Raw genomic sequence first — 57,034 nt, forward strand, 5'->3', positions numbered from 1 at the left:
GCTTCTTCGAGCACCGGCTGCACCGTGCGCACGACGAATGGCAGCCCGATGAAGGTCAGCGCGACCACGACGCCCAGCGGCGTGAACGCGACCTTGATGCCCCATGCAGCGAGGTATTGGCCAATCCAGCCATTCTGCGCATACAGGGCGGTCAGCGTAATGCCGGCCACAGCGGTAGGCAGCGCGAACGGCAGGTCGACCAGCGCATCAATGAAGCGCTTGCCGGGAAATTTATACCGTACCAGCACCCAGGCCACGATGCCACCGAACACGACGTTCAGGGTGGCGGCGATCAGCGACGCGCCAAAGCTGAGGCGATACGACGCCATGACGCGCTCGGACGTAACGGTGGCCCAGAACTCGGCCCAGGTCATGCTGAAGGTATTGAGGAACACCGCCGACAGCGGGATGAGGACGATCAGCGCCAGGTAAAACAGCGTGAAGCCGAGCGAAATGCCAAAGCCGGGAATGACCCGGCCCGGTGCTTTCGACGACTTGGACGCTGCCGTGCTACCTGGCATAGCAAGCGATGTCATGCGAATCCTTATTACAAATTCTTCTATTGGAATCAAATATTCTCACGTGATCTTCATAACGCAAACGAAAGAATCCTTATTTGTATAGACACGAAACGCTATGTAGACGTGCGGCGCCTGCATGGCGATATGCGTAGAAATTCGTACATGCAATAAAAAAACGGTGGCCAGGCAATTGCCCGGTCCACCGTTCTGGCACCGCGAAGAGATGCTTACTTGTTCGGTTGCGGCGTCATGCGCAGATACGGACGCGGCGCTTCAAAACCTTTCGGGTACTTTTGCTTGATGACGTCAGGATCGGTCACGGTCAGCGGAATGATGACATCGTCGCCATCTTTCCAGTTGCCTGGCGTGGCGACCGTATAGCCATCGGTCAGTTGCAGGGCGTCGATCACGCGCAGCACTTCGTCGAAATTGCGGCCGGTGCTCATCGGATAGGTGATGGTCAGGCGCACTTTCTTGTTCGGATCGATGATGAACAGCGAACGCACGGTGGCGGTGGCCGACTGTTCAGGGTGGATCATGTCGTACAGCGTCGAGACCGAGCGGTCGGCATCGGCGATGATCGGGAAGCCCACGACGGTTTGCTGGGTTTCTTCGATGTCACGGATCCAGTCGAGGTGCTTTTCGGCCGCATCGACCGACAGCGCGATCGCCTTGACATTGCGCTTGTCGAATTCAGGCTTGAGCTTGGCGGTCAGGCCCAGTTCGGTGGTGCAGACCGGCGTGAAGTCGGCCGGGTGCGAAAACAGCACGACCCACGAGTCGCCTGCCCATTCGTGAAAACGGATGGGGCCAATGCTGGATGCTTGTTCGAAATCGGGGGCGGTATCGCCGAGGCGTAACGTCATGGTCATCTCCTGTGATTGATCAAACTTGTTCGGGGCACCGTCCGGCGGGGACGGCGCGGTGCATGGTCTACATGAAGCGATTGTAGAGGACGACGGCCCAGACGGCGAACGCCAGCAGCAGCGTCAGCGCGACAGCGGCACTGCCGATGTCCTTGGCCGCTTTCGACAATGGATGGCGTTCGAGCGAAACACGGTCGACGATCGCCTCGATCGCCGAATTGATCAGCTCGACGATCAGCACCACGACCAGCACGCCGATCATGGCCAGGCGCTGGAAGCCCGAGACCGGCAACAGCAGTGCGATCACGCTGGCCACGACAATCAGCACCACCTCTTGCCGGAACGCCGCTTCGCTGCGCCAGGCCCAGCGCAAGCCGTCCCAGGTGTTGCGGCACGCCGCGCCAATGCGCTCGAGGCCGCGCAAGGTCTTGAATTCGCTGATCGGGTTGTCCATCGTTGTCCAGTGAGGATGCGGGAACGTCATTATGCAGCCTCCGGATCAGCATGTGGCAAGTGTGCCCACAATGCAAGGCCAGGTTTGCGTGAGCGTTTCACATCATGGTATAAAGAATGGGCCTACTGCACCGCACCAACCATCATATGAAAATGGAAACGCCTCAACCCGCCAAGACCTCGATCCAGGTGATCGAACGCATGACCTCCCTTCTGGACGCCCTGGCCAGCTATTCCGACCCGGTCAGCCTCAAGGAGCTGGCGCGTGTGTCGGGCCTGCACCCGTCCACGGCGCACCGGATCCTCAACGATATGGTGGTCACACGCTTCGTCGACCGGGTCGAGCCGGGCACGTACCGGCTGGGGATGCGCCTGCTGGAACTGGGCAATGTAGTCAAGAGCCGGCTGTCGGTGCGCGAAGCGGCGCTCGAGGCCATGCGCGCCCTGCACCGCAAGACGCAGCAGACGGTCAACCTGTCGGTGCGCCAGGGCGACGAGATCGTGTACATCGACCGGGCCTTCTCGGAGCGATCCGGCATGCAGGTCGTGCGCGCCATCGGCGGGCGCGGGCCGCTGCACCTCACCTCCACCGGCAAGCTGTTTCTGTCCGTGGACGACGTGAAGGCCACGCGCGCCTACGCAACCCGCACGGGCCTGTCGGGCCACACGCGCAACTCGATCACCGAACTGGCACGGCTGGAACGAGAGCTGAGCCTGGTGCGCTCGCGCGGCTATGCGCGCGACAATGAAGAGCTGGAACTGGGTGTGCGCTGCATGGCCGCTGGCATCCACGATGACAGCGGCAAGCTGGTGGCAGGCTTGTCGATTTCGGCGCCGGCCGACCGCCTGCAGGAAGACTGGCTCGATGACCTGGTGCAGACCGCAGCGCGCATTTCGGCAACCCTGGGATATCGGCCAATGCCGACGGTATAAATAACGAGAGCAGTTACAACAAGGGCAGGCGCGAGGCCTGCCCTGTTTCTTAGCGCGCCAGACCCGGCGCGCTGGCGGTAATGGTCGATGGCCGGATGGCCTCGACATCCATCCGGTCCGGCAACGACTCGATCAGGCGGCGGATCCGGCCTGCATCGGCCGTACGCGACATCTTGCCCTTCGAATCCAGGAACACCATCACCACGTTGCGGCCATGGATCATGGCTTGCATCACCAGGCAGCGCCCTGCTTCGTTGATGAAGCCGGTCTTTTGCAGGCCGATATTCCAGTCAGGCAGCGACACCAGGTAGTTGGTATTGCGATAGTGCATCGTGCGGCCGCTGGCCTGCACGGTGGAATTGGGCGTGGTCGAGAACTCGCGCAGCACCGAATTGCCGTGCGCTGCCATGACGAGCTTGGCGAGGTCGCGGCCGCTTGACACGTTGCGGCTCGACAGGCCGCTAGAGTCCACATAATGCGTGTCGCGCATGCCCAGTTCGCGCGCCTTGGCATTCATTGCACCGACAAAGGCGTTGATGCCGCCCGGATAGTTGCGGCCCAACGCGGCCGCAGCGCGATTCTCGGAACTCATCAGGGCAATATGGAGCAGTTCGCGGCGCGTCATGCTGGCGCCAACCGGCAGGCGTGAGCTGCTGAACTTGTGACGATCGACGTCGTCGTCGGTCACGCGCAACACCTCGTCCAGGTCTTGCTTGGCATCCATCACGACCATGCCCGTCATCAGCTTGGTCAGCGACGCGATCGGCAGTGCGACATTGGCGTTTTTCTCGAACAGCACTTCGGCGCTGTTCTGGTCGACCACGTAGGCGACGTTCGAGCGCAGCGCCAGCGGATCGGCTGTGTTGTCGAGACCCGCCATGTCGCCGACGGTCTTGGCGGCGACACCCACCGCGACAGCGGCAGCGGCCGTGCGCACTGGCTGATAGGTGACGACGCGCTTGCCGCGCACCGTCTTGACACGGCGGACCATGCGCGGACGGTCGTCGGCAGCTGCCAACTCCTGGCGTTTGGCACGTTTTGCGCGTTTGGTCGTGGCTTTGCGCACGACCTGGCGTTTGACTTTTTTCTTGGAGGCAGCGGATTTTTTCGCCTGCTCGGTCGCGCCGGCACCGGCGCCGGCACCAGCACCTGCGGCTTGCACCGGGGAAAAGGCGAATAAAGCGGCAACGACAGCAGCCACAGCAAGTTTGAACATGATGAAGCCCCTGATCCGAACAGATGAGATACGTAGTGAAGTGTAGCGGAACGACGTCCGTTCGCAAGCAAAATTCACATTCCGTGCGGCAATAACCGATTAAAACAACACGAACTTGGAAACAATTTTTCTTTTGATATCAACAGGATATTGACGGTATTTACGCTACTCCATGAAGCGGGCGAAGCCTTCACTGGGTTCACGCTCGGTCACCAGGGTGTTTTCGATCCGCTCCGGATCGGCCCAGCCCAGCGCCATGCCACAGACCACCATCTCGCTGTCTGCCAGGCCAAGTTCGGCATGAATGATCCGATGATACTGCGTGAACGCCGCTTGCGGACAGGTATCGAGGCCCCGTGCACGTGCTGCCACCATGATGTTCTGTAAAAACATGCCGTAGTCGAGCCACGAACCCTGCGCCATGATGCGGTCGATCGTGAAGATCAAGCCTACCGGCGCGTCGAAAAAGGCGTAGTTGCGCGCATGCTGGACCGCCATGCCGGCCTTGTTGTCGCGGCCCAGACCCAGCAGGCTGTACAGATCCCAGCCGACCTTGCGCCGGCGGTCGATATACGGCGAGGTCCACTCGCGCGGGTAGTAGGCATATTCCTCGGTATGCCCGCGCGCTTGCCCGGGATCCGCATTGACGGCCAGAATCGCATTCGACAGCCGCGCGCGCGCCGCGCCAGTGAGCACATACACCTTCCACGGCTGCGTATTGGTGCCGGACGGCGCCCGCGCGGCAACGTCGAGGATGCGCGCGATCTCGTCGCGTTCCACCGGCTTGTCGAGAAAGGCGCGGATCGAGCGGCGCGACGTGATGGCGGCATCGACCGCTTCCTGGCTGGGACTGCTGATCATTGGAGATTCCTTGGTTTCTTGACGACAAAGGCGACGCCACTGACGGCGACCATCATCCCGACCAGGCCGAGCAGGCTGAATGATTCGCCGAACAGCAGCCAGGCCATGATGGCGGTGGTGGGCGGAGTCAGGTACATCAGGCTCGTCACTTCAGTGGCCTGGCTGCGCCGGATCAGGGTAAACAACAGGAAGATGGCGCCGATCGACAGCGCCAGCACCGACCACACCAGCGCCAGGATGAAGTCAGCGCTCCAGGTGATGCGGCTGAACCCCGGATCAAGGTCTTCCAGCCATATGGCCAGTGGAATCAGCACGAGCACCGTCGCGCCGAACTGGATCACGGTGCCGGTACGCAGATCGAACTGTGGACAGAAACGGCGCTGGTACAGCGTGCCGGTCGTGATGCACAGCAGCGCAAACAGGCACAGCGCCAGTGCGGCAGGCGACATGCCGGCCAGACCGAGCTTGGCATACACGACGAGGGCCACACCGGACAGGCCCAACAGCAAGCCCAGCCACTGCAGGCGCCGCACGCGCTCGCCGATCAGCGGCGCGGCCGCAGCGGTCAGGATGGGCTGCATGCCGACGATCAGCGCCGTCAGCCCGGCCGGCATGCCCAGATTGATGGCAGCCCAGACGCCGCCCAGATACCCTGCCTGCAACAGCAAGCCAGCCAGTGCGACGTGCAGGATGTGCCCGCGCGGCCATGGTGCACGCCAGATCACCACGATCGGCAGCAGCACGGCCAGCACGCCCAGGCAGCGCACGATCAGGAAGGTCAGCGGCGGCGCATAAGGCAGGCCGAACTTGGCGACGATAAAGCCGGTGCTCCACAACAGGACAAAGAACAGCGGTACCGGCGACAGCCATGGAGCAGTCGGGACGGCAGCGGTAACCGGCGGCGAAATGGCGGGCTGTGACATGAACGCAGCGATGTCCCGAAAGAAACGACAGAGTTAAGGTAAAGACAAGAACCGAGTCTAACACACCGTTTCAGTGCAATTAGACAGCGAAAAAGAATGTTCGTTTGCGGTAGATCAATTGAGCTTTCTCACGATAAATGCATTCTTGTCACTTCCGTACCACGGATTGTGCATTGCATCAAAATCGCTTGACGCCTCAAACGAAGTGGCACAAAATCTGCCCTGTTGCGGTGCACAAAAGAAGAGTTTCATCGCGTTTGCCGAAGAGCCTGCCCCACCCCGAGCAATAGTCCATTCACGAAACGTAACATTTTGGAGAGACACATGTTTGCAATCCCTGAGCAGTTTTCGACCGCCACCAAGACCAGCCTGGAGTCGCAGTTCGCCCTGTTTTCGTCGCTGACGTCGAAGACGTTCGAAAGCATGGAAAAACTGGTCGCCCTGAACATCAGCACCGCACGCGCCAGCCTCGAAGAATCGTCGGCCCTCACCAGCAAACTGCTGAGCGCCAAGGATCCGCAAGAATTCTTCTCGCTGGCCGCCACTCAGGCACAGCCAAACGCTGAAAAAGCGATGGCCTACAGCCGTCAGCTGGCGTCGATCGCCAGCGGCACCGGCGCCGAGTTCTCGAAAGCAGCCGAAAGCCAGATCGTCGAAGCCAACCGCAAGGTGATTTCGCTGGTCGACGAAGTAAGCAAGAATGCACCGGCCGGTTCCGAAAACTTCGTCGCTGCCGTCAAGACCGCCATCAGCAACGCCAATGCCGGTTACGAGCAGTTCAGCAAGACCTCGAAGCAGGCTGTCGAAGCCATCGAAACCAATGTGAACGCTGCGGTGTCGCAATTCTCGGCCAACGCTGCCAAAGCCACCAACTCCGCAACGGCTGCTGCTGCGTAAGACTGCAGCATCGCTGATGGGTAAAAAAATGGCCGGGGCGCGCAAGCGTCCCGGCCATTTTTACATCCGTATGGGTCATTCGCCCAGATACGCGGCCTGCACGCGCGGATCGGTCAGCATGTCACGTGCATTGCCCGTCATGATGATCTCGCCCGACTCCATCACATAGCCACGGTGCGCGGCCTGCAGCGCCAGCTTGGCGTTCTGCTCGACCAGCAGGATCGTGATGCCCTGCTGCGACACATCGCGGATCACCTCGAAAATCTTCTCGACCATGATCGGCGACAAGCCCATCGACGGTTCGTCCAGCAACAGCAGCGTCGGATGGCACATCAGTGCGCGCGCCATCGCCAGCATCTGCTGCTCGCCGCCCGAGAGCGTTCCGGCCAGCTGGCCCGCGCGCTCCTTCAGGCGCGGGAACACCGCATACCATTTCTCGATATCGGCATCGATCCCGGCCTGGTCATTGCGCGTGTAGGCGCCCATCAACAGGTTTTCGTGAATCGACATGCGGGTGAACACGCCCCGCCCTTCCGGCACCATGGCCAGTTGTTGCTGGACCATGCGGAACGACTGCGTACCGCGCAGCGGTTGGCCAAGATAGCTGATGTCGCCTTCAACCTTGCATGGCGGCAGCGTGCCGGTGATGGCTTTCAGCGTCGTCGTCTTGCCGGCGCCATTCGCGCCGATCAGCGTGACCAGTTCGCCCCGGGCCACTTGCAGGTCAATGCCCTTGACCGCCTTGATGCCGCCGTACGCGACTTTCAGGCCCGCGATCTGCAGGATCGTTTCATTCTTCACTGCGTCCATCAGTGCGCACCTCCCAGATAGGCGTCGATCACGGCCTGGTTCTTTTGGATCTCGGCAGGCACACCTTCGGCGATCTGCTTGCCGTATTCGAGCACCGTGATGCGGTCGCACAGGCCCATCATCAGTTTGACGTCATGCTCGATCAACAGCACGGTCTTGCCCTGCGCCTTGATCTTGACGAGCAGTTCGCGCAGTCCCAGTTTTTCGGTGGCGTTCATGCCGGCCGCCGGCTCGTCCAGCGCCAGCAATTGCGGATCGGTTGCCAGCGCGCGCGCGATTTCCAGGCGCCGCTGGTCGCCATACGAAAGGAACTTCGCCGTGCGGTTGGCGAACTGGCCAATGCCCACGAAATCGAGCAGTTCCTGGGCGCGGACGCGGATCGCCCGCTCTTCTTCACGCGCCGCCTTGTGGCGCAGGATCGCGCCAAGCACGCCCTGTCTGGTGCGCACATGGCGCCCCACCATGACGTTTTCCAGCGCGCTCATCTCGCCGAACAGGCGGATGTTCTGGAACGTACGCGCGATGCCGGCCCTGGCCACGTCGTGCGGGGCCGACGGCGAGTACGCCTTGCCAGCCAGCTCGAACGTGCCGCTGTCGGGCTGGTACAGGCCCGTGATCACATTGAAGAACGTGGTCTTGCCGGCACCATTGGGGCCGATCAGGCCGTAGATCTGGCCCTGCATGATCCGGATGCCGACATCGGTCAGCGCCTGCAGGCCGCCGAAGCGCTTGTTGACGCCGGCAATGTTCAGAATGACTTGTTCGCTCATGAGGTACTCGCTTCTTCGTCGTCACGCGCCAGCGCGGCGTTCGGGCGCTCTTCCTTGTTGGGCGACGGCCACAGGCCGGCCGGGCGCACCAGCATGATCAGCACCAGCGCCAGGCCGTACAGCAACTGGCGCAACACTTCGGCCTCGATGATCACCTTGCCGAACAGTGCTTGCTGAGCCGGATCGACGACATGGCGCAGCACTTCCGGCAGGGCCGCAAGCAGCACGCCGCCAAGCACGACGCCCGGGATGTGGCCGATACCGCCGAGCACCACCATGGCCAGCACGGCAATGGACTCGGTCAACGAGAACGATTCCGGCGAAACAAAGCCCTGGAAAGCGCCAAACATCGCGCCGGCCACGCCGCCAAACGAGGCGCCCATGGCAAAGGCGAGCAGTTTGACGTTGCGGGTATTGATGCCCATCGCCTTGGCCGCGATTTCGTCTTCACGGATGGCCACCCAGGCGCGGCCCAGGCGCGAGTGCTGCAGACGGCCGGTGATGAAGATCGACGCGATCACGAGCGCCAGGAACAGGAAGTAATACGCGTTCACCGACGGCATCGCGTAACTGCCGACAAGCACCGTGGCGTTGGAACCCGCCTCGCCCGCCAGCGACACGCCGAAAATGCGGATCGGGTCGATCATGTTGATCCCCTGCGGCCCGTTGGTAAAGTTGATCGGGTCGTTCAGGTTGTTCATGAAGATGCGGATGATCTCGCCAAAACCCAGCGTCACGATGGCCAGGTAATCACCCCGCAATTTGAGCGTCGGGGCGCCCAGCAGCGCGCCGCACAGCGCGGCGGACAAGGCTGCCAGCGGCACGATCGCCCACAGCGACAGGTGGATGCCGTTCTGCTGGATCTCGGGGCCGAAGAACGCGACCAGCGCTTCGCCGATGGCGGGCGAATAATAGATCACCGATTCCAGCAGCGCAGCGAACTGCGGCGACGAGAACAGGCCGACCAGATAGGCGCCAACGGCAAAGAACGCGATATACCCCAGGTCGAGCAGGCCGGCAAAGCCCACCACGATGTTCAGGCCAAGCGCGAGCATGATGTACAGCAGCGCGATGTCGATGATGCGCACCCACGAATTGCCGAATTGCGCGGCAAAGAACGGGAAGATCAGCAGCAGTACCAGCAGGAGCGCCATGCTGGTATAGGCCTGGCGCGGCTTGTGCTGGGTGTCGAACGTCAGGAGTGCCATGGTGTGCTCCGGTTAAGCGCGGTCGGCCACGCGTTCGCCCATGATGCCGGACGGGCGCAGGGTCAACACGAGGATCAGCACCACGAAGGCGAAGATGTCCTGGTAGTGGCTGCCAAGGAAGCCACCGGTCAGGTCGCCGATATAGCCGGCGCCCAGCGCTTCGATGATGCCCAGCACGAGACCACCGATCATCGCGCCATAAATATTGCCGATGCCGCCCAGCACCGCGGCGCAGAAGGCTTTCAGGCCCGGCAGCACGCCCATCGTGAACGTGATCGACGCATAGTTGGCGCCCCACATCACGCCGGCCACGGCGGCAAGCGCCGCGCCGATAGCAAAGGTGGCGACAATCACGCGGTTCGAATCGACGCCCATCAGGCCGGCCACGCGCGGGTTCTCGGCCACGGCGCGCATCGCGCGGCCCATCTTCGTGCGCTCGACCAGCAGCACGAGGCCGCCCATCGCCAGCGCGGCCAGCACCAGCAGCAGCACCTGAGTCTGCGAAATCATGGCGCCGCCGATCATGATCGGCTCGGACGACAGCAGTTGCGGGAACGGCAACGGGCTGCGGCCCCAGATCATCATCGCGAAGGTTTGCAGCAGGATCGAGATGCCGATGGCCGTGATCAACGGCGCCAGGCGCGGCGCATTGCGCAGGCGGCGGTAGGCAATGCGTTCGATCAAGATATTGACCAGTATGGTGACGGGAATGGCGCCAAGGATCGCCAACGCCAGTTGCACGTAGCCTGGCAGGCCAGGCACATAGGCTTCAAGCAATTGCAGGATGGTCAGGCCAATCATCGCGCCGATCATCAAGACATCGCCGTGGGCGAAATTGATCAGGTTGAGAACGCCATACACCATCGTGTAGCCGAGCGCGACCAGCGCATACATACTGCCGAGCACGAGCCCGTTCAGTAGTTGTTGGATAAAGGTTTCCATCGTTCCGCCTGTTGTGCAATAACAAAAAACGGCACGCCGGAGTATCCCGACGTGCCGCTCATGGTCTGAAGCTGCTGCTTTACCGTTGTCTGCGGTCAAACGACGCGCTGGTTAGCGCATCGCTACGACAAATCCGAGCGCCGTCATCATAGCTTGGCTGCTGGAAAACTAACAACGGTAAATGGCGGCAGTAGCAAATTTTGTTTTCTGCCAGAACGAAAAATAATGTTCAGCTTTCAGCCTTGAAGGCTACTTGCCGAACGCCGTCCAGCCCTTTCGGCAGCGGGAACGTGACGTTCTCTTCGACGCCTTCAAGGGCGCGCACACTGGCGGCGCCTAATTGCTTGAGGCGATCGATCACGGCTTGCACCAGCACCTCGGGCGCGGACGCGCCGGCGGTAACGCCGATGCGTTTCTTGCCCGCGATCCAGGTCGGATCGATGGCGGCGGCGTTGTCGACCATATAGGCAGGCGTGCCCATCTTGTCAGCCACTTCGCGCAGGCGGTTCGAGTTCGAGCTGTTGGGGCTGCCGACGACGATCACCACTTCCACCTGTGGCGCGAGGAACTTGACGGCTTCCTGGCGGTTGGTGGTGGCGTAGCAGATGTCACCCTTCTTCGGCTCGATGATGTTCGGGAAACGCACCTTGAGCGCGTCGATGATGTCGGCCGTATCGTCGACCGACAACGTGGTTTGCGACACATAGGCGAGCAGGTCAGGGTTGCGCACCTGCAGGTTATCGACATCGGCGACGGTCTCGACCAAGTGCATGCCTTCTTCGGCCTGGCCCATCGTGCCTTCGACTTCCGGGTGGCCATCGTGGCCGATCATGATGATCTCGGCGCCGAGTTTGCGCATCTTGGCCACTTCGACGTGCACCTTGGTCACCAGTGGGCAGGTGGCGTCGAAAATCGTCAGGCCGCGCGCTTCGGCGTCAGCCCGCACGGCTTTCGAGACGCCATGGGCGGAGAACACCAGCGTGTTACCGGGTGGGACGTCTTCGAGCTGTTCGATGAAGATCGCGCCCTTGGTGCGCAGGTCGGCCACGACATAGGCGTTGTGGACGATTTCATGGCGCACATAGATCGGGGCGCCGAATTGGGTCAGGGCGCGCTCGACGATTTCGATGGCGCGGTCCACGCCGGCGCAAAAGCCGCGCGGCTGGGCAAGCAGAATTTCGTTTTCCATAGTCTTCCTTTACAGCACCGAAATCAGTTTCACTTCGAACTGGAGCGCCCGGCCAGCCATCGGATGGTTGAAGTCGAACAGGGCCGAGTCGTCGCGCATTTCAAGCAGCACACCAGCAAACCGGCCGCCCTTGGGCGCATTGAATTCGACCACTTCGCCGACCAGGTAATCGGCGCCAGGCACCGAATTTTCTTCCAGCGTCGCCTTTGACACCGACTGGATCAGTTCCGGGTTACGTTCACCGAACGCTTCCTGCGCACTGAGCTCGAAGGTCTGGTGCGTGCCTTCGGGCAGGCCGAGCAGGCGTTCTTCGAGGAACGGTGCCAGCTGGCCCTGACCCAGCAACAGCGTTGCCGGCGTGCCATTGAAGGTGGTGATCACATCAGAACCACCGGCAACAGCCAGACGGTAATGCAGGGTCAGGTACGAGGATTCATTGACGACAGGAGCAGCGTTGGCCATGTTCTTTGCGACGTTTCGTATGAGTGCGGGCAGCCCCGGTGGGGCAAACCGCTATTGTAAGCCACGCGCGCAGCTTGCGCCCGGGCTGCCTCTTTTTTTGGCGAGGAATCACGATGGGAATTTGTGACTGGCCCGAGCAGGACCGCCCCCGCGAGCGCTTGCTGCGTGATGGCCCGGCGGCATTGTCGGACACCGAACTGCTGGCAATTTTCCTGCGCGTGGGCGTGGCCGGGAAAAGCGCCGTGACGCTGGCGGGCGACACCCTTGCCCACTTCGGCTCGCTGCAGCGGCTGCTGCATGCCGATGCCGGCGAATTCGGGCAACTGCACGGGCTTGGACCGGCCAAGTATGCGCAGCTTCAGGCGGCGCTCGAGCTGGCACGGCGCGCGGTCGCTGAGCAATTCCGGCGCGAGGCATTGTGCTCGCCCGAAGCGGTGCGGCATTATCTGCGCAGCCACTTTGCGCTTCGCACGCATGAATCGTTCACCGTGCTGTTCCTGGATATCAAAAACCGCCTGATCAATTGTGATGACATGTTCAGGGGCACGCTGACGCATACGAGTGTCTATCCGCGTGAAGTCGTCAAGGCGGCGCTGCGGCGCAATGCGGCGGCCGTGATCCTCGCGCATAACCATCCGTCGGGCGTGGCCGAGCCCAGCGACGCGGATCTGCGGCTCACGGCCGCGCTCACGCAGGCGCTGTCACTGGTCGAGATACGGGTGCTGGACCATTTCGTGGTGGCTGGCAATCAGGTGTATTCGTTTGCCGAACATGGGCAGTTGTGACGGATTTGCCACCGGCTTGCCGTTCGGTCATTGGCATGAATTACAGCGCGTAAACAGGGGCTTACCCGTGCTGATCTACCCGCATCGGCAATTGTTAAATTTTTTAATCTCTTGAATTGACTATTGTTTTTCGCAAGTGATTGATTCCGCTTCATTTTTCGCGCTATACTCTCGTTTTTCCAGTCCTGGAACATATTTAAGGAGTGCACTATGGCACGTGTTTGCCAAGTAACCGGCAAGGGTGTGATGGTTGGTAACAACGTCTCCCACGCTAACAACAAAACGAAGCGTCGTTTCCTGCCTAACCTGCAGAATCGTCGTATCTACGTCGAATCCGAAAACCGCTGGGTTTCGCTGCGTTTGTCGAACGCCGGCCTGCGCCTGATTGACAAGCTCGGCATCGATGCCGTGCTGGTCGACATGCGTGCTCGTGGCGAAAAAGTTTAATTAGGGAGCTATCATGGCAAAAACTGGCCGCGACAAAATCAAGCTGGAATCGACTGCAGGTACGGGTCACTTCTACACCACCACCAAGAACAAGCGCACGATGCCGGCGAAAATGGAAATTACCAAATTCGACCCTAAGGCACGTAAGCACGTGATCTACAAAGAAACCAAGATCAAGTAATTGATCCTGTTGTCTTTCAAAAAGCCGCCGGCGCAAGCCTGGCGGCTTTTTTTATGGCCGGACACCGTCCGCGTTACCATGGCGGAATGACCAGCCCGTCCCTGCCCTCCCTCTCTCCCGCCACCGACCGTCTCGACGCCCTTGATGTGCTGCGCGGCTTTGCGCTGATCGGCATCTGCATCGCCAACGTCGAATTTTTCAACCGGCCCGTGGTCGAATCCGGGCAAGGCATCCCGGCTGGCCTGCACGGCCTGGACTGGCTGGTGGCGTTTCTTGTCGCGTATCTGGTCAGCGGCAAGTTCTGGACGATCTTTTCGCTGCTGTTCGGCATGGGCTTCGCACTGATGCTCGAGCGCGCCCGCGTGACCGGGCGGCAGTTTGCGCCCATTTACGGCCGCCGGGTCGGCGTGCTGCTGGCGATCGGGCTGCTGCACCATACTTTGCTCTGGAGCGGCGATATCCTGATCAGCTATGCGGTCGGCGCGCTTGCGCTGATGCTCGCCCTGCTGGCGCCCGTGCGGGTATTCGTGACCGCATTCATTGCCTGCGCGGCGCTGCCGCAGATGCCGGGCCTGGGCTGGCTGGGCTGGTTGCTGGCGCCGATCATCCTGGCGGCGCTGGTCGCTTTGTACCTGCGCGCGCGGCAAGCGTGGCTGTTTCCGCTGCTGACGATCGGCGCCGGTGTCTTGATGCTGCTGGCGGCGCTGGGCGCAGCCTGGGGCAGCAAGGGCGACGACACGACAATGCTGGCCGCGACGGGCGCCATCTTCACAGGACTCGGTCTGCTTGCCTGCCAGCGCGGGCCGTCCGAACAGAAGCCACTGCGCATCGGTCTCCAGATCGTGCTGCTGACCTATTCATTGATCGCGGTCGAAGCCGGCGTGCGGCACTTTGCACCCTCTGTTGCCCAGGTGACGGGCAGCAGCAGCGCCAGCAGCAGCGCCAGCACCGATGACGCCGACGCGCGCGCCAACGATGGCCGCGTGCTGCGCTACCGCGATCAGGTCGCACGCAGCACCGAAGAGCGCGCCGTACTCACGCAGGGCAGCTATCCCGATGCCGTGGCGATGCGGTTCAAGCAACTGGCCGAACGCATGCGTGACGAGGTGGGGTTCGCGGTATTGCTGGTGGGCGTATTCCTGATCGGCGTCTGGTTCGTGCGATCGGGCGTGATCACACGCGCCGGCGAGTACAAAGCGCTCTATCGACGGCTGGCCATCGTGGGCATCCCACTGGGCATTGGACTTGGCCTGCTTGGCAGCCTGATCGCGATGGGCCGGCCGCCCGGGGTCGACGATGGTGGCCACGATCTTGCCTACGCGCTGCTGTCACTGGGCAGCTTGCCCGCCGCACTTGGTTATATTGGCGCAGTCATGTTGATGCTGCACAGCCGTGGCGCGCTGGCATGCATTCGCCTGCTGGGGCCGTTCGGGCGCATGGCCCTGAGCAATTACCTGACGCAGTCGCTGGTATTCTCACTGTTGTTTTATGCCCACGGAATGGGGCTGTGGGGAATAGGACGCACAGCACAAGTGGGCATCGCGCTGGGTTTGTGCACGCTGCAGATCGGCCTGAGCCACTGGTGGCTGGCGCGCTTCCAGTACGGCCCAGTCGAATGGGTCTGGCGCGCACTGACCTACCTGACCTGGCCACCAATGCGCATGAAAAGCCGGGGTCAGGTCTGACATTCGGACACGATCTCGACAGGCGGGTAGGCGGGAATAGCTGACGCCGCGCCATTCTAATAATGTACAAGACACCATTGCAAGTGATTAAGGCTGAGATCGTGTCCGAATGTCAGACCTGACCCCTACTGTGTTGCCGAGGTCGTGTCCGAATGTCAGACCTGACCCCGGCTGTGTTGCCACGGCCGCCGATGCACAAGCGGGAGCGGGAGCGGCCAAATGCAAAACGGCTCCCGAAGGAGCCGTTTTTTAATCCGCTGATACTGGATCAGGCATAGGTACGCAGGCGCAATGAAAACTCTTGCAGCGCCTTGATGCCCGACGCTTCGGCGCGGTTGCACCAGTCTTGCAACTGATGCAGCAACTGATCGCGGGTGTGGTGTGAACGTTCCCAGATCGCGCCCAGTTCCACGCGCATATTGTGCATGGTCTCAAGCGCTTTGCTGTGCTGGAACAGCTCGACCAGCTGCTCTTTCTGCGACAGCTCCAGCTTGGCCGGTTCACGCTGCATCAGCTTGCGCGAGCTTTTCAGGAAGCGCGTTTCCAGGCCACTGGCATGCTTGCGCTGCTCGAATTCTTCATGGAACGCGTGACGCACCGATTTTGCATACTTGGCCATCACGTCGTAACGATTGGCGATCACCGATTGCAGCGTATCGAAGTCGGCCTGGTCCTTGTTCTTGGCCAGTTTCGGCTTCGGCGCCACTTTCTTGACCTTGGCCAGTCCGACCATTTCGAGCATGCGGATATAACCCCAGCCCAGGTCGAACTCATACCACTTGCTCGACAGCTTGGCCGACGTGGCATACGTGTGGTGATTGTTGTGCAGCTCTTCACCGCCAATCAGGATGCCCCAAGGGAAAATGTTGGTCGCGGCATCGCTGCAATCGAAATTGCGGTAGCCCCACCAGTGGCCAAGACCATTGATGATGCCGGCAGCAGTAATCGGAATCCACATCATCTGCACTGCCCACACCGACAAGCCGATGATGCCGAACAGCGCAACGTTAATCACCAGCATCGCGACGATACCCATCATGCTGCGGCCGGTATAGACGTGACGCTCGATCCAGTCGTCCGGGGTGCCATGGCCATACTTGTCCATGGTTTCTTGGACCTTGCTCTCAGCGCGGTACAGCTCGGCGCCTTCGAACAGCACCTTGCGGATGCCGCGCGTTTGCGGGCTGTGCGGATCTTCTTCGGTGTCGCACTTGGCGTGGTGCTTGCGGTGGATCGACGCCCACTCTTTCGTGACCTGACCAGTGGTCAGCCACAGCCAGAAGCGGAAGAAGTGACTTGGAATCGGATGCAGGTCAAGCGCGCGGTGCGCCTGATGGCGGTGCAGGTACACAGTGACGCTGATGATGGTGATGTGCGTTACCACCAGCGTGTACAGAACGACTTCCCATGCCGAAAAATCCAGCAGGCCGGTCGACAAGAACGACAGCACAGCGTGCAAAGTGTCGTTAAAGAAATTCATTCAGTCTCCAATGCAGGGCTTGTATGACGTCGATCAGGAAGATCGCACATGCATAACCCTTGCATTTTACGTGTTTCTACTGCCGCACGGCAGCAGCACGTCTTCAATTTTTGCCTAAATCCGCGCCAGTCTGTTTTACGCCACCTTCGGTAGCGTCTGACGCACCCTCCGGGGTGCGCGCCATCATCGACGTGATGTGCGCGTCGAGCAGGCGCGTGTCCATCGACGGGTGACCGAGCTTGATCGCGCCCGTATGCACCAGCGCGTAAATCTTGCGATTGACTTCCGAGATCGGCCCGCCCTGCCCGTTTTCCGGGTCACCCAGGAAGAACCCGACCTCCAGCTCGTAGCCATCGGCGACAAACGCTGTCAGCAGCACGTTCGGCGCCGGCGTTTCGAGCACGCGGGCAACGCCTTTGGGTTGCTCTTCCAGCAACGGCATCACAACCGCTAGATCGCTGTCGTACGACACGACCAGCTTGGTGACGGCGCGCACGTTCTTGTTTGTCACCGACTGGTTCAGCACCACGCCCGTGATCAGCATTTCGTTCGGCAACAGGGTCTGTGTACCGTCGGCGCTACGCAACACCGTGTAGCGCGTATTGATGCGCGAGACTTTGCCGGAATACTTGTCGAGCGTGATCGGATCGCCAATCGCCAGGCTGCGCTCGAACAGGATGATGAAACCGGACACATAATTACTGGCAATACGCTGCATGCCCAGACCCAGACCCACACCAAGCGCGCCGCCGAACACCGACAACACGGTCAGGTCGAGCCCCGCCAGCGAAAGACTGAACAATACGGCAACGAGGATCAGCGCAGCACGGCCCACACGCGCCAACGCAACACGCAGCGACGAGTGCATGCGCTCGACATGCATCAGCCGTTCTTCGAGCGCCGCGCCGGCCCACAGCGCCACGATCATCAGCACGACAATCGACACGACGCCCTGCAACAGGTCGAGCAGCGAGGTTTTCTTGGCCCCGACCGGCAACATGGTCGTCTCGAGCGCGCGCAGCACGTCCGGCAGGATGCCCGTCAGGTGCAGCGCCACGATGATCCAGGCCGTGAAGGCAAACACGCGTTCGAACGTCTGCAGCGCCTCGCCCACCTGGCCACGGCGCGCAAAAGCGCGGCGCAGCAGGTAGAAGAAGGTGCGGATCACCGCCAGCGACACGAACAGCGGCAGCGCCACGCGCAGCAGGTTCACGGTCTGGAAGTGTTCCAGGATGACCTTGCTCAGCGACAGCAGCGCCACAGTCAACAGCGGCCCGAGCACACGGGCAACGCCGCCCAGCCCGACACGCATCAAGCGGCCCTGTTCATCCCGGTTCTTGAGCAGCGAGCGCCCGATCAACCCTGCCAACCCCCAGCCCGCCGCCACGCAGAAGACAAGAGCAAGCGCCTGCCACAACAGAGCCGGGTTGCGGATGTCGACAATCATGACATTCCAGAGGTCGGACAAGGGCATCGCAGAGTTCCTTATTCTTCGTCGGTTGCGGTCATATCGGCGTCAAGATCGGCATCTGCCTTGACTGGGGCCGCCTTGACCAGCGCCTTACGTTGCAGCACGGCGGCGAAGAAGCCATCGGTCTGGTGCTTGTGTGGCAAGAGCTTGAGGTACTTGTCCATTTCGAGCGGAATCTTTTGCTCGGCCAGCACTTGGCTCATCGGCACCAGATCGAAATCCGGGTGCGTTGCCAGGAAGCCTTCGACGATCACGTCGTTTTCTTCATCCAGCAGGCTGCAGGTGGCGTACACGAGGCGGCCACCGTTCTTGACCAGGCGCGCAGCACCGTCCAGGATCGCGGCTTGCTTTTCCTGCATCTCGGCGATGGCGCCCAGTTGCTGGCGCCACTTGACGTCCGGATTGCGGCGCAAGGTGCCCAGGCCCGAGCATGGGGCATCGACCAGCACGCGGTCGATCTTGCCGGCCAGACGCTTGACCTTGGCATCGCGCTCGTGCGCGATCAGCACTGGATGCACGTTCGACAAACCGCTGCGCGCCATGCGTGGCTTGAGTTTGGCCAGACGCTTTTCGGACACGTCGAACGCGTACAGGCGACCGGTATTGCGCATCAGCGCGCCCAGTGCCAGCGTCTTGCCGCCGGCACCAGCGCAGAAGTCGACCACCATCTCGCCGCGGCGCGCGCCGACGATCTGCGACAGCACCTGGCTGCCCTCGTCCTGCACTTCAATCGCGCCTTCCTTGAACAGCGGCAGATTCTGCAGCGCAGGCTTTTGCTTGACGCGCAGGCCGAGCGGCGCGTACGGCATTGGCTCGGCGACGATCGGCGCTTCCAGCAGCGTGGCGATGACGGCGTCGCGCTCGGCCTTGATCGAGTTGACGCGCAGGTCGAGCGGCGCCGGCGTGTTGAGCACAGCGGCCAGTTCCAGGGCTTCGGCTTCGCCGAACTGGGCGACCAGCTTGTCGTACAGCCATTGCGGCAGGTTGGCTTGCACCGGACCTGGCAGCAACGTGCGGTCGACTTCCTTGATACGGGTCAGGAAGTGGGTTTCGTCTTCGGTCAGGCCACCGATCGAATCGATGCCAGCCGTTTCGGCCAGGCCCAGCAGCGCCAGGCGACGCATCGATGGCGTGCTGCCATGGCCGGCGAAATCGGTGAAGAACGACTTGTTACGCAGCACCGAATAGACGGCTTCGGCAATCACGCCACGCTCACGGCCGCCAAAACGCGGATTGTCCTTGAAGAAACGCGACAGGGTGACGTCAGCTGGGGAGGTAAAACGGAGAATCTCGCGCAGGACTTCTTCAGTCTTGGCGACGATCGCTGGAGGCAATCTCATGTAAATCCTTGGGTTGTAAACTGCTTACTTAAAACAATGCGTTCTAAATACTGAGGGTGTCAAAGCTGGGCTCGACAATGCGCACCGCACCGTCCTCGACGACCAGACGGTCTTCGACGAACAGGCGCACCGCGCGCGGATAGATCTTGTGTTCTTCGACCAGCAGGCGGGTAGCGAGCGTGGCTTCGGTGTCGCCCGGCAGCACGGGAATGCGTGCCTGCAACACCGCCGGGCCGTGATCGAGTTCGGCCGTGACAAAGTGAACCGTCGCGCCATGTTCGACACACCCGGCGTCGAGCGCCTGCTGGTGCGTGTGCAGCCCCGGGAACAGCGGCAGCAGTGACGGGTGAATATTGAGCATCCGGCCTGCATAATGCTCGACGAATGGCGCCGTCAGGATGCGCATGAAACCGGCCAGCACGACCAGATCCGGCGCGAACACGTCAATGGTTTCCTGCAGCTTGGCATCGAATTCGGCGCGGGTGGCGAACGTCTTGCTCGGCACCACCGCAGTGGGAATGCCGCGCGCCTGCGCAAATGCCAGGCCGCCGGCGTCGGGTTTATTGCTGATGACGGCGGCGATACGGGCTGGCCAACCTTCGGCATCAAGCGCTCGCACGACCGCTTCCATATTGCTTCCGCGGCCCGAAATCAGGATCACGATATTTTTCATAGGCGGCATTGTACCGTAACGACGGGCACCAAATGCTGCCGTTGGTCCTGGTTCAGGCGGCCGGCGGCACCGTCGCGAACGAGTAGAACACGCGGAACGGGACCTTCTTTTCGGCCCAGAATTCGGCCGCATCGCGAAACACATCGAGCAGGTTTTCGCGCGCTTCCTTGTCGAACTTCTGGGCGCTTGGCAGCTGCTCCAGCACCACGATGAAGCCCGGTTGCGGGCCCGCGTCGTGGACAGTTTCGGTCAGGCATTTACGCAGCGCATCGAAATTCTTGCTGCACGGTTTTGGGAAGTAGAATTGTTCGCCGATGCGGGCGCAGACTTGTTGTTTGGTGAGCGTGTTGGCGCAGTGTGCGTACAGAAAATGATGTCCGAGTTGCCCGGCCTCCTGTTGCAGATCGCCAACGTTAAACGCGCGGATCGCTTGCACAATATTCGGCGCCACTCTCATCAACAAACTCATTTTTTCCTCAAGTTGACCTGTCAATAACGCGCCATGGCGCAACCCGTCGCGACGCCATGGGGCGTTGCTGCCGCTTACCTCGCTGTCGTTGCTATACGCCAATAAGTCCATGATTTGTGTAAGGGTAACGTTTTGTGGTATTGGAAGCAACCCAAATGTGCATTGCGAATAGTCATTTGTAAGAATCGGTACCGGCCCGACTCCCTCAAAAACAAGGCAGATCGGGCTGATTCATTCTGGCGTGCTTCAACGGCCTCGCAATCGGCTGTTACATTTTGTTGCCACGGAGACTCGATGCTTTTTCGCGATCGGCGTACTATCGAGACTTGAACGCATTCTGTATTTATTGTCTCAATCAACGTCGCACCACTGAACGAGGACCATCATGAAATTCCAAGCCAAACTGATTATCGCAGCTCTGGGTGTGGCCACCCTGCCGCTGGCGCAGGCTGCCGACTTTGAAGATTTCGGCCGGGTGGTGCGCGTCGAGCCACGCCTCGAACAAGTCCGCACCCCGCGCCAGGAGTGCCGTACCGAATATGTGCAAGTGCCGGTGCAGCAAGAACGCAATGCCGGCGGCACGATTGTCGGCGGTATCGCCGGTGCCCTGCTCGGCAGTCAGATCGGCGGCGGCAACGGTAAAGTTGCAGCGTCGGCCGCCGGCGCCATCGCCGGCGCCATGGTGGGCGACCGTGTCCAGAACAATGGCCGCCAGGGTAGCAGCGTGCAAGAGCAAGCGGTGCAGCAATGCCGCACCGTGGAAGCGGTCGAATCGCGCACTGCCGGCTACAACGTGACCTATGAATACCGCGGCCAGAATTACACGTCGCTGATGCGCAACGACCCGGGCAACCGCGTGCGCCTGCGCGTGTCGGTCCAGCCACTGGACAGCTACGACGACGGCCAGGCCTACAGCCAGTACCAGCGTTAAGCTTCGGCATCATTCAGTAACTGCAACGCGGCCCCGGTGGCCGCGTTGTCGTATGCAGGGTGCCGATCGTGGTCAGAGCTTGCGCTGCGGGAACGCAACCGCCGATAATAGGACGATTCCATCAGGCAGTCTTATGCTCATCAAACGTAAATCCATCGAACAGGCCGAATCGTCGCGCCGCCCTTCCCGCAAGCCAAAATATGCGCCTGTCACATTGTCCGAACAGGAAGGCGTGCGCTATCTGCATTTCGGCACCGAATGGGTCCAGGGCGCCATGCGCATCCGCAAGCCCGACTGGCCGGAACTCGAGTACGCGCAGCAGATGATGGCCTGGATGCTGTTCATCGAGTCGCCACGTGCCATTGTCCAGCTCGGCCTGGGCGCGGCCACGATGACCAAGTTCTGCTACCGCTACTTCCCCGAGGCGACCGTCACCGCCATCGAACTGAACCCGTCGGTGATCGCCATCTGCAACTCGATGTTCAAGCTGCCGGGCCTTAACGAGCGCCTGACCGTGCTCGAGATGGATGCGCTGGACTTCGTCGAGGACCCGGAGCATCACAACGCGTTCGACGTGTTCCAATGCGACCTCTACGACGCCACCGCGCGCGGCCCGGTGCTCGACACGCCCGAGTTCTACGTGGCCTGCGCCAATTGCCTGACCGACGACGGCATCATGACCGTCAACCTGTTCGGCGACCACCCGAGCTTTGCCAAGAACCTCAAGGCCATGAAGTTCGCCTTCGGCCACGTGCTGTGCCTGCCCGAGGTGCACGATGGTAATGTGGTCGCGCTCTGCTTCAAGACCCGCCCCACGCTCGACCAGGCCGCACTGACCGCGCGCGCGGCGGAGATCAAACTCCAGACCAAGCTGCCCGCCGCGTCCTGGGTCAAGGGATTGTTCACCACCGATTGATTTGCCAAGGGCCACCGTGAACGCCATCCCGCAAAAACCCGCCAGTCTGCGCAAGCTCGACCTGCAATCGATTTTTTCGTGGCTGCTGGCCGACGGGATCGTCACGAACGACAACGTCAAGGCCCAATTCGCCCAGGCCCAGGGCATTCTCAAGAATGCACCCGGTGCGATGCACCCGCTTACGGCGGTGGCGCAATGCAAGCTGGTTTCGGAACTGCCGCCCAAGCGCCTGCTCACGCTGGACGTGCTGACCGAATGGTGCGCCGCCAAGGTGGGCCTGCCCTTCATCCGCATCGATCCGCTCAAGATCGATTTCACGAAAGTGGCCGACGTGATGTCGGCCGGCTACGCGGCGCGCTTCAATATCCTGCCAGTGGAAATGACGGCGACGACGCTGGTGGTGGCCACGGCGGATCCATCGCTGACCGAATGGGAAGCCGAGATCGCCAAAGTCGCGCGGCGCCGCATCGAACTGGTGCTGGCCAACCCGCTCGACATCGCGCAGTACATCTCGCAGTTCTTCGCGCTGGCCAAATCGATCCGCGACGCCAACCGCAGCAGCGGACAAGACGTCGCGATGCGCAACAACTTCGAGCAACTGGTCGAAATGGGCAAGGCGAACAAGCAGTTCGATGCCAACGACCAGCACATCGTCAATATCGTCGATTGGCTGTGGGGTTACGCCTTCGAACAGCGGGCTTCGGATATTCATTTGGAACCGAAGCGTGAACTTGCTGTCGTACGGTTTCGCATCGACGGCGTGCTGCACCAGGTCTACCAGGTACCGGCCGTGGTCATGATTGCGATGACGGCGCGGATCAAATTGCTGGGGCGAATGGACGTGATCGAAAAGCGCCGCCCGCAAGATGGCCGCATCAAAACCCGCACCGCCGGCGGCCAGGAAGTCGAATTGCGCCTGTCGACGATGCCCACCGCGTTCGGGGAAAAGCTCGTGATGCGTATTTTCGACCCTGAAGTCGTCGTCAAGACATTGCCCGAGCTGGGCTTTCCGGCTGACGACGCCCTGCGCTGGGATCGCCTGACGAAGCGCCCGCACGGCATCATCCTCGTGACCGGCCCGACCGGCTCGGGCAAGACGACAACGCTGTACACGACACTGAAAGCGCTGGCGACGAGCGAAGTCAACGTCTGCACGGTGGAAGACCCGATCGAGATGGTCGAACCGGCCTTCAACCAGATGCAGGTGCAACCGGGGATCGATTTGTCGTTTGCCGATGGCGTGCGCTCGTTGATGCGCCAGGACCCGGACATCATCATGGTCGGCGAGATCCGCGACCTGCCAACGGCCGAGATGGCAATCCAGGCGGCATTGACCGGACACCTGGTGTTCTCGACACTGCACACGAACGACGCGCCATCGGCAGTGATGCGCCTGATCGAACTGGGCGTGCCGGATTACTTGCTCGAAGCAACACTGATCGGCGTGATGGCCCAGCGCCTGGTACGCACGCTCTGCCCTGCCTGCAAGACGCCCGGTGGCGAGTTGAGCGACGATGTGTGGGACAGCGTTGGCGGTGCGTGGAAGATTCCGAAGCCTGCGCTAGTGTATCGGCCCATCGGTTGTCCGGAGTGCCGCCAGACCGGGTATCGGGGGCGGACCGGGATTTATGAGCTGTTGAGCGTGAGCGAGGGGTTTGGCAAGCTGATGCGGGGTGCTGGGGATCTGGTGGCGCTGCGTCAGCAGAGTGTTCTCGATGGCATGAAGCCGCTGCGCATTGCTGGCGCGATGAAAGTGGTCGAAGGCGTGACCACGGCGGACGAGGTGCTGAAGGTGACGTCGGCGTTGTCTTGAGTGATTCTTCGCAGAAATTTATGCGGGAGGCCTAGCGCGATGCCGGATCGCCCGCTATAATGCTGCCTCCTTGGGTCGTTAGCTCAGCTGGTAGAGCAGCGGACTTTTAATCCGTTGGTCGCAGGTTCGAATCCCGCACGGCCTACCAAGAATTATCGAGAAGCCCACGAATTCACGTTTGTGGGCTTTTTTGTTTCTGGTCGCTCTCTGGTCGCAGAGAAATCAGTCCTTCGCACGTCCCTCCCAAACGGTAAGCTGCCCCGCCACCACGATCAAGCCTGATCCCAGCGAAATGAGGCGCATTAGCTTGCGTAGAGATCCTCATGCAATTTACTATTCCTCAGCGCCATAAGCACCACTAGGAACGCATCCAAGAAGTCTTGCACGAACGTGAGGAGCCCCTGACATGGCTGCACAGGGAGGTAGGCGTTAATCACATTGGCAAATTCGATAGCGCGGAAACGATGCGAAAGCCTTGGGCTTATCTAGAAGAATTCGGCTGGAAACGAGTCTCGGCGAGATCGGTCGCAAAGACTCGCATCCTACTTCATGGTGGAGGCTCAGACGGAAAGACCTATTGGAGCACCCAGCAAAGGCCATCGCAAGTGCATGCACCACGTGAACCGCAGTTCGATGCCCCACTTCCGCTACAACGACTCGTCAGACGAAAACACTGGCGGACCAGGTGAGTCTCTCACCCACCGGCTATTCAAAGAAGCCATTGCTGCTACCGCGCAAACACGCCTAAGCCTGGGTAAATTCGGTAACCATCGAATCTTCGTTACCCTTAGCGAATCGAAACGGCAATCAAGCATTCAGAAACAAACTACTACAGCGACATAAGCCTGTGGTTTGAGTCGAATACAGATCTAGCGTTCAAATGGGGCGGCAACGTTCACGTCGAGGTGCTCAATACGCATTTGGTCGGTCCCAGAAAGCATGAGCACGTTAGAGACCTGCGAATACCCATGCTCGAGATCCCGATCCATGAGAAGCTAGCCTATGAGTACACGGAAGAGGAAACAACCGATGAACGCGAAGCCGCCTATATCGCGCGGATCAAGACTTGGCTTGAAGGCGAAAACGGGTTCCTTGCCGGCACAGTGCTCAGCGACCCATGCTCGCTCGGGTATCTGGAAAGAGAGCTGAAACAGAGAACATCCGAGCTTGCCCAGTCTGAACGGAAGCGCTTTGAGTTGGAAGCGAACGTTGCGACCCTGTCCGACGCACTACTTGAGAAAGACCAGGCTGTCAAAAAGTCAAATTTCCTTCTCGATGCCACAAAGAAGAGATTGAACGCTTTCGAAACACAGGCCAAGCAGTCTAAGGCAGAATCAGCACAGTTTAAGAAGCAGTTGGAAGAACTGATACCCGAATTGAAAGATTATCGTGATAAGGACAACGCATGGATGGTTGATACGAGGTGGGTTATGGTGATGATTGTAGGAACCGTGCTCGCTGCCATACTTCTGAATGCGTGGCTTGGATAACGCCGGAACTGGACTATGGTTTTTACTAATGAAGCCGACTCGTCCCGACTGGCAGGTGTGCAGGTATAAGTGGCTCGTCGCCACGATCTGCGTGGAGAAGCAAGGCCAGAGGCGTCAGCCAGCGCGGCGCCTGCCATGCCACGCTTACGTGATCAGTAAGAATTCGGTGTCGCCGATGTTTTCGCTTAGTTCTTCGCGCCAGTAGTGAGGGACATTCACTGCACGCCATGACACTCCCTGCGGCGGCGCCCGACGATTCGCGTGGAATCGCCCACCCATGGTAACGACGACGCTGCCCGGATGGGGCCACCCAGTATCCGAGATCGAGACAATCCAGTTGCCAGCCGCGAGCTCCTTGATCAGAGCGCTGCGCAGTCCGGCGGGCAGGCGCCATGCTAGGTTAAGCCAGCCGTGCTCATCCGTTGGTCCCCCTTGTTCCAGCAGGGCGATCATGGTTGAACGTTCCTTGGCAAGGCGCGAGGGCTGCCAAGCGTCTGGCGGCATACAATTGAAAATCTGGGAATCGCCTACGCTTTTGTTTTTCCACATACGAGTTCCGCCACTGTCGATGTGTTCTCGGCCGAATTCTTCCCCGCAATCGGTTACGTTATCCATTTGCTTGATAGCGCAAAGATAGCATCTCAATCAGTTTTACTATTGAAGACCTTACTTCATGGTGAACCGGTGTGCAGGTGTGCAAATGTGGGCACTCTTCATCAAGCACAGTCTGACTCGCGCGCTGCGCAAAGGAAAATGCCGTCTGGTCGCTCTCTGGTTGGGACCACGTCCAATAACTTCCGGGATTGTCCATCACCGTCAAGGTTTGGGCAATTCGCAGGAGACGTTGCCGATCAGCGATAGCTCTGACAGGTAAAGGACATACCGGGCGGGACGATTTACGATCGCCCAACGAAGCCGGTACAATAGCGTCCGGTTCAGGCACTTTTAATCCGTTGGTCGCAGGTTCGAATCCCGCACGGCCTGCCAAGAATTTGTTGTTGCAATGAAGGCGTTACGAGAAATCGTGACGCCTTTTTTGTATCCGTATCAGTCCACTCTTCTACCTATTGTGCCGTACTTGAGACATGCAACAGTCCGTCCACTACGGCCGCGTCACGCGACATGTGTGCCGGCGCCAAGTGCGCGTATCGCCGCATCATGGCCGCCGACGTCCAGCCGCCCATCTCCTGCAGGTCGTACAAGGGCGTGCCGTTTTGGATCAGCCAGCTAGCCCAGGTGTGCCGCAGGTCGTGCCAACGGAATTCGGCAATTCCTGCGCGCTTGAGGGCATTTCGCCAGGCCTTCGTGTTCACGTACCTGAGCGGTTTGCCTTCATACGTGAAGACGCGCCCTGGCTGCGAAACTGAACTGGAAAAGGCCGGCCGTAAAGCGACGTCATGTAGCTGCAACCCACCGCTGGCGCGAGGTCGATCGGGTCGTCTTCCGAACGGAGCGGCTGTCGGGTAGGTGCCCTTGCGACAGCGATCCTGGCAGTCGTTTGCTCTTGCCGTCTCAGGTTTTTCGTCATTGCCAAGCCCGCCTTTTTAATCGATCCGAGAGAACTACCGTGAGGAAAACCTTAGACATGGCGCAGAGAAACGTATTGATTCTGGTCAATTGCAGCTTGGCGACATCGGAGTAACGTAGCCGTTGGATATTTTTTCACTTGCGCTACGGCCCTGCCGAGCGGCTACCGGAGGCAGTCAATGGGCTTAAGCCAGGTAATTGCGGCCGGTGCCGCACTGTCGGCGTTCAGCGAAAACTCGCAACACAAGCGCCTGATGCGACTGGATTTCCCGTTCGAGGATGGGCCGCCTGCCATCCTGCTGCCGAACAAGCTCGTCGCCCGGGAAGAAGTCTCTCGGGGGTTCCGCTTCATCGTTGAGGTCTTGTCGGACGAGGCACGCATCCCCCTGAAAATGCTGATGGGCCGGATGGTGGTGATCTCCTTGGTGCGCGAAGACGGCTCGCTGCGCTACTTCAACGGCCATATCACCGAGTTTCGCTTCCTGCGCACCGATGGCGGATTCGCCTTCTACCAGATGGTGCTCGAACCGTGGCTTGCATTCGCGCGGCTGCGCAAGGATAACGTGTCGTTTCACGGTAAAAGCGTACGGGAGATCACCGAAGAAACGCTGAAGCACTACCGCCAGGCCGATTGGCATATGTACCCAATCGACGAGTCAAAACTGACCGTCGCCAACCAGCATAACGAGACCGATTACAACCACCTGCACCGGCGCTGGGAAGCGCTTGGCTTGCATTACTGGTACGAGCACGAATTTGGCCGCCACCGGCTCATGATCTCTGGCAACAGCTTCCTGTCCGAGCGGATCGATGAGGAAGCGTACGTGATCCCGTTCCACAAGAAGAGTGGTTCGCTCGAAGACGACGGCATTCACGAGTGGACCGCCGTGCGACGCCTCGGCTCGGGCCAGACAACGCTGGCAACGTTCGATTACAAGAGCCCCGGCGCGCAGCGCGCCAAAGGCATTTCAGCCAACCGGCAAGGCGATATCTTTCCCTACGAAGTCTACGAAGACACAGGTTCTTACGGCTTTCGCATACGCGACGATGGCGAGCAGCTGGCAACGCGGCGCATGGAGGAGGCGGACAAGGATACGCAGTACTTCGAGGCAAAAGGCAATGAAAGGAGCGTACTGCCAGGGCGTACCTTCAAGCTCGGCGGGCACTTCAGTGCCGAACCACGGTCGCCCGAATACGATCCGGAACCGCGCCGCAGCATCGATGACCGCTTTTACCTCATCCTGTCTGTCGACCATGAGGCGGCGAATAACTACCAGGCCGGGCCAGGCGCACCGTCGCATTACGAAAATTGGCTGACTTGCATTCGCAAGGATATCCGCTGGCGCCCTGGCCGCAACTACAACAGCGAGCCCGGTACCTACATGGGGCTGCATACGGCGATCGTGGTTGGCCCGGCCGGCGCTGACATCCATACGGACGACTACGGGCGAGTCAAGCTGCAGTTCCACTGGAACCGGCTGGACAAGTACGACGAAAACAGCTCGCCGTGGATCCGGGTGATGACGCCGGCGGCCGGCGACGAGTTCGGGCAGATCCGTTTGCCGCGCGTTGGTGAGGAAGTGACCGTCGTCTACCTGAATGGGAACATCGACCATCCGCTCATCCTCGGCGCCGTCTTCAACGGCAAACATATGCCGCCATGGAAGCTACCCGAACAGTCTGCGCTGGCTGGCTTACGCTCGCGAGAACTCGGCGGCGGCGCACGCGGCAATCACCTCGTCCTTGACGACACGAAGGAAATGATCCAGGCGCAGCTGAAGAGCGATCATCTGTGCAGCCAACTGTCGCTCGGCCATATCACACGCATCGAGGACACCACAGGCCGCAAGGACGCGCGTGGCGAAGGCTGGGAACTGCGCACCGACGGGCACGGCGTGGCACGCGCCGCGAAGGGACTGTTGATCACGACCGAAGCGCGGCAAACTGCACGCGGCCCGATCAAGGACATGGGCGAAACCTCGCGCCGCATCGCGCTCGCCACCGAACAGCATCAGCTGCTGGCGGAGACCGCGCAAAAGAATAGTGCTCACGATGCAGGCAACAGCCAGGCCGACGTAGCTGCTCACCTTCAAACACAGACCGATGCGGTACGTGGTGGAGCCGGGGGCGCAAGTGGCTTCCCCGAGTTGGCAGCTCCCCATCTTGTCCTCGCCAGTCCAGTCGGCATCGCCACCACGAGTGGCCGCGACACGCATATTGCCAGCGAACGTCACACGGCCATCACCAGCGGAAAAGACGTTTCAATGGTCGCCGGCGCCAGCCTTTTTGCGAGCATTCGTCAGACCTTTCGCCTGTTCGTTCATAAGGCGGGAATGAAAATGGTGGCTGCGGCCGGCGACATCGACCTGCAGGCACTGTCGGACAACATCAAGCTTTTGGCGAAGCTCGAAATTTCTCACACAGCCAACCGGATCACGATCAGCGCCAAGGAAGAAGTGGTAATTAACGGCGGCGGGAGCTATGCCAAATTCGCCGCCGGATCGATCGAAATGGGTACGAGTGGCACGTTCGTTGCGCACGCCGCCAAGCACAGCTTGCCACCCGCGAAAAGCGTCAACATGGCCATGACAATGCCGCCGGTTGCCGACGTTGTTGGAAAGGGGCATGGCGTGCTGCACGTGGGTACGCACTCGGCAGCAGCCGGAAAAATAGGCGTCGCCTTGCCGTACAAGCTGTACAAAGACGGCGCAGTGATCGACCAAGGGCAACTTGACCAGCAGGGCAATGTCACCTTCAAGCACGAGCTCGAATCGGAGTCGAAATACCAGCTTGAGCTCGCGAATGGCCAGCGATTCAATGTCGACGCCGGCAGCCACAGCGAGAAGCACGAGATGAGTGCTGGGATGGGCTTTCACGGATACACGAATAACGGCGGATCCCTGAGCGAGCATCACGCCTCCCTTGAGGAGGACCGTTTGCTTGCCGATCCGACTGCAGATACGCCCCAATCACCATCTTAAGTGAGGCCAACATGGGTCGAATGAACGAAAACGCCAAGTTGTACGAGCAAACGCTGTCGTACAGCAAGACGGCAGGGCCGTACCAGTGTCTGACGCTACCATGGTGGGTGCAGACCCCGAAACCGGTGTATTTTCCGCGTCATCGGGGCAGCATTGAACCGCTTATCTGTGGAGAGGAGGTGTTCTCGCGGATCGCCGATGACCTCAAAGCCGCTACCCACAGCGTCGACATCATCACATGGGGCTTCGACCCCGGAATGGTCCTCAAGCGAGGGTTTGAGGCGAAGGACGGGCAGTGTTACGGCGATCCTCTAATGGAGATCGCTACGCGGAAAAAAGACCCGGTAAAGGTGCGGCTGCTGGTGTGGTACGACGACCAGGTAAGCCAGACCTTAATGAAAAATATCCCCGGTTACTATGGCACCCGCTTCCCCGCAATCGGCTGTTCGAGTGAAACCGGGTTCTACAGGGAGGGCCATCAAAAATACAATGCCGAGTGGTTTGAAAAAATCTGTGCAGGCGAAGTCCCGAATATCTGCTTTCATGTCCGGACGATACTCCCCGAGTTATTCCCACGGGCGCTCGCAGGCGAGGATGTGCCTTCAAGTACTGCCGCGCAGGGCACGGCACGGTTTCCCACTCACCACCAGAAAATGCTGCTGGTCGATTACGAGCAGCCAGCAAGAGCGGTGGGTTACGTGATGGGGCACAATTCCATCACGGATTTCTGGGACACCGCCGCGCACATCTACCGCGATCCGCGTCGCGAGACCTTCTACCGTGACGACCCAATGTCCTTCAACGCAGGCCCGACTCTCGATCATGGCGCTGGCGCCTATCTGGGCACCGTGTATAGGCCTTCCGAGGCGGAACTTGAAACAAAGCAGCGGGCGTTAGAAGCAGCGTTGAAGCGTAACGCTTACGTTGCCAAACCTTACCAGGACGTGTCGGCGAGAGTACGCGGGCCAGTCCTCTACGACCTGAACCATAACTTCTGCCAGGCATGGGATGAGTCGACGCCGCCGAGCTCCTACTTCATCGAAAAGTATTGGTTGGTCACCAAATATTTGAGCAGAAACTTGCATAAGATCAGCCGGTCCATTCAGAAACTAGTGCACAGCGATCCGGATCACGACTTTGCCAAACGTCGCAAAGCCGTCCAGCCGGATGCTTTTATCCTTCGCGGCGGCGAGCACAGTACGCAACTGTTGCGGACGCAGCCGATGCACGGCGAGAAGACGATCAAGGAGTGCTACGCCAACCTGACCCGCCAGACGCACCACTACATTTTTATCCAGAACCAGTACATCCAGTACGGCACGTGGGCTGAGCATCTAAAAATATGCGTCCAGAATCTGCGCAAGGGCGGCTTCAAGAAACCGATCTACGTCTTTATCCTGACATCCACTCCGGAACGCGACGGGATGGACATCGCAACCTACGATGTGGCGCAACAGCTCGGGCAAAGCACGACCATGAAGATCGAGCATAAGCAGGCCATGGCCCAGGCGAAAAAGGGTAAAGGAAAGATGCCGCTCACGCCCGAAGAGCTGGCGATCGACGGGATTAACGTCGTCATGGGATCGCTGTGGACTTGCGCTCAGCCGAAACCGAAGCCAGAGGAATACGAAGAGATCTACATCCATGCAAAAGTGGCGATTGTGGACGACGCGGCTTTCACGGTCGGCTCAGCCAACCTGAATTTGCGCAGCATGGCAATTGACAGCGAGCTCAACATTCTGAGCCAAGCGAAGGACGTTTCGTACAAGCTGCGCTGCGATCTCTTTCTTCAATGCTCGGGTGATCCTGGTCCGACTCAGTTCGGGGACATGGAAGATACGTTCGATAAATGGCAGAAACGCATGGCAGCAAATGCAGAAGCAATGAAAAGTAACGAACCGCTTCTTAGCCAGATTGTCGCATTCCACGTTAACCGGAAGCCCGGAGCTCCCCTGATCTAGCGATGAACAAGGCATACGTCCGTTGGCTGTCCCTTGCCGCGCTCGCCGGCGCGCTGGCTTTCAGCATTTTGAAATACCGCGCACACCTGGAGTACGTTGCCATGCATACCATGCCACCCGGTCTCTATGAGTTCAAGATCACCGATCCCGTGCCAACCTGCGGCCGCTGGAAGGATCACATGCCGCGCCAACGTGATCCCGAGGCGTATCGCATCTACATCAAGGCGAGGAACTTCTGGCGCAGCAAAAAGGAATTCGAGTTCACGCGCCAGGAACTGCAAAACATCCTCGCCGATGTCAGGCTGGCGGTCGAAAAAGGCGACTGGGGCGCAAGGGCGTTGCTGGCGCATTTCTATCTTCGTGGATTGGGCCACTTGGACACGAACAAGGTACTCGATCCCGAACCGGAAAAAGGCGTGCAGATCATCCGTCATGCGGTTGCAGCCGGGCAGGCATGGGGCTACTACGATCTTGGGGTGGCGCACCAGTACGGCTACGGCGGCGCGGCGATGGATGACGCGATCTCGTGGGCCTATTACCGCAGGGCAACCGAACTCGGCAGTCCGGATGCGCAGATGGCGCTTGCTGAAGCATACGAAGACGCTAAGCGGCACGACGATGCGCTCTATCTGCGGATGTGCGCGTATAAGCAAGAGCACGGGCCAGCTGCCAATTCGTTGGGCCTCACCGCAGAGGTAAAAGGCCGATTTGACGAGGCGCTCAAGTATTACCAGGACGGAACAAGATTCGGCAACAAGGAGTCGGCCGCGTCGCTGATGCTGTTCTTTTGGACCGAGAATTGGAGCCAATTCACTGCAGAAAACCTAATCAAACTACGCGAGTTGGAACTTAAACCTGATCCTGAACGTAAAACTAGGTACAAAGCAATCAAAAATGCATTAGAACTCAATCCTGATCTCAGGCTGAAGCTGCTGGACAAGGTTCTACCGCTACCGCCCGCCGAGCTGCCGCCGTGGAACGGGGTGCAGGACGCAATCGAGCCGGAGATAGGCGCTCCTCCGACTTATTGAATTGCTCGAAATTCATAGGAGTTGGTCATGCCCTTAAAGATCATCACAGTCGGCGACAAGACAGACCATGGTGGTACTGTCATCAATGGTTCGCCCACGCACGATATCCGCGGCCGCGCGATCGCACGACTCGGCGATCAGGTCAACTGCCCCCAGTCCTATCCTGGAGGAAAACCACATGGGGTGAACAAGATTACTAGCGCCTATAATTCTTTCACCGTTAACGGCGTGCCTGTTGCCGTTGAGGGTTGCACAACACAATGCGGGTGCAAATTGATCGACAGTTTGCCCGCGACTGTTGTCTGAGGACTAAGACCTTACTGCCAGATTGCAGTCGATGTCATCCTCCCACTTTTGAAACTAACCTTCTCCTTCTGTTATTTTTATAGATGGGAACGCGATGAGAGCATTAAAAATTGCCTATGACCATTTTTTAAAAAGTGGGAAAGACGTGCGTGAATTTACCATCACCATATCTGAAAAAACTGAAGAAAACAAAAATGGCTCAAATGAAATTTTCAGTGTGATGTTAATGGGAAAACTCTCACCAGGAAAAAGAAGGGCTTGGTACCGCGAATCGTGTTCCCGGTTCGGTAACCTACTTTATATCTAAAGAGGAATAAAAAATTATTAAAGAGCAAGGGATTAGATAGGTGCCATGCTGTAAACGCAGCGTGGTCAGACACAATATGTACTAGGCAAGCATTGCTAGTTATCAAGTATCTCCTCTTCAAAAACGCTCTTACGAATAATTCGGGCTTGGAGTGTTGCAAGTCTTTGAGTAAGTGAATTGGCGTTCTCGTGCCAGGGCGCACCGTGAAATATGGTGGTTATAAATTTTGCGGTAGCTAAGCAGAGTCTGTTAAAGGTCATCTATTCTGGCGAATCTGCTTTGTTGTGCTAGCTCGCTGATATGGAAATTGAACAGTCCAACCATGCCGTTGGATGCGGACTGCGACCAAGTCTTGGCATCGATCCAGAAAATTTGGCTGTCATTGAGACGAACATATGAAATATATAAAAACCACTAAAAACCCAGGAATATCGCAATTTCTGGTTAATGAAAATATTAATTTAAATGATTTTAGATCACTAATGAAAGAACTTGCATCAAAATTAAAATCCAATGTCGAATGGATTGCGATGCCAGAAGCAGAGATCGGTAAAATCAAACTAAGTGGTGGGGAAATCTATGCAAAACTGGATTTTGAATACGGGTTGGAGCCTGTTTGCGATGGACTTATAGATTATGAGATTATGCAAATTGAGGCAGTCTTATCGAATAAATAAAAATTTGCAAATTCTTAGGGAGAATATCCTGATGATGAGCCCAGACTGTAGAATAATTTAGTCCCTCAAGAAGAAGCGTTCAACAAGCATGATAGAAAAGCCTAAAGCATAGTGCAGTAAATTTCTGGGTAAGATGCTACTATGACAAAGAGAAATTTGACAATCATAGACATGAATTACTTCGCCGGAACGGCGTTACCAGTTTCGGACCGGACGTTCTATCAATGCGTAAATTGCTGGAGCATTCTAAGATCAAGCCCTTCGAACAATGAATACTGCATCTGCGGAAATGTTTCTATTGATGTTGATGCTGGAAGGGCCGGAGCTAGGAACGAAAATTTACTCCGAGTGTTACAAATTGCGATTGCAGACTGATTAGAATTAATATGCACACTAATTGAGGCGGAGAATGTTCCCTGGCCAACCAAACCCACCTTGCGCGCGAAAAAATATAGTATCTAACCAGAAGCATAGGCCCAATATAAAAAGTGATAAGTTAGTTGTGATATTTATTCCAGTGCGCAAAGGGATGATTGAGGAAATGAAGACCTTCTATGGTGATGTTCTCAGCTTTACCATCTACGGTAGTGAATTTCTCGTGAACAACATAGAGAATATCCGTGGCCAGTTGCAGTATTCAGAAATCACGATCGATATAGCCAAGAACTCTATGTTTCAGTTCAATATCGAAAGTAATTTCCCAGAATATTGCATATCGCTCCGTCAGCAAGGAGTAGTTTTTAATCTTTTAGCGATGACGCCGGGCGGATACATGGCAGAAATAATGGACCCTTGCAATAACTCAATATTAATTGGATGTGACAGCTTTGAAAATAATGGCAATGTTGACATTTCTGATTGGAATGAGTATCGAAGATATTAGTTGGAATACGTTTGGCCATGCAATCACAGACTCAATACCATTGACGGAAAATCTCCAATCATCTGGGATGGAACTCTCGATTGCCAGCGGAAATAATGCTTACGGTGTGCTATATCAGAACAGAATCGAAATGGAATGAAGCAAACTACTGCGCAGATGAAACATTGATGGATACAGCGCAGTTGATGCAGATTCTAAAAATCTGGTCACTATAAAAATGTGTTGACGATCAAAAATATTTATCTACTTATACACTTTTGGCGGAATAACTAGTCAACAACCCTAAAATTTCGCACCTACGCAACACGTCGACGTTGACTTAAATAATTAGCTACTATGCCACGTGCAATGAATCGAACCGCATTTCGATTATCGTGGTACCATGTATTCGGCATCGACAGCGATCAGCGCTATACATCCAAGCGCATATGCAAAAATATTAAGTGGATGTTTTTTAATCCGAATAAATCGTTTCTCGCTGCCATATGGTAAATATTATTCCAGAAATAATTATGGTTCTCGTAAGTTTGCATTTGAAAGATTGCGGAATTTTTATAGACTCCCGACCTATAATATTTGGGGAAGAATTTTTTCTAAACGCCATTGAAAATCTTTGTTCAACTAAAATTCACCGAGAAAAGTTCAGGATACGTTATAAATTCTTACAAAAATTCAATATTTGTGGAAATTCTGCGAATGGCTTGATCGATATTGAAGAAGACTGTTCAATTGTTTTCACGTTCTTATTCGATTTGATTGAGTTTTTCGATTACAGCATTCTCGAATCAAAAATAGTAAAAAAATGCGAAAGTTTTTTGGGCGTAAAGTTCAGAAGTAACCATCAAGTTCTGCCTCGCTTGATTCTTGTGGCTGGGGGCACGTCACGTTTTTCTATGATGCGAAACAAGGCGATCTAAGCTTGGAAATTAAATTTTATGAGCGGATTTAGGATCCTAGAAAATTATGCAAAGCTATTACTTAAAATGTTAAAAAATATTTATAATTAATTTTCACAATTTTCAAGCGAAGTCATCAAATGGCTATTTGAATTGATCCCAAGCCTGAGGCAACGAGAGCGATTTTCAAGAGGTAGGCGACGTGGAGCTAGTAAAAATCACACATGGGCATCTTCGAGTGAAGATTGGAGGAAAGAGCATCACTATATATGGCGAAGCTTTTTTAAGGGGATACGGATCTCCCGACTTCGTGCTTTATCAGAACAGCATTGAAAAGTGGGATGCACCAGACGACAAAGAAAATTTGACTCTCATTGAGAAAAAGCAGCTATTTCAATTTCTTAAAGAGGAATTCTCACGCAGAAAGATGTTTCTGGAAATTGAATAGTAAGTTTCATCCTCGACCGGAATCGTCCACTGCCAGTCTAAATCAGAAAAATTCTACAGGTTAAGTTCATGCCTACCCGTACAGACTCGACTACACATGAACCTCTCTATAGCAGACCGCTACTCAGGGCTAGGTATTTTTTTCACACGTCTCGTCTAGATTTTCGCCATGAAGACTTCTCTAGAATTAGTTATTAACCGTATGCAACCACGCGCGTCTCAGTAGCGAATAAAACAGGTGTCACCTACTCCCCAAGCAGCTCCGCCTCTCGCTGTCGCACAACGTCCACACCCACCACCTCCTGAACATCGCCAACTCAGCCTTTACTGCTAAAGTCTCGCATCTTTACAACCACCGCTCCCCCGTGAAAGCCATAACAAAACTCTTCGAACTCGGTTACGTGTTCATCGTCATCCTGTTCTTCGCCTGCGGCATCGGTCTTGTCGTGCTGGCTGGCGTCGAAATCTGGTCTGCCCTCAGCCCTTCCGCCGATACCGTTGCCCGCGAACGCTTCGACCTCATCCTTGAATGCATCGGCATGCTGACCATCGCCGTTGCCGCGCTTGGCCTTGGCCAGACCGTGCTGGAAGAAGAAATCCAGCGCGAAGCCAACATCAGCTCGCCTACCCGCGTGCGTCGCTTCCTGTCGCGTTTCCTGATCGTGGTTGTCGTGTCCCTGTCGGTCGAGTGCCTGATCGGGGTGTTCCAGTTCGTCCATGGCAGCCCGGAATACTTGCCACACGCTGCGTCGATCGGTATCGCTGCTGCCGCCCTGCTCGCTACTTGGGGCATGTTCGTCCGGATGAACGTCAGCGCCGAAGAACTCGAGCCGCACGCCATGCACGATGTGCAGGCTGAAGACAAGGTCATCGAAGGCGAAGATGTCTCGGAAGAAGGTGAGCAACACGCTGAAGAACAGGGCGAGGACTACCACGCTGACGTAGACAAAAAGAAAGAATGAGCGGAAGCACTTGGTAAATCTGCCAAGTGCCGCTATAATCTCGTCTTCTTCGGGTCGTTAGCTCAGCTGGTAGAGCAGCGGACTTTTAATCCGTTGGTCGCAGGTTCGAATCCCGCACGGCCTACCAAAGATTCATCGACAACGCCAACCTTCGGGTTGGCGTTGTCGTTTTCGTTGTCCTTTTACTGCGCGCCCCATGCCCCAGACCTTCGCCAGCGCCGTCCACCACGAACTGATCATCAAGAAAAGCCGCTTTATTGCGTGCGTGCAGCCGATGGCGGACCGTGCGGGCGCGCAACAGGTCGTGGCGGCGCTGCGTGCGCAGCATCCTGGCGCGGCGCATGTGTGCTGGGCATTGCTGGCCGGCGGCCAGTCGGCGGCGGTCGATGATGGCGAACCGAGTGGCACGGCCGGGCGGCCGATGTTCGATGTGCTGCGCCACCAGGATCTCGATGGCGTGCTGGCCACGGTGGTGCGTTATTTTGGCGGCGTCAAGCTGGGCGCGGGCGGCCTTGTGCGGGCCTATACAGACAGTGTCGCGCAGGCGCTGCTCGGTGCGCCGAAAATTCCGATCATCAAGCTGCGCCAGCTGCGCTGCAGCGCGCCGTATGCGATGGAAGGGATGCTGCGGCGCGAGCTCGATGCGGCCGGCGCCACGCTCGATGATGTAGCGCATGGCGACGACGTGCAGTTCACGTTCAGCCTGCCGGCAAGCGACGCCGCCGGCATCCGCGTGCGGTTGGGCGACGTAGGCCATGGCCGCATTGTGTGGCCGCCGGACGACGACGAATCGCTGCCCGCTTGAGGCGGCCCATTCGGGCACCCTATACCTGTCATCACGACTCGTGAGCGGACGTTTAGTCGTGCAGCCGGTATAGTGACAGACCCAGCCGCAAATTCCTCCGTCGGCAGGGATCATTTTCCACCGCAGTACAACCACCTCCCCTGTGATCAAGAAAAGCCTACTTCCCCTCGCCCTTGGCGGCTTCGGCATTGGCATGACCGAATTCGTCATGATGGGCATCCTGCCCGATATCGCCCGTGGTCTGCAGATCACGATTCCGCAAGCCGGCTATCTCATCACCGCCTACGCGCTCGGTGTCGTGGTCGGTGCGCCGACCCTCGTCACGATCGTTGCCGGCCGGCCGCCGCGCACCGTGCTGATCTGGTTCATGCTGATGTTTGCCGTATTCAATGCGATGTCGGCGTTCGCGCCGAACTTCGAGACGATGATGGCGTCGCGCTTCCTGGCTGGCTTGCCGCATGGCGCCTTCTTTGGCGTGGGCGCGGTCGTCGCCAGCCGCCTGGCTGAGCCGGGCAAGACGGCGGCGGCGATGGCCATGATGTTTACCGGCCTGACGCTGGCCAATGTGCTGGGCGTGCCGCTCGGCACCTGGATCGGCCATGCGTTCGACTGGCGCATGGTGTTCCTGATCGTCGCCGTGATTGGCTTGCTGACCATGTGGAGCCTGTATCAGTGGGTGCCGCCGATCGAGCCGAGCAAACGCACGGGCCTGATGCAGGACCTGCGCATCTTCCGGCACCTGGATCTGTGGCTGGCCCTGGGCATTGTCTCGATCGGTACGGGCGGCTTCTTCGCGTGGTTCAGCTATATCGCGCCGCTGCTGACCGATGTCACGGGCTTCAGCACCGGTGCGCTGCCGCTCATCATGACGGCGGTCGGCGTGGGCATGACGGTCGGCGTGCAGTTTGGCGGCTATCTGGCCGACAAGTTCCATCCGCTGCCGGCCCTGCTGATCCTGATGGTGTCGATGGTGGTACTGCTGCTGTGCAATGGTCTGATGGCCGAGTCGAAGATCGCGATGGTGGTGCTGGCATTCCTGACCGGCGCCAACGCGCTGGCGATCGGTCCGCCGGTGCAGGTGCTCCTGATCGAGCATTCGCGCGAAGCCGAGATGCTCGGCTCGTCGCTGGGCCAGGCGGGTTTTAATGTCGGGAATGCGCTGGGCGCCTTGCTGGGCGGGATTCCGCTGACGCTGGGCTTTGCCTACACGGCGCCGCAGTGGGTTGCGGCGGCAATGGCGTTGTGCGGTGTGATCCTGACGGCATTGATGCTGACGCGTCGCCGCTGGAAGGCGCGCGAGTTGGCCCGGACAGTCGAGCGCATGCTGGCCGAGGCACAACCGGCGACGGCGCCACCGGCGTAACGGCGAATCAGGCTCCGCCGCAGGCTCAGTCCGGGCGCAGGCGGCGCCTGCGCGAGGCGATAACACCGGCGACACCAACCGCGCCGGCCAACATCAACGCCAGCGTGCCCGGCTCGGACACCTCGGTCGGCGGCATCTTCTTGACGAGCTCGAAGCCCGCCACGTCGACCGGCTTGAAGTAGTGGTTCGAGTTCACCTGGACGCTCGAGTTCCAGGTATCGGCAACCACCTGGCCATTGATCACACCCCAGCCGTTTTCGACGGTGGCATACGGCGCCAGCACGCTGCCGATGATGCCATTGACTTTGATCGTTTCGGCTTCATAGAAGTTGAACAGGACGTTGTAGCCGCTCAGTGGTTCAAAGCCGAGATTGCCGCCGTTGAACCCACCCTGCTTGCCGCCGATATTGAAGATCAGCGTCTGGCCTGCGCTCAATCCGCTCAGCATCCAGTTGTCGCCGCCGTTGAAAAAGTCGGCGTTGACATTGAACACATCGACCCCGCCCTTGCCGCTGCCAGTGACCTGGTTGGCGCTGTACTGGCGCGTGACCGTGCCAGTGGATGCGACCAGGCTCAGGCCGGCGGCAATGTCCTTGAATTGCCGTGTTGCAGCGGCGAAATCGACCGGGCTGACGGTGGTGCCGGGTGTCTGCACGGCACCCTTGAGCGTGGTCGTGCCTCCGGCATAGGTCTTGCCGTTGCTGATCGCGCCATTTTCCAGCAATAGATTGCCGCCTGCGGCCACTGCGTAGCCGCCATACGCGGCTTTGCCGTTCTGGTTGACTGCGTAACTGGCGATCGAGACATTGCCACCGGAAACGATGGCGCCTTCGACGTCGCTCGAGTTGGCGGTGAAATTGCCAGCGGTGAAGACGTTGGCACCACCCATGACCGAACCGATATCGAGCACACCGGCGTGCGCGCCGGTTGTCGCCAGTGCTGCGGCCAGCAATACGCCAAGCTTGATCACGTTAGTTCCATGCAGAAATTGATAATGATTAATAGTATCATTACCAGAAGTGATTCCGCATAGCAGACGAATTACACCAGCGTGATACCACCCATTGCACGTGCGGTCTCGGCCGCCTCTTCCAGGATCTCGGCCAGCGTGACTTCATCGAACACGAAGTCAATCGCGTTTTCGTCATGCGGTGGCAGTGGCTCGCGCGGGGCATCGAGCGGCGATGCCACAGGGGCGTACTGGTTGGCCATCAGCAGCGTGTCGAGCAGCGTGGCGGGTGGCATATTGAGCCAGCCGCCGCGCATGTCGGCGATGGCCTCGGCCACGGCCGGTGGAATCGACAGCTTCTTCATCACCTCGGCGCTGACCACGTCCTCGCACAGCGCACCCCAGTTGTCGGCATCGTCGTCCAGCAGGCCAGGAAATTCGTCGGCCCGGGCCAGCAGATAGAAGGCACCGACCTCGTGCACAATGCCGGCGAACAGCGCGGTGTCGGCGTTGACGCCCGTCACGCGTCGCGCCAGCGAATAGGCAAGCGCGGCCATGTGGGTCGTGTGCTCCCACAATTGCTCCGCCTTGGCGCGCAGCTGCGGGTCCTTGATGCGGTTGCCGAACTGGCGTACCACCAAGCTTGCGACGAGCGCCTGCAGGCGGCGATAGCCAATGCGCGACACGGCAGTGCGGACATTGGTCACAGGCAGCGAACTACTGCCGCCGCATGCCGCCGTGTTGGCCATGGCAACCGTGCGCGCAGCAAGTTGTGGTTCGGCCAGCACCAGCCTGATGGCCTCATCGATATGGCAATCGGGATTGTCGAGCGCCTGCTGCAAGCGCAGCACGGCATTCACGCTGGTGGGGAATGTAATTTCGCCGCGGACAGCTTGCGCGGCGATGTATCCGAATGCTTCGAGTTTATTCACCCGGGGATTATAGCGCCCGGCGTATGACCAGCTGGTGGCGTTGACCCCTCCCATGGCTAGCGAGTACTAACTGTGGCGTCAAGACCACACGCGCGTTGAATGCAAAAACGTCGTCCACGGAACAGGTCCGGGGACGACGTCTTCATACCAGGTGCCAGCCGCAGTGAGGTGCGGCCAGGCGCGGGTCAGGAATTACTTGGCCTTGTTGGCGTCGCGTGCTGCGTCGCGGGTCGACTTGGCTTGCATTTCGCACTTGTCTTCTGCATCGCCTTTCAGGGCGTCGCATTTTTCGTCAGCCAAGTCGTACTCGGCTTCGATGACGTTACCGCGGGCTTTCATCACGTTGTTGCCGGTGTTGTCGAACTTGACCACTGCATCGTGCTCGGCCTTTGCGCGCATCAGCTTGGCTTCATCTTCGCAGATGTCTTCTGCGTTGCCGCTCATGGCGTCGCACTTGTCTTTGGCGACTTTGTAGTCGGCCTTGGCCTTGTCCATGGCCGTTTTGTGCGCAGCCTTGTTGACGGTCTGGGCGGCTGCAGGTGCGATACCAACGGCAGCGAAGGCAGCGGCGGTGATCAAAGTGGCGATGAACGATTTCATGGTGATGTCCCTTATTAGGTTGTTGGTGTAGCCATTAAACGCCATCCCCAACAACCACTCTGTGCGACACCGTACACTTATGAAAAAATCAATTAAGCAAATGCGGTTGATAGCCTGATGCCTTTGGTGCGGCATGTGCACCGGCAGGCGCATCGGCGTTCAACCGGAAGATGCTCACCAGCTGCGCCAGGCGCTGCGATTCGTCCTCGAGCGTGGCCGCCGAGCCACTGGCCTGCTGCACCAGCGCCGCGTTCTGGCGCGTGGCTTCGTCGATCTGCGCGATGGCGCCATTGACCTGCTCGATGCCGGCGTTCTGCTCGACCGTTGCATGGCTGATTTCGGCCATGATGTCGGTCACGCGTTTGACGCCCGTGACGATCTCGCCCATGGTCTCGCCGGCGCGGTCCACCAGCACGGCGCCCGCGTCCACACGCTCGACCGAGCTGCCGATCAGCACCTTGATTTCCTTCGCCGCTGCAGCCGAGCGCTGGGCCAGGTTGCGCACCTCGGTGGCGACCACGGCAAAGCCACGGCCCTGCTCACCCGCACGCGCTGCTTCGACGGCCGCATTGAGCGCCAGGATATTCGTCTGGAACGCGATGCCATCGATGACGCCGATGATGTCCACGATCTTTTTCGACGATTCGTTAATGGACGCCATCGTGTCGACCACTTGCGCGACGACCTCGCCGCCGCGCAGTGCCACGGCCGATGCCGACTCGGCCAGGCTGTTGGCCTGGCGGGCATTGTCGGCGTTCTGGCGCACGATGCCGGTCAGTTGGGCGACCGAGGTGGCGGTAGCGTGCAGCGTGCCGGTCTGGCGTTCGGTGCGGCTGGACAGGTCGCGGTTGCCGTCGGCGATTTCAGTGGAGACGGCGCTGATTGCCAGCGTGCCGTTGCGCACCTGCGAGACGATGCGCACCAGGCTGTCACGCATGCCCTGCATCGCAAACAGCAGGCTCTTGCTGTCGCCCGGACGGGTGACGATCTCTACGCCCAAGTCGCCACCAGCGATGGCCGAGGCGATCGATGCCGCGTAATCCGGCTGGCCACCCAGTTGGCGCAGCAGGCCACGGGCCGTGTACCAGGCCGCCAGCGAACCGGCGGCAATCGCGCCCAGGCACAGCAGCGCCATCCAGCCGACAAATCCTTTGGCCATCGCGCGGGCATCGGCGGCCGCTTCGTTATTCAGTTTTTCTTCCAGGTCGATCAGGCGGTTGATGCTGGCGAGCCAACCGGTGAACGCCGGCGCGGCCGATTGCGACAGCAGCGCGGCGGCCTCGGCGCCCTGGCCGGCGGCGTGCAGTGCGACCACGCGCTCGATCAGCGGCTTGGTGAGGTTCTCCTGCGCCTTGATGGTGGCCAGCGCGTCCTTCTCTTCGGGCAGCATGTCGGTGCGCTCGGCGAACAGGGCGTCCAGCGGACCGGCCGAGCGCGCGTAGTTGTCGTCCAGCGTCTTGATCAGCGCGATGGGCGTCGCGGCGCCGGCCGGGTCCGCCGCCAGCACCACGTCGCGCAAGGCGATCGCGCGGTCATGCACGCTGCCGCGGAAATTGATCGCGTAGCGCTGTTTGACGCTGTTCACGTCATTGATGTAATTCAGGACATTTTCGATGCGCCCCACGCGGCTTGCGCCCAGCGCGACCAGGACGATCATCAGCAAAAAGACGACGCCATAGCCGAAAGCCAGCCGGGCGCCGATCGTGAGGTTCTTGTTTTTCATGGAAAGGGTCGAGATGAGTGGGTCGCAAAGAAAACTGTCTGTTTCCTTTCAGCGACCGCAAATATATCACCCGATATTGCCCATTGGAATCTAATCTGAATCGTGTGCACCTCGTGTGCACCATTACGCAACACTTGCCCGTGGTCGGTCGTGACAACCACGGGTCGACACGTCTCAGCGCACAGTGGCCAGTGCTGCGCCCTGCTCCCAGCCACCGCCCAGGGCACGCGCCACCGCCACCGTCGCAAGCAGGCGCTGGGTGCGGATCTGCGCCGCGGCGCGGTCGGCCGCCAGCGTGCTGCGCTGGGCGTCGGTCACGTCCAGATAGGTCGACACGCCGCGATCGTAGCGCGCCTGTGCCACCAGCAGCGCGCGCGCCGCTGCCTGCTGCGACTGGGCCTGCACATCGCCCTGCTTGCTGCGCTGTTCGACGTCCGACAGCGCATCTTCCACTTCGCGCAGCGCCGTCAGCAGGCGCGTGTCGTGATTGGCGCGCGCCTCGTCGTAGCGCGCCTGCGCCAGCGCCAGGTTGGCGCGGTTGCGGCCACCGTCGAAGATCGGCAGCGACAGGGCCAGTGGCCCGGCCGAGAACTGGCGCGCACCGCCGCTGGTCAAGTCGTTCAGGCTTTGCGATGCATAGCCGAAATTCCCGGTCAGCGACAGCGCCGGATAAAACGCGCCCTCGGCCACGCCGATCTGCGCATTGGCCGCCTTCAGCTGGGCCACGCTGGCCGCCAGGTCGGGACGCTGGCCCACGAGGCTGGCCGGCAGGCCCACCGGGATCGATGGCGGCTGCGGCAGCGCGCCCGCCGCCGTCTCGGGCAGCAGCGGCCTAGTAGGCGACGCGCCCACCAGCGTGGCCAGTGCGTGTTCGACCAGGTTGCGCTGGCGCTGAACTTCGTGCAGGTCGGCTTCGGCGTTGGCACGCTCGATGCGGGTGCGCGACACATCGAGTTCGTTCGACAGCCCGGCATTGAAGCGCGTTTCGATCAGGTCCTGCGATTCGCGCCGCGTGGCCAGCGCGTCGCGCAGGATCGCCATCTCGGCGTCCAGCCCGCGCAACTGCCAGTAGTTCGACGCCACCTGACCCGACAGCATCAGCAGCACGCCATCGCGGTCGATCTGCGCGGCCAGTGCCTGCGCGTCGCTCGCTTCAACGATGCGGCGCACGCGGCCCCACAGGTCGAGCTCATACGAGAACGATGCAGCCACGCTGTAGTTGTTGCCTTCAATCGAGCGGCCACCGAGGGCCAGGCCCTGCGACGTTTCGCTCGACGTGCGGGCATTCGACACGCCCGCGCCCACCGACACCGACGGCAGCTGCCCGGCGCGCACGACGCCCAGCTGGGCCTGCGCCTGCAACAGGCGCTGGGCTGCCGCTTCGACGCCCGGGTTGTCGCGCAAGGCGCGCGTTTCCAGCGTATCGAGCGTCGCGTCGCCAAACACCTGCCACCAGGTGGCCGGCAGGCGCGCGCCGTTCGTGCTGGCGTCGACATGGCGGAATGCCGCATCGGCGGGCGCCGGCGGCGCCTTGAAATCCGGGCCCAGCGTGGTGCAGCCGGCGAACAGGGTGCTGATGGCGATCGCAAGGACGCCGTTAAGTACAGGCTTGAACATGGTTTGTCTTTTCAATTGAATGCGGGTTCAGTGGCCACCGCCGCCACCGCCGGGCGACTTGACCTTGTCGGCCATCCAGATCGCCGCGATGCAGCCGATCAGAATGATGCCGATGATCCAGAAGCCGTCGTTGTAGGCCATCACATACGATTCGCGCCGCACGAGGCGGTCGACCACGCCCAGCGCCTGGTTGGCCGCAGCCGCCGGGTCGATACCCTTGGCGATGAAGGCCTGGGTCAGCATGTCGAGCCGCTCCTGCGTGGCCGGCGCATAGGTCGAGACAGCCTCGCCCAGGCGCGCCGAGTGAAAGTGTTCGCGGTTGGTCAGCGTGGTGGCCAGCAGCGCGATGCCCACCGAGCCACCGAGATTGCGCGTCATGTTGAACAGGCTCGAGGCCGAGCCCATCTCACGCGGCGGCAGGCCGGACATGGCGAAGTTCGACAGCGTCAGCATCACGAACGGCTGGCCGATGGCGCGCACGACCTGCGTCCACATCAGCTGGTCGTAGCCGGTGGTCGCATCCATGTACGAATTCATGATGCACGAGATGCCGAACATGAACAGGCCGAAGCTGCACAGGATGCGGTTGTCCACTTTCGAGGACAGTTTGGCCGCGAACGGCATCACCAGCAGTTGCGGCAGGCCGACCCAGGCGATCACTTCGCCGATCTGCATCGGCGTGTAGCCGGCGATCTGGCCCAGGTACAGTGGCAGCAGGTAGGCCGAGCCATACAGGCCCATGCCGATGACAGCCGACAGCGTGGTCGCCACCAAAAAGTTACGCTGGCCGTACAGCGCCAGGTTCACGAACGGATCGGGGCGCGTAAAACTCAATGCAATCCAGCCCAGGATGCCCGTCAGCGACAGCGCCGCGAAGGTCACGATGAAGCTGGAATCGAACCAGTCCTTCGAGTTGCCCTCTTCGAGAAAGATCGTCAGACAGGCCAGGCCCATGGCCATCAGGGCGATGCCGAGCCAGTCGGCCTTGATCAGCGTGCGGATGTTGGACTTCTCGGCATCCATCCCCCACATCATGCCGGCGATGAGCAGCACGCCCGGCACCCAGTTGATGTAAAAGACCGACGGCCAGCCATACAGCTCGGTCAGATACCCGCCCAGCGTCGGGCCCATGGCCGGCGCGAGCGTTGCGGTCAGGCCGAAGATGGCCATGCCGGTGGCGCGCTTGGACGGCGGCAGCCGCGTCATCACGAGCATCATCGCCATCGGGATCAGTGCGCCGCCAGTGAAGCCCTGCAGCATGCGAAACACGATCATGCTCTGCAGGCTCCAGGCCGCGCCGCACAGCGTCGAGAACACGAGGAACAGCGCAGTGGTGCCCATCATGTAGTTGCGCATGCCGAACGCGCGCGTGAACAGCGCCGTCATCGGGATCACGACGATCTCGGCGCACAGGTAGGCGGTGGAGATCCACGAACCTTCTTCCTGCGTGGCCGACAGCGTGCCGAGAATGTCGCGCAGCGACGAGTTGGTGATCTGGATGTCGAGTACCGCCATGAAGGCGCCCAGCATGCCGGCGGCGATCGCGACCCAGGTGCGCATGTCCACCGCGGCGCCGTTCGCGGGCGCGCCCGGCATGCCGCTCCCCATGGCGCCCGACGGGGCTGATTTGCTCAAGCTGGTCATGGTGTGCTTAACGCGCGGCTGCGGTCTGCGTCGGTTTCACATCCTGGTTCAGCCTGACCTCGGCCACCACCGACATGCCCGGCACCAGGCGGCCCGCGTACTTCTTGACGTCCTGCGGATCAAGCGTGATCTTGACCGGCACGCGCTGGACGATCTTGGTGAAGTTGCCGGTCGCGTTATCGGCCGGCAGCAGTGCGAACTGGTTGCCCGACGCCGGCGAGAAGCTGTCCACGCGGCCGACCAGGTGATGGTCGGGCAGCGCATCGACTTCGAGGCTCACGGCCTGGCCCGGCGTGAGGCCGCCCAGCTGCGTTTCCTTGAAGTTGGCGACGACCCAGACGTTGTCTTCGACCACCGCCAGCATCGCCTGCCCCGGCTGCACGCGCGCGCCGACTTCGACGCTGCGCCGGCCGATACGGCCCGCCACCGGCGCCACGATGCTGTTGTAGGCCAGCTGCTGGCGCGCGTCCTTCAGCTGCGCCTGCAGCACCTTGATTTCGGCCTTGAGCACATCGCGGCCTGCTTCAGCGGCGCCGATCTGGGCCTGCGCAGCAGCGGCGTTGTCGCGGCGCGCGGCCACGTCGGCCACGGCGCCGGCGCGCGCTGCGCTCGATGCATCGACTTCGGATTTGGACACGGCTTTCATTGTGTCGTTGTACAGCTGGCCGAAACGCTCGGCGTCCTGGCGGGCACGCAGCAACTGGGCTTCGGCCTGGCGCACCTGGGCGCCGGCGGCGCCGGCCTGGGCGCGCACCTGCAGCAGCTGGGCGTCGGATTGCTTGACCTGCTGCTCCATGCTGGCGATCTGCGCCTGGATCTGCTCGACGCGCACGGACTGGTCGGCCGGATCGAGCAGCGCCAGCACATCGCCCGCCTTGACCATCTGGTTGTCTTCGACCAGCACTTTCGTGACCACACCCGCCACGCGCGACGAGACCTGGTGCATGCGCCCGGTGACGTAGGCGTTCTCGGTTTCGACGAAATGGCTGCTGCGGTACCACATGCGTCCACCAGCGCCGATGGCCAGCAGGGCAATCACGCCGACCACGACCAGAACGCGCTTGTTGGGCGGCTTCTTGGCGGCGGGAGCGTCCGCCCGAGGTTGCGCTGCGCTCGCCTGCCCTGCCTTGATGTCGTTCTCTGCCATGGTGCTGCTCCGAAATGAAATGAAATGGATTCGTCGCATTATTCGCCATCAATACAACGAAGTCAAGAAATGAAACGGTTGCATTTCATTTTATTTTGCTCTAGAGTCCAGCGTATGAGCACAGCATTGACATGTATAAAATCTGCCGGGCGGCCGAAGGCAGCCGACGTCGAAACGCGCAACCAGGAACTGATCGAGGCTGCTGGCCGGCTGTTCCTGAAAAACGGCTACACCCGCACCAGTCTCGAATCGATCGCGCGTGAGGCGCGGGTGGCCGTGCGCACCATCTATGTCAAGTTCGGCGGCAAGGCCGGCCTGCTCAAGGCCGTGCTGGCATCGCGGCGCGAACGCCTGTTTGCGGAGCGCAATATGGAGCTCGACACGCGTCCGCTGCGCACGATCCTCGATGAATTTGCGCGCGATTTCTATGCGCTGCTGGTCGAGCCCGACGCCCTTGCACTGCAGCGGGTGGTGATTGCCGAGGCGAGCACCAACCCCGAACTGGCCGAAGCGTTTTATGAAGGCGGCCCGCGCATGACACGCGACATGCTGGCGCGCTTTTTCGCACGGCCCGATATCCGCCTGCAACTGCGTGACGACGTGCCGCCGTCGGTCATGCTGACGCATCTGATCGGCTGCATCAATGGCGACCCGGTCGGGCGCTTTCTGTTTCCGGATGCCGAGCCATCGGGCGAGGAAGCCCGGCGCCAGCTGGCGGCGCGGATGGAACTGTTCTACAGCAGCGTGCTCAAACCTGTCTGATTTTTTAATTGTGCCCTATGGAAAAAGTCGGTGTGCCATCGTACCGACAGCCTCGCCAAACTATGTCATTATGTAAATGTTCACAACGGGTGTCGTGAATCCAAATAAGAGCGGTGTGACCGCGAGGAGAAAGTATGAGCAAGTCGTCCAGATATGAATGGCGTGATCAGGCAGCTGCCCTGCAAGAGCGTATGAAGAGTTTTATCGAAAATCCGGGCGATGACCAGCTGGAAGCAGTCATCGCCGACATGCGTACCTACGCAGCAGCCGCCAAGAACGGCGCAATCGATATTCCGGAGCGCTTCGTCAGCTTCGCCTGAAGCCTGCGATGCGTCTCCATGCATGCCGCCCGGTACAAACCAGGCGGCATTTTTTTTGCGGGTTGCCCTCAGACGGCTGACAGCGGCACCGGCCGGCCCTGCTCTTCGACCTCGTGCACGCGGGTCAGGAAATGCATCTTGCGCGGCGCCCGGTGCCGTTCGTGAAGTTCACGCGTGACCACCTCGACGCGGCGCGGTCGCAGGGCAAGCTGACATGGATCGGCGACGCCGCCGCCGCCCGGCATGGCATCGGCCAGTTGCTGCGCCAGCGGCTGGGCCACGGTGCCGGTGATGACGGTGGCGACGCCGTGAATCGCGGTGTGGAGTTCGAACGCGTGCGATTGCGGCAGTACGTACACGGTGCCGATGTATTCATTGCTGTACTCGTCCATATGCCCTCCGGCATGTTGCGAGAAAGGCGGGCAATGCTGCCGCCGTAGCACTGCATCTTAGACCTTTGGCGGCGTGCTGCAAGCGGCACGCACGCTCCAAAAAAAACCGGGACCATGAAGGTCCCGGTTTCGCTTGCCACGTTGCCGATCAGCGCTTGCGCGGTGGCGGCAAATCGGTGCAGACACCTTCATACGCCTCGGCTGCCATGCCGATCGACTCGCCCAACGTCGGGTGCGGGTGGATCGTCTTGCCGATATCCACGCCGTCGGCGCCCATCTCGATCGCCAGCGCGATCTCGCCGATCATGTCGCCGGCGTGCGTGCCGACGATGGTGCCGCCAATGATGCGATGCGTTTCAGCGTCGAACAGCAGCTTGGTGAAGCCCTCGTCGCGGCCATTGGCCACGGCGCGCCCGCTGGCGTTCCACGGGAAGTGGCCCTTCTCGACCTTGATGCCCTGTTGCTTGGCTTCGTCTTCGGTCAGGCCCACCCATGCCACTTCCGGATCGGTGTAGGCCACCGATGGAATGACCTTGGCGTCGAAATGCGTCTTCTTGTCGAAAGCCGCCTCGGCCGCCACGTGCGCTTCGTGCACCGCCTTGTGCGCCAGCATCGGCTGGCCCACCAGGTCGCCGATGGCGAAGATGTGCGGTACGTTGGTGCGCATCTGGCTGTCCACGGCAATGAAGCCGCGATCGCTCACCGTCACGCCGGCCTTGTCGGCAGCAACCTTCTTGCCGTTCGGGCTGCGGCCCACGGCCACCAGGACCAGGTCGTACAGCTGCGGTTCCGGTGCGGCTGTACCCGCTTCGGCTGATTCGAACGTGACCTTGATTCCTTCCGGCAGCGCTTCCACGCCGACGGTTTTCGTCTTGAGCATGATGTTGTCGAAGCGGTGCGCGTTGTACTTCTGCCAGACCTTGACGGCCTCGCGGTCCGCGCCCTGCATCAGGCCATCCATCATCTCGACCACGTCGATGCGCGCACCGAGCGTCGAATACACGGTAGCCATTTCCAGGCCGATGATGCCGCCACCGATGACGAGCATCTTCTTCGGCACCTGGCGCAGTTCCAGCGCGCCCGTCGAATCGACGATGCGCGGGTCTTCCGGCACGAACGGCAGCTTGACCACCGACGAACCGGCCGCGATCACGGCCTTCTTGAAAGCGATGACCTTCTTGCCGCCATCATCTGCCGTGACTTCGATGTGGTTCGGGCTCAGGAATGCGCCCACGCCCTGCACCGTGTTGACCTTGCGCGCCTTGGCCATGAAGGCCAGGCCGCCGGTCATCTTCTTGATCACGCCATCCTTGTAGCCGCGCAGCTTGTCGATGTCGACTTCTGGCTTGGCAAACGCCACGCCCAGGTCGGCCATGTGCGCCGTTTCATCCATGACGGAGGCCACGTGCAGCAGCGCCTTCGACGGGATGCAGCCCACGTTCAGGCACACGCCGCCCAGCGTTGCGTATTTTTCGACCAGCACGGTGTTCATGCCCAGGTCGGCCGCGCGGAACGCAGCGGAGTAGCCGCCAGGACCGGCGCCCAGCACCATCATGTCGCACTCGATGTCGACCGCGCCGCTGTAACTCGACGGGGCCGGTGCCGGCGCTGCGCCCGGCTGGACCGCTGGCGCCGGATGGGCCGGTGCGTACGAATCCGTTGGGCCCGTGGCCGCCGTTGGTGCGACCGCTTGCGCGCCGATCTGCGCGGCTGGCTTGGCGTCGGCCGGCTTGGACTCGGCCGGCTTGGACTCGGCCGGCTTGGCGTCGGCGGCCGGGGCAGCGGCGCCCTCTTCCACCGTCAGCAGCAGCGTGCCTTCGTTGATCTTGTCGCCGACCTTGACCGTGATCGACTGCACCACGCCCGCGTGCGTCGACGGGATTTCCATGCTGGCCTTGTCCGATTCCACGGTGACCAGGGACTGGTCGACCTTGATCGTGTCGCCGGCCTTGACCATCAACTCGATGACTTCGACGTCCTTGAAGTCACCGATATTCGGGACTTTCACTTCAACAGTGCTCATCAGTGCGCTCCAATCACAGAAGGGTCTTGCGCAGGTCCGCCAGCACTTCGCCCAGGTAGGCGGAGAAGCGCGCGGCGCCGGCGCCGTCGATCACGCGGTGATCGTACGACAGCGACATCGGCAGCATCAGGCGCGGCTGGAAGGTCGAACCGTCCCACACCGGCTTCATCGCCGACTTGGAAAGGCCCAGAATCGCCAGCTCCGGTGCGTTGATGATCGGCGTGAACGCGGTGCCACCAATGCCGCCCAGCGACGAGATGGTGAACGTTGCGCCCTGCATCGCGGTTGGCGGCAGCTTGCCGTCGCGCGCCTGCGCCGACAGTTCGCCCATTTCAGTGGCGATCTGCGAAATGGTCTTCTTGTCCGCGTCTTTCACGACAGGGACCACCAGGCCGTTTGGCGTGTCGGCCGCGAAGCCGATGTTGTAGTACTGCTTCGTGATCAGGGCCGCGCCATCGCCCGACAGCGACGCATTAAATTGCGGGAACTTCTTCAGCGCGGCGACGCTCGCCTTGATGACGAAGGCCAGCATGGTCAGCTTGACCGCGGACTTCTGCTTGGCCAGCGACGCGTTGGTGTCGACGCGGAACTGCTCCAGGTCGGTCACGTCGGCTTCGTCGAAGTGCGTCACGTGCGGGATCATGACCCAGTTGCGATGCAGGTTCGGGCCCGAGATCTTCTTGATGCGCGACAGCGGCACCGTTTCGGTCGGACCGAATTTCGAGAAGTCCAGCGATGGCCAGGCCAGCAGGTCCAGACCGACGCCGCTGCCACCGGCTTTGCCTGGCGCGGCAGCAGGCGGCGCTGCCATCACGCCCTTGACGAAGTTCTGCACATCCTGCTGGGTGATGCGGCCTTTCGGACCGCTGCCCGGCACACGGCCCAGGTCCACGCCCAGTTCGCGCGCGAACTTGCGGATCGATGGCGAAGCGTGGGCTTTCGCGCCGGTCACGCCTGGTGCGGCTGGTGCTGGTGCGGCGGCTGGTGCCGGCGCAGCGGCTGGTGCCGGCGCAGGTGCTGCGGCGGCTGGTGCCGGTGCAGCGGCGGCTGGCGCGGCAGCAGGTGCAGCAGCAGGTGCGCCGCCGGTCGCTTCCACGACCAGCACGAGCGAATCCTTGGCGACCTTGTCGCCAACCTTGACCTTGATTTCCTTGACCACGCCGGCATGGCTCGACGGGATCTCCATGCTGGCCTTGTCCGATTCGACGGTCAGCAGCGACTGGTCGACCTTGATCGTGTCGCCCACCTTGACCATCAGTTCGATGACTTCGACTTCCTTGAAGTCGCCGATGTCCGGCACCGTCACGTCGACCAGGCCACCGGATGCCGCGGGTGCGGCGGCTGGCGCTTCGGCAGCAGCAGGCGCAGGGGCAGCTGGTGCAGCAGCAGGTGCAGCGTCGGCAGCAGGGGCAGCAGCTGATGCAGCAGCCGGCGCTTCAGCCGCGCCGCCCGCTTCTTCGAGCAGCAGCACGAGCGAGCCTTCGGCAACCTTGTCGCCGACGTTGATCTTGATTTCCTTGACCACGCCGGCGTGGCTCGACGGGATCTCCATGCTGGCCTTGTCCGACTCGACGGTCACCAAGGACTGGTCCACCTTGATGGTGTCGCCCGGCTTGACCATCAGCTCGATCACTTCCACTTCCTTGAAGTCGCCGATATCAGGGACTTTGACTTCCACAATGCTCATAGTGTTAGCTCCAATTGTTATGTGAGTTAGCCTCGACCCGCCACCCCGAGCAACACGGGGCGGCGGACGTGAGCATTACTGGGTCACCGGATTCGGCTTGTTCTGGTCGATGCCGTACTTGGCGATCGCCTGCGACACGATGGCGCGGTCGATCTTTCCTTCGTCGGCCAGCGCGCGCAGCGATGCCACCGTGATGTAGTAGCGGTTCACTTCGAAGAACTCGCGCAGCTTGACGCGCGAATCCGAGCGGCCGAAGCCGTCCGTGCCCAGCACTTTGTAGGTGCGGTCCTTCGGCATGAAGCCGCGGATCTGCTCGGCGAACATGCGCATGTAGTCGGTCGTCGCGACGATCGGGCCGCTGGTGGCGCCCAGCATCTCGGTCACGTACGGCACGCGCTGTGGCAGTTCCGGGTTGACCATGTTCCAGCGTTCGCAATCGTTGCCGTCACGTGCCAGCAGCGTCAGCGACGGCGCCGACCACACGTCTGCATCGACGTTCCAGTCGTTCTTGAGCAGTTCGGCCGCAAACATCGACTCGCGCAGGATGGTGCCGCAACCGATCAGCTGGACGCGCTGGGCATTGTCCTTGCCACCCTCTTGCAGCAGGTACAGGCCCTTGAGAATGCCGGCTTCCTGGCCAGGCTTCAGGCCCGGCTGCGGGTAGTTCTCGTTCATGATGGTGATGTAGTAGAACACGTCTTCCTGTTCTTCCACCATGCGGCGCAGGCCGTCCTGGATGATGACCGCGACTTCGTGACCGAAGGTCGGATCGTACGGCAGGCAGTTCGGCACGGTCGCGGCGATGATGTGGCTATGGCCGTCTTCGTGCTGCAGGCCTTCGCCGTTGAGCGTCGTGCGCCCGGCCGTGCCGCCCATCAGGAAGCCGCGCGCACGGATGTCGCCCGCCAGCCAGACCAGGTCGCCCACGCGCTGCATGCCGAACATCGAGTAGAACGTGTAGAACGGGATCATCGTGCGGTTGTTCGACGAGTACGACGTCGCTGCAGCGATCCACGAGCTCATGCCGCCCGCTTCGTTGATACCCTCTTGCAGGATCTGGCCTGCCTTGTCTTCGCGGTAGTACATCACCTGGTCGCGGTCGACCGGCTCGTACAACTGACCCTGCTGGTTGAAGATACCGATCTGACGGAACAGGCCTTCCATGCCGAAGGTGCGCGATTCGTCGACCAGGATCGGCACGATGCGCTGGCCGATGCTTTCGTCTTTCAGCAGGCTCGTGATCACGCGCACATACGCCTGGGTCGACGAAATTTCGCGCCCCTCTGGCGTTGGCTCGAGCACGCCCTTGAACGATGCCAGTGCCGGCACCGTCAGCTTTTCGTCCGACTTTTCACGGCGCTGTGGCAGGTAGCCGCCCAGTGCCTTGCGGCGCTCGTGCAGATACACCATCTCTGGCGCATCGTCGGCCGGCTTGAAGAACGGGATATCGGCCAGCTGGTCGTCAGGGATCGCGATATTGAAGCGGTCGCGCATGTCGCGGATCGCCTGGTCATCGAGCTTCTTGGTCTGGTGCGCGGTGTTGCGCGCCTCGCCCGACTTGCCCATGCCGAAGCCCTTGACGGTCTTCACCAGCAGGACGGTTGGCGTGCCCTTGTTTTCTTGCGCGTTCTTGAACGCGGCGTAGATCTTGTGCGGATCGTGGCCGCCGCGGGTCAGGCGCCAGATGTCGTCGTCGCTCATCTTCGAGACCATCTCGAGCAGCGCCGGATCCTTGCCGAAGAAGTGCTTGCGCACATAGGCGCCATCCTTGGCCTTGTAGTTCTGGTATTCGCCGTCGACCGATTCCATCATCACGCGCTGCAGGATGCCGTCCTTGTCCTGGGCCAGCAGCGGATCCCACTGCGAGCCCCAGATGACCTTGACGACATTCCAGCCGGCGCCGCGGAAGTCGGCTTCGAGTTCCTGGATGATCTTGCCGTTGCCGCGCACCGGACCGTCCAGTCGCTGCAGGTTGCAGTTGACGACCATGACCAGGTTGTCCAGCTGCTCGCGCGCGGCCATGCCGATTGCGCCCATCGATTCCGGTTCGTCCATCTCGCCGTCGCCGCAGAAGACCCAGACCTTGCGGTTGTCGGTCTTGGCAATGCCGCGTGCGTGCAGGTACTTCAGGAAGCGTGCCTGGTAGATCGCCATCAGCGGGCCAAGGCCCATCGACACGGTCGGGAACTGCCAGAAGTCCGGCATCAGTTTCGGGTGCGGGTACGACGACAGGCCCTTGCCGTCGACTTCGCGGCGGAAGTTCAGCAGCTGTTCTTCGCTCAAGCGGCCTTCGAGGAAGGCGCGCGCGTAGATGCCTGGGGACGAGTGGCCCTGGATGTACAGCAGGTCGCCGCCGTGGTCTTCGGTCGGGGCGTGCCAGAAGTGGTTGAAGCCCGTGCCCAGCATATTGGCGAGCGAAGCGAACGACGAGATGTGGCCACCGAGGTCGCCGTCGGCGCGGTTGGCCTTGACCACCATCGCCATCGCGTTCCAGCGCATCCACGAGCGCAGGCGCTCTTCGTATTCGAGGTTGCCGGGCGAGTTCTGGTTCAGGTGCGCGGGAATCGTGTTGACGTACGCGGTGTTGCTCGAGAACGGGACGTGCGCGCCGCGACGGCGCGCCAGGTCTACCAGGCGCTCCATCAGGTAATGGGCGCGTTCCGTTCCTTCATGTTCGATCACCGCCTCCAGCGCATCGAGCCATTCCTTGGTCTCGATTGCATCCGGATCGTTGGCGGTTTGCGAGGTCAACTGGTCGAGTTGAGCTGCCATGTCATGCGTCTCCTAGTGTGGTACGCCCCATCCGATCCCTGCGCAGGCTGGCGGCGGTTGATGAAATTCGAACTATCTTTTAGCTAAACCATCAGATTCTAACAGTGGACTTCCCCATTTTCAAACTATGATATTCGATTTCATAATGTGAAAACCTATGCTGCGACTGCACAATTTGTATAGGGAAATGTTGAACTTCCTGCCACCAATCATCGTATACCGAAGCGTCTGAAACACGGCAAAAAAGGGGGTTTTCAGCCATCCGGACCGGCCGACAGAGAACGGCAAGATGGGCGCGGGCCGTATAATTCTGTTTTTGCCCAGGACGAGCCTCCCACCATGCCAGCCCAACACATCGACGGAATCCTTCTTTCCCAACAACTGCGCACCGACATCGCCGCGCGCACCGCCAAGCTCACTGCAGCCGGCAAGCAGCCCGGCCTGGCCGTGATCCTGGTCGGGGAAGATCCCGCCAGCCAGGTCTATGTGCGCAACAAGGTCAAGGCCTGCGGCGACGTGGGTTTCCACTCGGTGCTCGAAAAATACGACGCCGACCTGAGCGAAAATGCCCTGCTTGATCGCATTGCA

At 60.0% G+C, this 57,034-nt stretch carries 54 protein-coding genes and 2 tRNA genes (2 of these 56 only partly in view); 26 read left to right on the forward strand and 30 right to left on the reverse strand.

Going from position 1 to position 57,034, the window contains the following annotated elements; translation table 11 throughout:
* The 3 genes from cysT to AC56LH_RS14715 all read right to left on the reverse strand — a co-directional run.
* Positions 1-536 carry the 5' portion of a sulfate ABC transporter permease subunit CysT gene (gene cysT / locus AC56LH_RS14705; protein ID WP_499647200.1) on the reverse strand. It extends 337 nt beyond the left edge of the window, so only the first 536 of its 873 coding nucleotides appear in the window; the start codon lies at positions 534-536; its stop codon lies off the left edge, out of view.
* 212 nt (positions 537-748) lie between these two features.
* Complete coding sequence (locus tag AC56LH_RS14710) at positions 749-1,387, reverse strand: peroxiredoxin (RefSeq protein ID WP_499580844.1); 639 nt, start codon at positions 1,385-1,387, stop codon at positions 749-751.
* Between the two features lie 67 nt (positions 1,388-1,454).
* Positions 1,455-1,841, reverse strand: a complete 387-nt coding sequence (locus tag AC56LH_RS14715; RefSeq protein WP_499580846.1) for a diacylglycerol kinase — start codon at positions 1,839-1,841, stop codon at positions 1,455-1,457.
* 146 nt (positions 1,842-1,987) lie between these two features.
* Here AC56LH_RS14715 and AC56LH_RS14720 point away from each other — a divergent pair, with 146 nt between their 5' ends.
* Positions 1,988-2,773 carry an IclR family transcriptional regulator gene (locus tag AC56LH_RS14720; RefSeq protein WP_499647202.1) on the forward strand — a complete coding sequence of 262 codons (786 nt, stop codon included), beginning with the start codon at positions 1,988-1,990 and terminating at the stop codon, positions 2,771-2,773.
* A 49-nt stretch (positions 2,774-2,822) separates the two neighbouring features.
* Here AC56LH_RS14720 and pbpG read toward each other — a convergent pair whose 3' ends face one another.
* From pbpG to AC56LH_RS14735, 3 genes are all read right to left on the reverse strand, one after another.
* Positions 2,823-3,989 (reverse strand): D-alanyl-D-alanine endopeptidase, encoded by a 1,167-nt coding sequence (pbpG, locus tag AC56LH_RS14725; protein WP_499647204.1) that lies wholly within the window; start codon positions 3,987-3,989, stop codon positions 2,823-2,825.
* Positions 3,990-4,154: 165 nt separating this feature from the next.
* Positions 4,155-4,850, reverse strand: a complete 696-nt coding sequence (locus AC56LH_RS14730; protein ID WP_499647206.1) for a nitroreductase — start codon at positions 4,848-4,850, stop codon at positions 4,155-4,157.
* Positions 4,847-5,773 carry a DMT family transporter gene (locus AC56LH_RS14735; RefSeq protein WP_499647208.1) on the reverse strand — a complete coding sequence of 309 codons (927 nt, stop codon included), beginning with the start codon at positions 5,771-5,773 and terminating at the stop codon, positions 4,847-4,849. Before AC56LH_RS14735 ends, AC56LH_RS14730 begins: the two co-directional genes overlap by 4 nt.
* A 324-nt stretch (positions 5,774-6,097) precedes the next feature.
* Between AC56LH_RS14735 and phaP the strand changes: the two genes are divergently transcribed.
* On the forward strand, positions 6,098-6,670 hold the full coding sequence (gene phaP / locus AC56LH_RS14740; protein WP_258835416.1) for a TIGR01841 family phasin: 573 nt from the start codon (positions 6,098-6,100) through the stop codon (positions 6,668-6,670).
* A 75-nt stretch (positions 6,671-6,745) separates the two neighbouring features.
* Here the strand turns inward: phaP and AC56LH_RS14745 are convergent, their stop codons facing one another.
* The 6 genes from AC56LH_RS14745 to AC56LH_RS14770 form a co-directional block, all read right to left on the reverse strand.
* On the reverse strand, positions 6,746-7,480 hold the full coding sequence (locus AC56LH_RS14745; protein ID WP_499647210.1) for an ABC transporter ATP-binding protein: 735 nt from the start codon (positions 7,478-7,480) through the stop codon (positions 6,746-6,748).
* On the reverse strand, positions 7,480-8,250 hold the full coding sequence (locus tag AC56LH_RS14750; protein WP_499455313.1) for an ABC transporter ATP-binding protein: 771 nt from the start codon (positions 8,248-8,250) through the stop codon (positions 7,480-7,482). Before AC56LH_RS14750 ends, AC56LH_RS14745 begins: the two co-directional genes overlap by 1 nt.
* Positions 8,247-9,458: an ABC transporter permease subunit gene (locus AC56LH_RS14755; protein ID WP_499647212.1), complete on the reverse strand. Its 1,212-nt coding sequence runs from the start codon at positions 9,456-9,458 to the stop codon at positions 8,247-8,249. Before AC56LH_RS14755 ends, AC56LH_RS14750 begins: the two co-directional genes overlap by 4 nt.
* 12 nt (positions 9,459-9,470) lie before the next feature.
* Positions 9,471-10,400, reverse strand: coding sequence for a branched-chain amino acid ABC transporter permease (locus tag AC56LH_RS14760; RefSeq protein WP_499647214.1), 930 nt, complete (start codon positions 10,398-10,400; stop codon positions 9,471-9,473).
* A 229-nt stretch (positions 10,401-10,629) separates the two neighbouring features.
* Positions 10,630-11,589 carry a 4-hydroxy-3-methylbut-2-enyl diphosphate reductase gene (gene ispH, locus AC56LH_RS14765; RefSeq protein ID WP_499647216.1) on the reverse strand — a complete coding sequence of 320 codons (960 nt, stop codon included), beginning with the start codon at positions 11,587-11,589 and terminating at the stop codon, positions 10,630-10,632.
* 9 nt (positions 11,590-11,598) lie between these two features.
* Positions 11,599-12,051, reverse strand: a complete 453-nt coding sequence (locus tag AC56LH_RS14770; protein ID WP_499580862.1) for an FKBP-type peptidyl-prolyl cis-trans isomerase — start codon at positions 12,049-12,051, stop codon at positions 11,599-11,601.
* 113 nt (positions 12,052-12,164) lie between these two features.
* Here AC56LH_RS14770 and radC point away from each other — a divergent pair, with 113 nt between their 5' ends.
* From radC to AC56LH_RS14790, 4 genes are all read left to right on the forward strand, one after another.
* Complete coding sequence (gene radC, locus AC56LH_RS14775) at positions 12,165-12,836, forward strand: RadC family protein (protein WP_499647218.1); 672 nt, start codon at positions 12,165-12,167, stop codon at positions 12,834-12,836.
* Positions 12,837-13,046: 210 nt separating this feature from the next.
* Positions 13,047-13,283 (forward strand): 50S ribosomal protein L28, encoded by a 237-nt coding sequence (gene rpmB / locus AC56LH_RS14780; RefSeq protein WP_183555830.1) that lies wholly within the window; start codon positions 13,047-13,049, stop codon positions 13,281-13,283.
* Between the two features lie 13 nt (positions 13,284-13,296).
* Complete coding sequence (gene rpmG / locus AC56LH_RS14785; protein WP_005665735.1) at positions 13,297-13,464, forward strand: 50S ribosomal protein L33; 168 nt, start codon at positions 13,297-13,299, stop codon at positions 13,462-13,464.
* Between the two features lie 86 nt (positions 13,465-13,550).
* Entirely contained in the window at positions 13,551-15,149 is a 1,599-nt protein-coding gene (locus AC56LH_RS14790; protein ID WP_499647220.1) for a DUF418 domain-containing protein, read from the forward strand.
* 268 nt (positions 15,150-15,417) lie between these two features.
* Here AC56LH_RS14790 and AC56LH_RS14795 read toward each other — a convergent pair whose 3' ends face one another.
* From AC56LH_RS14795 to AC56LH_RS14815, 5 genes are all read right to left on the reverse strand, one after another.
* Complete coding sequence (locus AC56LH_RS14795; RefSeq protein WP_499647222.1) at positions 15,418-16,629, reverse strand: DesA family fatty acid desaturase; 1,212 nt, start codon at positions 16,627-16,629, stop codon at positions 15,418-15,420.
* 103 nt (positions 16,630-16,732) lie between these two features.
* Positions 16,733-18,103 (reverse strand): mechanosensitive ion channel family protein, encoded by a 1,371-nt coding sequence (locus AC56LH_RS14800; protein ID WP_499647224.1) that lies wholly within the window; start codon positions 18,101-18,103, stop codon positions 16,733-16,735.
* An 11-nt stretch (positions 18,104-18,114) separates the two neighbouring features.
* Positions 18,115-19,440: an RsmB/NOP family class I SAM-dependent RNA methyltransferase gene (locus AC56LH_RS14805; protein ID WP_499647226.1), complete on the reverse strand. Its 1,326-nt coding sequence runs from the start codon at positions 19,438-19,440 to the stop codon at positions 18,115-18,117.
* A 43-nt stretch (positions 19,441-19,483) separates the two neighbouring features.
* Positions 19,484-20,113: a phosphoribosylglycinamide formyltransferase gene (purN, locus tag AC56LH_RS14810; RefSeq protein WP_499647228.1), complete on the reverse strand. Its 630-nt coding sequence runs from the start codon at positions 20,111-20,113 to the stop codon at positions 19,484-19,486.
* Between the two features lie 52 nt (positions 20,114-20,165).
* Complete coding sequence (locus tag AC56LH_RS14815) at positions 20,166-20,693, reverse strand: barstar family protein (protein WP_499647230.1); 528 nt, start codon at positions 20,691-20,693, stop codon at positions 20,166-20,168.
* A 274-nt stretch (positions 20,694-20,967) separates the two neighbouring features.
* Here AC56LH_RS14815 and AC56LH_RS14820 point away from each other — a divergent pair, with 274 nt between their 5' ends.
* The 5 genes from AC56LH_RS14820 to AC56LH_RS14840 all read left to right on the forward strand — a co-directional run bounded on the left by AC56LH_RS14820 (position 20,968) and on the right by AC56LH_RS14840 (position 25,732).
* Positions 20,968-21,513, forward strand: coding sequence for a glycine zipper 2TM domain-containing protein (locus AC56LH_RS14820; RefSeq protein ID WP_258835428.1), 546 nt, complete (start codon positions 20,968-20,970; stop codon positions 21,511-21,513).
* A 133-nt stretch (positions 21,514-21,646) separates the two neighbouring features.
* The gene (locus AC56LH_RS14825; protein WP_499647232.1) at positions 21,647-22,429 is read left to right on the forward strand and encodes a spermine/spermidine synthase domain-containing protein; all 783 of its coding nucleotides are present in this window, start codon (positions 21,647-21,649) and stop codon (positions 22,427-22,429) included.
* 16 nt (positions 22,430-22,445) lie between these two features.
* Positions 22,446-24,242 (forward strand): type IV pilus assembly ATPase TfpB, encoded by a 1,797-nt coding sequence (tfpB, locus tag AC56LH_RS14830; RefSeq protein WP_499647234.1) that lies wholly within the window; start codon positions 22,446-22,448, stop codon positions 24,240-24,242.
* A 72-nt stretch (positions 24,243-24,314) separates the two neighbouring features.
* Positions 24,315-24,390: transfer RNA gene (locus AC56LH_RS14835), tRNA-Lys, on the forward strand.
* 820 nt (positions 24,391-25,210) lie between these two features.
* Positions 25,211-25,732, forward strand: a complete 522-nt coding sequence (locus AC56LH_RS14840; protein WP_499647236.1) for a hypothetical protein — start codon at positions 25,211-25,213, stop codon at positions 25,730-25,732.
* Positions 25,733-25,876: 144 nt separating this feature from the next.
* Here the strand turns inward: AC56LH_RS14840 and AC56LH_RS14845 are convergent, their stop codons facing one another.
* Both AC56LH_RS14845 and AC56LH_RS14850 read right to left on the reverse strand, forming a co-directional pair.
* Complete coding sequence (locus AC56LH_RS14845; protein ID WP_499647238.1) at positions 25,877-26,185, reverse strand: hypothetical protein; 309 nt, start codon at positions 26,183-26,185, stop codon at positions 25,877-25,879.
* A gap of 611 nt (positions 26,186-26,796) precedes the next feature.
* Positions 26,797-27,045 (reverse strand): tyrosine-type recombinase/integrase, encoded by a 249-nt coding sequence (locus AC56LH_RS14850; protein ID WP_499647240.1) that lies wholly within the window; start codon positions 27,043-27,045, stop codon positions 26,797-26,799.
* Positions 27,046-27,438: 393 nt separating this feature from the next.
* Here AC56LH_RS14850 and AC56LH_RS14855 point away from each other — a divergent pair, with 393 nt between their 5' ends.
* From AC56LH_RS14855 to AC56LH_RS14910, 12 genes are all read left to right on the forward strand, one after another.
* Positions 27,439-30,240, forward strand: a complete 2,802-nt coding sequence (locus tag AC56LH_RS14855; protein WP_499647242.1) for a type VI secretion system Vgr family protein — start codon at positions 27,439-27,441, stop codon at positions 30,238-30,240.
* Between the two features lie 20 nt (positions 30,241-30,260).
* Positions 30,261-32,201: a phospholipase D-like domain-containing protein gene (locus AC56LH_RS14860; protein ID WP_499647244.1), complete on the forward strand. Its 1,941-nt coding sequence runs from the start codon at positions 30,261-30,263 to the stop codon at positions 32,199-32,201.
* A gap of 2 nt (positions 32,202-32,203) precedes the next feature.
* A complete protein-coding gene (locus tag AC56LH_RS14865) occupies positions 32,204-33,232 on the forward strand; it encodes a tetratricopeptide repeat protein (RefSeq protein ID WP_499647246.1) in 1,029 nt (342 codons plus the stop codon).
* Positions 33,233-33,259: 27 nt separating this feature from the next.
* Positions 33,260-33,538 (forward strand): PAAR domain-containing protein, encoded by a 279-nt coding sequence (locus AC56LH_RS14870; protein WP_499647248.1) that lies wholly within the window; start codon positions 33,260-33,262, stop codon positions 33,536-33,538.
* Positions 33,539-33,632: 94 nt separating this feature from the next.
* On the forward strand, positions 33,633-33,845 hold the full coding sequence (locus AC56LH_RS14875) for a hypothetical protein (RefSeq protein WP_499647250.1): 213 nt from the start codon (positions 33,633-33,635) through the stop codon (positions 33,843-33,845).
* A 395-nt stretch (positions 33,846-34,240) separates the two neighbouring features.
* Positions 34,241-34,522: a hypothetical protein gene (locus tag AC56LH_RS14880; protein WP_499647252.1), complete on the forward strand. Its 282-nt coding sequence runs from the start codon at positions 34,241-34,243 to the stop codon at positions 34,520-34,522.
* Positions 34,523-35,063: 541 nt separating this feature from the next.
* On the forward strand, positions 35,064-35,405 hold the full coding sequence (locus tag AC56LH_RS14885; RefSeq protein WP_499647254.1) for a hypothetical protein: 342 nt from the start codon (positions 35,064-35,066) through the stop codon (positions 35,403-35,405).
* 1,098 nt (positions 35,406-36,503) lie between these two features.
* Positions 36,504-36,749, forward strand: coding sequence for an Imm74 family immunity protein (locus AC56LH_RS14890; RefSeq protein ID WP_499647256.1), 246 nt, complete (start codon positions 36,504-36,506; stop codon positions 36,747-36,749).
* A 364-nt stretch (positions 36,750-37,113) separates the two neighbouring features.
* Positions 37,114-37,710: a hypothetical protein gene (locus tag AC56LH_RS14895; RefSeq protein ID WP_183555846.1), complete on the forward strand. Its 597-nt coding sequence runs from the start codon at positions 37,114-37,116 to the stop codon at positions 37,708-37,710.
* Between the two features lie 51 nt (positions 37,711-37,761).
* Positions 37,762-37,837 (forward strand) — tRNA-Lys (locus AC56LH_RS14900).
* 69 nt (positions 37,838-37,906) lie between these two features.
* The gene (locus AC56LH_RS14905; RefSeq protein ID WP_499647259.1) at positions 37,907-38,515 is read left to right on the forward strand and encodes an IMPACT family protein; all 609 of its coding nucleotides are present in this window, start codon (positions 37,907-37,909) and stop codon (positions 38,513-38,515) included.
* Between the two features lie 142 nt (positions 38,516-38,657).
* Entirely contained in the window at positions 38,658-39,878 is a 1,221-nt protein-coding gene (locus tag AC56LH_RS14910; protein WP_499647261.1) for an MFS transporter, read from the forward strand.
* A 25-nt stretch (positions 39,879-39,903) separates the two neighbouring features.
* Here AC56LH_RS14910 and AC56LH_RS14915 read toward each other — a convergent pair whose 3' ends face one another.
* The 7 genes from AC56LH_RS14915 to AC56LH_RS14945 all read right to left on the reverse strand — a co-directional run bounded on the left by AC56LH_RS14915 (position 39,904) and on the right by AC56LH_RS14945 (position 48,490).
* Entirely contained in the window at positions 39,904-40,848 is a 945-nt protein-coding gene (locus AC56LH_RS14915) for a choice-of-anchor A family protein (RefSeq protein WP_499647263.1), read from the reverse strand.
* Positions 40,849-40,919: 71 nt separating this feature from the next.
* Positions 40,920-41,759, reverse strand: a complete 840-nt coding sequence (locus AC56LH_RS14920; RefSeq protein WP_499647265.1) for an HDOD domain-containing protein — start codon at positions 41,757-41,759, stop codon at positions 40,920-40,922.
* Positions 41,760-41,951: 192 nt separating this feature from the next.
* The gene (locus AC56LH_RS14925; RefSeq protein WP_183555851.1) at positions 41,952-42,359 is read right to left on the reverse strand and encodes a cell envelope biogenesis protein TolA; all 408 of its coding nucleotides are present in this window, start codon (positions 42,357-42,359) and stop codon (positions 41,952-41,954) included.
* A gap of 88 nt (positions 42,360-42,447) precedes the next feature.
* Entirely contained in the window at positions 42,448-44,082 is a 1,635-nt protein-coding gene (locus AC56LH_RS14930) for a methyl-accepting chemotaxis protein (RefSeq protein ID WP_499647267.1), read from the reverse strand.
* Between the two features lie 174 nt (positions 44,083-44,256).
* Complete coding sequence (locus tag AC56LH_RS14935) at positions 44,257-45,699, reverse strand: efflux transporter outer membrane subunit (protein ID WP_499647269.1); 1,443 nt, start codon at positions 45,697-45,699, stop codon at positions 44,257-44,259.
* Between the two features lie 27 nt (positions 45,700-45,726).
* On the reverse strand, positions 45,727-47,343 hold the full coding sequence (locus AC56LH_RS14940) for a DHA2 family efflux MFS transporter permease subunit (protein WP_499647271.1): 1,617 nt from the start codon (positions 47,341-47,343) through the stop codon (positions 45,727-45,729).
* 7 nt (positions 47,344-47,350) lie between these two features.
* Entirely contained in the window at positions 47,351-48,490 is a 1,140-nt protein-coding gene (locus AC56LH_RS14945; RefSeq protein ID WP_499580899.1) for an HlyD family secretion protein, read from the reverse strand.
* Positions 48,491-48,616: 126 nt separating this feature from the next.
* On the opposite strand from AC56LH_RS14945, the gene AC56LH_RS14950 reads away from it, so the two are divergent.
* The gene (locus tag AC56LH_RS14950) at positions 48,617-49,252 is read left to right on the forward strand and encodes a TetR/AcrR family transcriptional regulator (protein WP_499647273.1); all 636 of its coding nucleotides are present in this window, start codon (positions 48,617-48,619) and stop codon (positions 49,250-49,252) included.
* 191 nt (positions 49,253-49,443) lie between these two features.
* A complete protein-coding gene (locus AC56LH_RS14955; RefSeq protein ID WP_499647275.1) occupies positions 49,444-49,572 on the forward strand; it encodes a hypothetical protein in 129 nt (42 codons plus the stop codon).
* A 68-nt stretch (positions 49,573-49,640) separates the two neighbouring features.
* Here the strand turns inward: AC56LH_RS14955 and AC56LH_RS14960 are convergent, their stop codons facing one another.
* The 4 genes from AC56LH_RS14960 to aceE form a co-directional block, all read right to left on the reverse strand.
* Complete coding sequence (locus AC56LH_RS14960) at positions 49,641-49,964, reverse strand: hypothetical protein (protein WP_499647277.1); 324 nt, start codon at positions 49,962-49,964, stop codon at positions 49,641-49,643.
* A gap of 148 nt (positions 49,965-50,112) precedes the next feature.
* Entirely contained in the window at positions 50,113-51,987 is a 1,875-nt protein-coding gene (lpdA, locus tag AC56LH_RS14965) for a dihydrolipoyl dehydrogenase (RefSeq protein WP_499647279.1), read from the reverse strand.
* A 13-nt stretch (positions 51,988-52,000) separates the two neighbouring features.
* Positions 52,001-53,674, reverse strand: coding sequence for a dihydrolipoyllysine-residue acetyltransferase (aceF, locus tag AC56LH_RS14970; protein ID WP_499647281.1), 1,674 nt, complete (start codon positions 53,672-53,674; stop codon positions 52,001-52,003).
* Positions 53,675-53,749: 75 nt separating this feature from the next.
* On the reverse strand, positions 53,750-56,446 hold the full coding sequence (gene aceE, locus AC56LH_RS14975; protein ID WP_499647283.1) for a pyruvate dehydrogenase (acetyl-transferring), homodimeric type: 2,697 nt from the start codon (positions 56,444-56,446) through the stop codon (positions 53,750-53,752).
* 339 nt (positions 56,447-56,785) lie between these two features.
* On the opposite strand from aceE, the gene folD reads away from it, so the two are divergent.
* Positions 56,786-57,034: the beginning of a bifunctional methylenetetrahydrofolate dehydrogenase/methenyltetrahydrofolate cyclohydrolase FolD gene (gene folD, locus AC56LH_RS14980; protein ID WP_499647285.1), read on the forward strand. Its footprint extends 612 nt past the window's final position; 249 of the gene's 861 nt are visible here — the first part of the coding sequence; the start codon lies at positions 56,786-56,788; the stop codon falls past the right edge of the window.

This window comes from Telluria sp. LT1R51-2 (genome assembly GCF_059685775.1).

Coding starts and splice junctions, on each gene's coding strand:
- AC56LH_RS14800 (WP_499647224.1), bottom strand. CDS start 18,103: ATGCCCTTGTCCGACCTCTGGAATGTCATGATTGTCGACATCCGCAAC.
- radC (WP_499647218.1), top strand. CDS start 12,165: ATGGGAATTTGTGACTGGCCCGAGCAGGACCGCCCCCGCGAGCGCTTG.
- AC56LH_RS14760 (WP_499647214.1), bottom strand. CDS start 10,400: ATGGAAACCTTTATCCAACAACTACTGAACGGGCTCGTGCTCGGCAGT.
- AC56LH_RS14875 (WP_499647250.1), top strand. CDS start 33,633: ATGAGAGCATTAAAAATTGCCTATGACCATTTTTTAAAAAGTGGGAAA.
- AC56LH_RS14825 (WP_499647232.1), top strand. CDS start 21,647: ATGCTCATCAAACGTAAATCCATCGAACAGGCCGAATCGTCGCGCCGC.
- AC56LH_RS14945 (WP_499580899.1), bottom strand. CDS start 48,490: ATGGCAGAGAACGACATCAAGGCAGGGCAGGCGAGCGCAGCGCAACCT.
- AC56LH_RS14815 (WP_499647230.1), bottom strand. CDS start 20,693: ATGGACTTATTGGCGTATAGCAACGACAGCGAGGTAAGCGGCAGCAAC.
- AC56LH_RS14840 (WP_499647236.1), top strand. CDS start 25,211: ATGCTCGAGATCCCGATCCATGAGAAGCTAGCCTATGAGTACACGGAA.
- rpmB (WP_183555830.1), top strand. CDS start 13,047: ATGGCACGTGTTTGCCAAGTAACCGGCAAGGGTGTGATGGTTGGTAAC.
- AC56LH_RS14805 (WP_499647226.1), bottom strand. CDS start 19,440: ATGAGATTGCCTCCAGCGATCGTCGCCAAGACTGAAGAAGTCCTGCGC.
- AC56LH_RS14720 (WP_499647202.1), top strand. CDS start 1,988: ATGAAAATGGAAACGCCTCAACCCGCCAAGACCTCGATCCAGGTGATC.
- pbpG (WP_499647204.1), bottom strand. CDS start 3,989: ATGTTCAAACTTGCTGTGGCTGCTGTCGTTGCCGCTTTATTCGCCTTT.
- AC56LH_RS14935 (WP_499647269.1), bottom strand. CDS start 45,699: ATGTTCAAGCCTGTACTTAACGGCGTCCTTGCGATCGCCATCAGCACC.
- AC56LH_RS14925 (WP_183555851.1), bottom strand. CDS start 42,359: ATGAAATCGTTCATCGCCACTTTGATCACCGCCGCTGCCTTCGCTGCC.
- AC56LH_RS14860 (WP_499647244.1), top strand. CDS start 30,261: ATGAACGAAAACGCCAAGTTGTACGAGCAAACGCTGTCGTACAGCAAG.
- AC56LH_RS14730 (WP_499647206.1), bottom strand. CDS start 4,850: ATGATCAGCAGTCCCAGCCAGGAAGCGGTCGATGCCGCCATCACGTCG.
- rpmG (WP_005665735.1), top strand. CDS start 13,297: ATGGCAAAAACTGGCCGCGACAAAATCAAGCTGGAATCGACTGCAGGT.
- AC56LH_RS14905 (WP_499647259.1), top strand. CDS start 37,907: ATGCCCCAGACCTTCGCCAGCGCCGTCCACCACGAACTGATCATCAAG.
- aceE (WP_499647283.1), bottom strand. CDS start 56,446: ATGGCAGCTCAACTCGACCAGTTGACCTCGCAAACCGCCAACGATCCG.
- AC56LH_RS14755 (WP_499647212.1), bottom strand. CDS start 9,458: ATGGCACTCCTGACGTTCGACACCCAGCACAAGCCGCGCCAGGCCTAT.
- AC56LH_RS14845 (WP_499647238.1), bottom strand. CDS start 26,185: ATGATCGCCCTGCTGGAACAAGGGGGACCAACGGATGAGCACGGCTGG.
- lpdA (WP_499647279.1), bottom strand. CDS start 51,987: ATGAGCACTGTTGAAGTGAAAGTCCCGAATATCGGTGACTTCAAGGAC.
- purN (WP_499647228.1), bottom strand. CDS start 20,113: ATGAAAAATATCGTGATCCTGATTTCGGGCCGCGGAAGCAATATGGAA.
- AC56LH_RS14710 (WP_499580844.1), bottom strand. CDS start 1,387: ATGACGTTACGCCTCGGCGATACCGCCCCCGATTTCGAACAAGCATCC.
- AC56LH_RS14865 (WP_499647246.1), top strand. CDS start 32,204: ATGAACAAGGCATACGTCCGTTGGCTGTCCCTTGCCGCGCTCGCCGGC.
- AC56LH_RS14940 (WP_499647271.1), bottom strand. CDS start 47,343: ATGACCAGCTTGAGCAAATCAGCCCCGTCGGGCGCCATGGGGAGCGGC.
- AC56LH_RS14715 (WP_499580846.1), bottom strand. CDS start 1,841: ATGGACAACCCGATCAGCGAATTCAAGACCTTGCGCGGCCTCGAGCGC.
- AC56LH_RS14745 (WP_499647210.1), bottom strand. CDS start 7,480: ATGGACGCAGTGAAGAATGAAACGATCCTGCAGATCGCGGGCCTGAAA.
- AC56LH_RS14870 (WP_499647248.1), top strand. CDS start 33,260: ATGCCCTTAAAGATCATCACAGTCGGCGACAAGACAGACCATGGTGGT.
- AC56LH_RS14855 (WP_499647242.1), top strand. CDS start 27,439: ATGGGCTTAAGCCAGGTAATTGCGGCCGGTGCCGCACTGTCGGCGTTC.
- AC56LH_RS14930 (WP_499647267.1), bottom strand. CDS start 44,082: ATGAAAAACAAGAACCTCACGATCGGCGCCCGGCTGGCTTTCGGCTAT.
- AC56LH_RS14820 (WP_258835428.1), top strand. CDS start 20,968: ATGAAATTCCAAGCCAAACTGATTATCGCAGCTCTGGGTGTGGCCACC.
- aceF (WP_499647281.1), bottom strand. CDS start 53,674: ATGAGCATTGTGGAAGTCAAAGTCCCTGATATCGGCGACTTCAAGGAA.
- AC56LH_RS14960 (WP_499647277.1), bottom strand. CDS start 49,964: ATGGACGAGTACAGCAATGAATACATCGGCACCGTGTACGTACTGCCG.
- AC56LH_RS14770 (WP_499580862.1), bottom strand. CDS start 12,051: ATGGCCAACGCTGCTCCTGTCGTCAATGAATCCTCGTACCTGACCCTG.
- AC56LH_RS14750 (WP_499455313.1), bottom strand. CDS start 8,250: ATGAGCGAACAAGTCATTCTGAACATTGCCGGCGTCAACAAGCGCTTC.
- AC56LH_RS14880 (WP_499647252.1), top strand. CDS start 34,241: ATGAAATATATAAAAACCACTAAAAACCCAGGAATATCGCAATTTCTG.
- ispH (WP_499647216.1), bottom strand. CDS start 11,589: ATGGAAAACGAAATTCTGCTTGCCCAGCCGCGCGGCTTTTGCGCCGGC.
- AC56LH_RS14735 (WP_499647208.1), bottom strand. CDS start 5,773: ATGTCACAGCCCGCCATTTCGCCGCCGGTTACCGCTGCCGTCCCGACT.
- AC56LH_RS14795 (WP_499647222.1), bottom strand. CDS start 16,629: ATGAATTTCTTTAACGACACTTTGCACGCTGTGCTGTCGTTCTTGTCG.
- AC56LH_RS14955 (WP_499647275.1), top strand. CDS start 49,444: ATGAAGAGTTTTATCGAAAATCCGGGCGATGACCAGCTGGAAGCAGTC.
- AC56LH_RS14885 (WP_499647254.1), top strand. CDS start 35,064: ATGAAGACCTTCTATGGTGATGTTCTCAGCTTTACCATCTACGGTAGT.
- phaP (WP_258835416.1), top strand. CDS start 6,098: ATGTTTGCAATCCCTGAGCAGTTTTCGACCGCCACCAAGACCAGCCTG.
- AC56LH_RS14790 (WP_499647220.1), top strand. CDS start 13,551: ATGACCAGCCCGTCCCTGCCCTCCCTCTCTCCCGCCACCGACCGTCTC.